The organism is Mycobacterium sp. 852014-52450_SCH5900713, from assembly GCF_001667075.1.
GTDB lineage: Bacteria > Actinomycetota > Actinomycetes > Mycobacteriales > Mycobacteriaceae > Mycobacterium.
This window is the reverse complement of the sequence record NZ_LZIL01000065.1, coordinates 1-56,796: the sequence shown is the minus strand read 5'-3', so window position 1 is coordinate 56,796 and position 56,796 is coordinate 1. Positions and strand designations below refer to the sequence as shown.

Annotated in this window: 57 protein-coding genes and 1 pseudogene (1 of these 58 only partly in view); 46 read left to right on the top strand and 12 right to left on the bottom strand. The window is 68.8% G+C overall.

The genetic code is table 11. The annotated features are described in order from the left end of the window. The 3 genes in view from A5773_RS19430 to A5773_RS19420 are tightly spaced (at most 52 nt apart) and all read left to right on the top strand, a layout consistent with a single transcriptional unit that may run on beyond the window. Positions 1–1,195, top strand: partial view of a DAK2 domain-containing protein gene (locus A5773_RS19430; protein ID WP_066952693.1) — the 3' portion only. 491 nt of this gene lie to the left of the window's left edge; 1,195 of the gene's 1,686 nt are visible here — the last part of the coding sequence; its start codon lies off the left edge, out of view; its stop codon occupies positions 1,193–1,195. A 2-nt stretch (positions 1,196–1,197) separates the two neighbouring features. Beyond that, positions 1,198–3,417 carry an ATP-dependent DNA helicase RecG gene (gene recG, locus A5773_RS19425; RefSeq protein ID WP_067792210.1) on the top strand — a complete coding sequence of 740 codons (2,220 nt, stop codon included), beginning with the start codon at positions 1,198–1,200 and terminating at the stop codon, positions 3,415–3,417. 52 nt (positions 3,418–3,469) lie between these two features. Beyond that, positions 3,470–4,183, top strand: a complete 714-nt coding sequence (locus A5773_RS19420) for an HNH endonuclease family protein (RefSeq protein ID WP_067266241.1) — start codon at positions 3,470–3,472, stop codon at positions 4,181–4,183. Between the two features lies 1 nt (position 4,184). Here the strand turns inward: A5773_RS19420 and A5773_RS19415 are convergent, their stop codons facing one another. Then, on the bottom strand, positions 4,185–5,030 hold the full coding sequence (locus A5773_RS19415) for an aldo/keto reductase (protein ID WP_156659475.1): 846 nt from the start codon (positions 5,028–5,030) through the stop codon (positions 4,185–4,187). 346 nt (positions 5,031–5,376) lie between these two features. Between A5773_RS19415 and A5773_RS19410 the strand changes: the two genes are divergently transcribed. From A5773_RS19410 to coaD, 5 genes are all read left to right on the top strand, one after another. Next, positions 5,377–6,492, top strand: coding sequence for an alpha/beta hydrolase (locus A5773_RS19410; RefSeq protein ID WP_066952539.1), 1,116 nt, complete (start codon positions 5,377–5,379; stop codon positions 6,490–6,492). Between the two features lie 97 nt (positions 6,493–6,589). Next, on the top strand, positions 6,590–7,354 hold the full coding sequence (locus tag A5773_RS19405; protein ID WP_066952695.1) for a DsbA family protein: 765 nt from the start codon (positions 6,590–6,592) through the stop codon (positions 7,352–7,354). Positions 7,355–7,362: 8 nt separating this feature from the next. After that, a complete protein-coding gene (locus A5773_RS19400; protein WP_197505511.1) occupies positions 7,363–7,986 on the top strand; it encodes a vitamin K epoxide reductase family protein in 624 nt (207 codons plus the stop codon). Between the two features lie 10 nt (positions 7,987–7,996). Next, on the top strand, positions 7,997–8,551 hold the full coding sequence (rsmD, locus tag A5773_RS19395; protein WP_066952543.1) for a 16S rRNA (guanine(966)-N(2))-methyltransferase RsmD: 555 nt from the start codon (positions 7,997–7,999) through the stop codon (positions 8,549–8,551). A 125-nt stretch (positions 8,552–8,676) separates the two neighbouring features. After that, complete coding sequence (gene coaD, locus A5773_RS19390) at positions 8,677–9,159, top strand: pantetheine-phosphate adenylyltransferase (protein WP_066952547.1); 483 nt, start codon at positions 8,677–8,679, stop codon at positions 9,157–9,159. 34 nt (positions 9,160–9,193) lie between these two features. Here the strand turns inward: coaD and A5773_RS19385 are convergent, their stop codons facing one another. Beyond that, positions 9,194–10,366: a permease gene (locus A5773_RS19385; protein WP_082948308.1), complete on the bottom strand. Its 1,173-nt coding sequence runs from the start codon at positions 10,364–10,366 to the stop codon at positions 9,194–9,196. Between the two features lie 321 nt (positions 10,367–10,687). Between A5773_RS19385 and sepIVA the strand changes: the two genes are divergently transcribed. From sepIVA to mutM, 4 genes are read left to right on the top strand one after another with little or no spacing between them, the layout of a single operon-like run. Next, a complete protein-coding gene (gene sepIVA, locus A5773_RS19380) occupies positions 10,688–11,425 on the top strand; it encodes a cell division protein SepIVA (protein WP_066952700.1) in 738 nt (245 codons plus the stop codon). Positions 11,426–11,484: 59 nt separating this feature from the next. Further along, positions 11,485–12,069, top strand: a complete 585-nt coding sequence (locus A5773_RS19375) for a DUF177 domain-containing protein (protein ID WP_197505512.1) — start codon at positions 11,485–11,487, stop codon at positions 12,067–12,069. Further along, on the top strand, positions 12,066–12,779 hold the full coding sequence (gene rnc, locus A5773_RS19370; protein ID WP_066952549.1) for a ribonuclease III: 714 nt from the start codon (positions 12,066–12,068) through the stop codon (positions 12,777–12,779). The genes A5773_RS19375 and rnc overlap by 4 nt, the downstream gene beginning before the upstream one ends. Further along, a complete protein-coding gene (mutM, locus tag A5773_RS19365; RefSeq protein ID WP_066952551.1) occupies positions 12,780–13,640 on the top strand; it encodes a DNA-formamidopyrimidine glycosylase in 861 nt (286 codons plus the stop codon). A gap of 54 nt (positions 13,641–13,694) precedes the next feature. Here the strand turns inward: mutM and A5773_RS19360 are convergent, their stop codons facing one another. Further along, positions 13,695–14,471, bottom strand: coding sequence for a PIG-L deacetylase family protein (locus A5773_RS19360; protein WP_066952553.1), 777 nt, complete (start codon positions 14,469–14,471; stop codon positions 13,695–13,697). Between the two features lie 53 nt (positions 14,472–14,524). Between A5773_RS19360 and A5773_RS19355 the strand changes: the two genes are divergently transcribed. From A5773_RS19355 to A5773_RS19325, 7 genes are all read left to right on the top strand, one after another. After that, positions 14,525–14,938 carry an OsmC family protein gene (locus A5773_RS19355; RefSeq protein WP_067792208.1) on the top strand — a complete coding sequence of 138 codons (414 nt, stop codon included), beginning with the start codon at positions 14,525–14,527 and terminating at the stop codon, positions 14,936–14,938. After that, the gene (locus A5773_RS19350) at positions 14,925–15,218 is read left to right on the top strand and encodes an acylphosphatase (RefSeq protein WP_067266149.1); all 294 of its coding nucleotides are present in this window, start codon (positions 14,925–14,927) and stop codon (positions 15,216–15,218) included. Before A5773_RS19355 ends, A5773_RS19350 begins: the two co-directional genes overlap by 14 nt. A 175-nt stretch (positions 15,219–15,393) precedes the next feature. Further along, a complete protein-coding gene (gene smc, locus A5773_RS19345; RefSeq protein WP_066952559.1) occupies positions 15,394–19,011 on the top strand; it encodes a chromosome segregation protein SMC in 3,618 nt (1,205 codons plus the stop codon). A 54-nt stretch (positions 19,012–19,065) separates the two neighbouring features. Continuing rightward, positions 19,066–20,376 (top strand): signal recognition particle-docking protein FtsY, encoded by a 1,311-nt coding sequence (gene ftsY / locus A5773_RS19340; protein WP_066952561.1) that lies wholly within the window; start codon positions 19,066–19,068, stop codon positions 20,374–20,376. 184 nt (positions 20,377–20,560) lie between these two features. Continuing rightward, positions 20,561–21,952, top strand: a complete 1,392-nt coding sequence (locus tag A5773_RS19335; RefSeq protein ID WP_066952563.1) for an ammonium transporter — start codon at positions 20,561–20,563, stop codon at positions 21,950–21,952. Further along, on the top strand, positions 21,949–22,287 hold the full coding sequence (gene glnB / locus A5773_RS19330; protein WP_066952569.1) for a nitrogen regulatory protein P-II: 339 nt from the start codon (positions 21,949–21,951) through the stop codon (positions 22,285–22,287). The genes A5773_RS19335 and glnB overlap by 4 nt, the downstream gene beginning before the upstream one ends. A gap of 46 nt (positions 22,288–22,333) precedes the next feature. Beyond that, complete coding sequence (locus A5773_RS19325) at positions 22,334–24,793, top strand: [protein-PII] uridylyltransferase (protein WP_082948307.1); 2,460 nt, start codon at positions 22,334–22,336, stop codon at positions 24,791–24,793. Between the two features lie 5 nt (positions 24,794–24,798). Here A5773_RS19325 and A5773_RS19320 read toward each other — a convergent pair whose 3' ends face one another. Beyond that, positions 24,799–26,529, bottom strand: coding sequence for a DEAD/DEAH box helicase (locus A5773_RS19320; protein WP_067266156.1), 1,731 nt, complete (start codon positions 26,527–26,529; stop codon positions 24,799–24,801). Between the two features lie 104 nt (positions 26,530–26,633). Then, positions 26,634–27,428: an alpha/beta hydrolase gene (locus A5773_RS19315; RefSeq protein ID WP_066952575.1), complete on the bottom strand. Its 795-nt coding sequence runs from the start codon at positions 27,426–27,428 to the stop codon at positions 26,634–26,636. A 142-nt stretch (positions 27,429–27,570) separates the two neighbouring features. Here A5773_RS19315 and ffh point away from each other — a divergent pair, with 142 nt between their 5' ends. The 4 genes from ffh (at position 27,571) to A5773_RS19295 (ending at position 32,813) form a co-directional block, all read left to right on the top strand. Continuing rightward, positions 27,571–29,127 carry a signal recognition particle protein gene (gene ffh, locus A5773_RS19310; protein WP_066952577.1) on the top strand — a complete coding sequence of 519 codons (1,557 nt, stop codon included), beginning with the start codon at positions 27,571–27,573 and terminating at the stop codon, positions 29,125–29,127. A gap of 98 nt (positions 29,128–29,225) precedes the next feature. Then, positions 29,226–30,305 (top strand): amidohydrolase family protein, encoded by a 1,080-nt coding sequence (locus tag A5773_RS19305; RefSeq protein WP_156744904.1) that lies wholly within the window; start codon positions 29,226–29,228, stop codon positions 30,303–30,305. Between the two features lie 107 nt (positions 30,306–30,412). After that, positions 30,413–32,203: an amidohydrolase family protein gene (locus A5773_RS19300; protein ID WP_067792198.1), complete on the top strand. Its 1,791-nt coding sequence runs from the start codon at positions 30,413–30,415 to the stop codon at positions 32,201–32,203. A 1-nt stretch (position 32,204) separates the two neighbouring features. After that, the gene (locus A5773_RS19295) at positions 32,205–32,813 is read left to right on the top strand and encodes a TetR/AcrR family transcriptional regulator (protein ID WP_067792195.1); all 609 of its coding nucleotides are present in this window, start codon (positions 32,205–32,207) and stop codon (positions 32,811–32,813) included. On the opposite strand, the gene A5773_RS19290 is transcribed toward A5773_RS19295, so the two are convergent. After that, complete coding sequence (locus A5773_RS19290; protein WP_066952583.1) at positions 32,814–33,689, bottom strand: D-alanyl-D-alanine carboxypeptidase family protein; 876 nt, start codon at positions 33,687–33,689, stop codon at positions 32,814–32,816. A gap of 58 nt (positions 33,690–33,747) precedes the next feature. Here A5773_RS19290 and A5773_RS19285 point away from each other — a divergent pair, with 58 nt between their 5' ends. From A5773_RS19285 to trmD, 5 genes are all read left to right on the top strand, one after another. Beyond that, a complete protein-coding gene (locus A5773_RS19285) occupies positions 33,748–34,167 on the top strand; it encodes a nuclear transport factor 2 family protein (RefSeq protein ID WP_066952585.1) in 420 nt (139 codons plus the stop codon). Between the two features lie 177 nt (positions 34,168–34,344). Further along, positions 34,345–34,869, top strand: coding sequence for a 30S ribosomal protein S16 (gene rpsP / locus A5773_RS19280; RefSeq protein WP_067792193.1), 525 nt, complete (start codon positions 34,345–34,347; stop codon positions 34,867–34,869). A 5-nt stretch (positions 34,870–34,874) separates the two neighbouring features. Further along, positions 34,875–35,117 (top strand): RNA-binding protein, encoded by a 243-nt coding sequence (locus A5773_RS19275; protein WP_003878715.1) that lies wholly within the window; start codon positions 34,875–34,877, stop codon positions 35,115–35,117. A 17-nt stretch (positions 35,118–35,134) separates the two neighbouring features. Next, positions 35,135–35,656 carry a ribosome maturation factor RimM gene (gene rimM / locus A5773_RS19270; protein ID WP_067792190.1) on the top strand — a complete coding sequence of 174 codons (522 nt, stop codon included), beginning with the start codon at positions 35,135–35,137 and terminating at the stop codon, positions 35,654–35,656. After that, entirely contained in the window at positions 35,653–36,357 is a 705-nt protein-coding gene (trmD, locus tag A5773_RS19265; RefSeq protein WP_067792187.1) for a tRNA (guanosine(37)-N1)-methyltransferase TrmD, read from the top strand. The genes rimM and trmD overlap by 4 nt, the downstream gene beginning before the upstream one ends. On the opposite strand, the gene A5773_RS19260 is transcribed toward trmD, so the two are convergent. Beyond that, positions 36,354–37,322: a hypothetical protein gene (locus A5773_RS19260; RefSeq protein ID WP_066952593.1), complete on the bottom strand. Its 969-nt coding sequence runs from the start codon at positions 37,320–37,322 to the stop codon at positions 36,354–36,356. The genes trmD and A5773_RS19260 overlap by 4 nt on opposite strands. Before the next feature lie 353 nt (positions 37,323–37,675). On the opposite strand from A5773_RS19260, the gene rplS reads away from it, so the two are divergent. The 4 genes from rplS (at position 37,676) to A5773_RS19240 (ending at position 40,072) form a co-directional block, all read left to right on the top strand. Further along, positions 37,676–38,017 (top strand): 50S ribosomal protein L19, encoded by a 342-nt coding sequence (rplS, locus tag A5773_RS19255; RefSeq protein WP_066952595.1) that lies wholly within the window; start codon positions 37,676–37,678, stop codon positions 38,015–38,017. A 69-nt stretch (positions 38,018–38,086) separates the two neighbouring features. Beyond that, entirely contained in the window at positions 38,087–38,965 is an 879-nt protein-coding gene (lepB, locus tag A5773_RS19250; protein ID WP_066952597.1) for a signal peptidase I, read from the top strand. Positions 38,966–38,967: 2 nt separating this feature from the next. Further along, the gene (locus A5773_RS19245) at positions 38,968–39,762 is read left to right on the top strand and encodes a ribonuclease HII (RefSeq protein WP_066952599.1); all 795 of its coding nucleotides are present in this window, start codon (positions 38,968–38,970) and stop codon (positions 39,760–39,762) included. Between the two features lie 4 nt (positions 39,763–39,766). Then, a complete protein-coding gene (locus tag A5773_RS19240; RefSeq protein WP_046184425.1) occupies positions 39,767–40,072 on the top strand; it encodes a DUF2469 domain-containing protein in 306 nt (101 codons plus the stop codon). Positions 40,073–40,076: 4 nt separating this feature from the next. Here A5773_RS19240 and A5773_RS19235 read toward each other — a convergent pair whose 3' ends face one another. Then, a complete protein-coding gene (locus A5773_RS19235) occupies positions 40,077–40,835 on the bottom strand; it encodes a GAF and ANTAR domain-containing protein (protein ID WP_066952704.1) in 759 nt (252 codons plus the stop codon). A 275-nt stretch (positions 40,836–41,110) separates the two neighbouring features. Between A5773_RS19235 and A5773_RS19230 the strand changes: the two genes are divergently transcribed. The 4 genes from A5773_RS19230 to A5773_RS19215 all read left to right on the top strand — a co-directional run bounded on the left by A5773_RS19230 (position 41,111) and on the right by A5773_RS19215 (position 44,987). Further along, a complete protein-coding gene (locus A5773_RS19230; RefSeq protein ID WP_066952601.1) occupies positions 41,111–42,091 on the top strand; it encodes an SDR family oxidoreductase in 981 nt (326 codons plus the stop codon). 74 nt (positions 42,092–42,165) lie between these two features. Then, the gene (fdhD, locus tag A5773_RS19225) at positions 42,166–42,984 is read left to right on the top strand and encodes a formate dehydrogenase accessory sulfurtransferase FdhD (protein WP_067792186.1); all 819 of its coding nucleotides are present in this window, start codon (positions 42,166–42,168) and stop codon (positions 42,982–42,984) included. Between the two features lie 114 nt (positions 42,985–43,098). After that, positions 43,099–43,476: a YraN family protein gene (locus A5773_RS19220; protein WP_066952605.1), complete on the top strand. Its 378-nt coding sequence runs from the start codon at positions 43,099–43,101 to the stop codon at positions 43,474–43,476. Next, the gene (locus tag A5773_RS19215; protein ID WP_067792184.1) at positions 43,476–44,987 is read left to right on the top strand and encodes a YifB family Mg chelatase-like AAA ATPase; all 1,512 of its coding nucleotides are present in this window, start codon (positions 43,476–43,478) and stop codon (positions 44,985–44,987) included. Before A5773_RS19220 ends, A5773_RS19215 begins: the two co-directional genes overlap by 1 nt. A 14-nt stretch (positions 44,988–45,001) precedes the next feature. On the opposite strand, the gene A5773_RS19210 is transcribed toward A5773_RS19215, so the two are convergent. Continuing rightward, the gene (locus A5773_RS19210; protein WP_066952610.1) at positions 45,002–45,277 is read right to left on the bottom strand and encodes a DUF4190 domain-containing protein; all 276 of its coding nucleotides are present in this window, start codon (positions 45,275–45,277) and stop codon (positions 45,002–45,004) included. Positions 45,278–45,390: 113 nt separating this feature from the next. Between A5773_RS19210 and dprA the strand changes: the two genes are divergently transcribed. The 4 genes from dprA to A5773_RS19190 are packed head-to-tail and all read left to right on the top strand — an operon-like array spanning position 45,391 to position 49,568. Further along, positions 45,391–46,557, top strand: coding sequence for a DNA-processing protein DprA (gene dprA / locus A5773_RS19205; protein ID WP_067792181.1), 1,167 nt, complete (start codon positions 45,391–45,393; stop codon positions 46,555–46,557). Positions 46,558–46,589: 32 nt separating this feature from the next. Next, complete coding sequence (locus A5773_RS19200) at positions 46,590–47,441, top strand: siderophore-interacting protein (protein WP_067792178.1); 852 nt, start codon at positions 46,590–46,592, stop codon at positions 47,439–47,441. Positions 47,442–47,474: 33 nt separating this feature from the next. Continuing rightward, positions 47,475–48,638, top strand: a complete 1,164-nt coding sequence (locus A5773_RS19195) for a lactate 2-monooxygenase (protein WP_067792176.1) — start codon at positions 47,475–47,477, stop codon at positions 48,636–48,638. Between the two features lie 33 nt (positions 48,639–48,671). Beyond that, positions 48,672–49,568: a tyrosine recombinase XerC gene (locus A5773_RS19190; RefSeq protein WP_067792173.1), complete on the top strand. Its 897-nt coding sequence runs from the start codon at positions 48,672–48,674 to the stop codon at positions 49,566–49,568. A 17-nt stretch (positions 49,569–49,585) separates the two neighbouring features. On the opposite strand, the pseudogene A5773_RS19185 reads toward A5773_RS19190, so the two are convergent. Continuing rightward, positions 49,586–50,080: pseudogene (locus A5773_RS19185) on the bottom strand (M23 family metallopeptidase); the annotation flags it as partial. A gap of 263 nt (positions 50,081–50,343) precedes the next feature. On the opposite strand from A5773_RS19185, the gene rpsB reads away from it, so the two are divergent. The 3 genes from rpsB to A5773_RS19170 are packed head-to-tail and all read left to right on the top strand — an operon-like array spanning position 50,344 to position 53,434. Further along, positions 50,344–51,177 carry a 30S ribosomal protein S2 gene (gene rpsB / locus A5773_RS19180; RefSeq protein ID WP_066952622.1) on the top strand — a complete coding sequence of 278 codons (834 nt, stop codon included), beginning with the start codon at positions 50,344–50,346 and terminating at the stop codon, positions 51,175–51,177. An 11-nt stretch (positions 51,178–51,188) separates the two neighbouring features. Further along, positions 51,189–52,004 (top strand): translation elongation factor Ts, encoded by an 816-nt coding sequence (tsf, locus tag A5773_RS19175; RefSeq protein ID WP_067792168.1) that lies wholly within the window; start codon positions 51,189–51,191, stop codon positions 52,002–52,004. A gap of 32 nt (positions 52,005–52,036) precedes the next feature. Continuing rightward, positions 52,037–53,434 (top strand): amidase, encoded by a 1,398-nt coding sequence (locus A5773_RS19170; RefSeq protein WP_067792164.1) that lies wholly within the window; start codon positions 52,037–52,039, stop codon positions 53,432–53,434. 36 nt (positions 53,435–53,470) lie between these two features. Here A5773_RS19170 and A5773_RS19165 read toward each other — a convergent pair whose 3' ends face one another. After that, a complete protein-coding gene (locus tag A5773_RS19165; RefSeq protein WP_066952628.1) occupies positions 53,471–53,890 on the bottom strand; it encodes a MarR family winged helix-turn-helix transcriptional regulator in 420 nt (139 codons plus the stop codon). 124 nt (positions 53,891–54,014) lie between these two features. Here A5773_RS19165 and A5773_RS19160 point away from each other — a divergent pair, with 124 nt between their 5' ends. Together A5773_RS19160 and A5773_RS19155 are read left to right on the top strand one after the other, a co-directional pair. Beyond that, complete coding sequence (locus tag A5773_RS19160) at positions 54,015–54,428, top strand: ChaB family protein (RefSeq protein WP_067792161.1); 414 nt, start codon at positions 54,015–54,017, stop codon at positions 54,426–54,428. Between the two features lie 96 nt (positions 54,429–54,524). Next, positions 54,525–54,854 carry a DUF2795 domain-containing protein gene (locus A5773_RS19155; RefSeq protein ID WP_066952632.1) on the top strand — a complete coding sequence of 110 codons (330 nt, stop codon included), beginning with the start codon at positions 54,525–54,527 and terminating at the stop codon, positions 54,852–54,854. Positions 54,855–54,883: 29 nt separating this feature from the next. Here the strand turns inward: A5773_RS19155 and A5773_RS19150 are convergent, their stop codons facing one another. Then, positions 54,884–55,723 carry a glucose 1-dehydrogenase gene (locus A5773_RS19150; RefSeq protein WP_066952634.1) on the bottom strand — a complete coding sequence of 280 codons (840 nt, stop codon included), beginning with the start codon at positions 55,721–55,723 and terminating at the stop codon, positions 54,884–54,886. Between the two features lie 503 nt (positions 55,724–56,226). Between A5773_RS19150 and A5773_RS19140 the strand changes: the two genes are divergently transcribed. Next, positions 56,227–56,796: MPT63 family protein (locus A5773_RS19140; protein ID WP_232001899.1), on the top strand; the 570-nt coding region annotated here is incomplete at its 3' end.

Here is a 56,796-nt window from a genome sequence, read left to right as displayed (position 1 = left end):
CCAGGCCGGGGAAGGGCTCGCCGCGGCGATCATCGCCGCCGGCGATGCGGCGGTCGTCGCGCTGGAGAAGACGCCCGAACAGCTCGACGTGCTCGCCGACGCCGGTGCCGTGGACGCCGGCGGGCGGGGCCTGCTGGTCCTACTGGACGCCCTGCGCACCACCGTCACCGGCCAGGCGCCCGCCCGAACGGTGTACGAGCTCTCGCCGCCGGCACCGCAACCGGACGGCGCCGCCGAGCGGCCGGCACCGCAGTTCGAGGTGATGTACCGGCTGGACGGATGCGATCCGTCCGCGGCCGACGCGCTGCGCGACCGGCTCGGGGAGCTGGGGGACTCCGTGGGCATCGCCGCCGCGCCGTCGTCGGCCGATTGCACGTACTCGGTGCACGTGCACACCGACGACGCCGGCGCCGCGGTCGAGGCGGGGCTGGCGGCTGGGCGGCTGAGTCGCATCGTGATTTCTGCGTTGAGCTCCGGCGGCACGGGGCTGCCGGCCGGTGGCTGGACACGGGAACGCGCCGTGCTGGCGGTGGTCGACGGCGATGGCGCCGCCGAGCTGTTCGGCGGCGAAGGTGCCTGTGTGCTGCAGCGCGATCCGGCCGCCAACGAACCCAACATCAGCGCCCACCAGCTGATGCGGGCGGTGGTCGACACCGCTGCTGCGCAGGTGATGGTGCTGCCCAACGGCTACGTGCCCGCCGAGGAGCTGGTGGCCGGGTGCACCGCGGCCATCGGGTGGGGCATCGACGTGGTGCCGATCCCGACGGGGTCGATGGTGCAGGGGCTGGCCGCGCTGGCCGTGCACGAAACCGACCGGCAGGCGGTGGACGACGGCTACACGATGGCCCGTGCCGCCGGTGCCGCCCGGCACGCATCGGTGCGCATCGCGACCGAGAGCGCGTTGACGTGGGCGGGCCGCTGCCAGCCGGGCGACGGCCTGGGGATCGCCGGGGACGAGGTGTTGATCGTGGCCGCCGACGCGGTCGCGGCTGCCATCGGCCTGCTCGACCTGCTGTTGGCCTCCGGCGGCGACCTGGTGACGGTGCTGGTCGGCGCCGACATCGACACGCAAGAGAACGCGGCGGCCGTGGGCGACGTCCTGGAAAAGCACATGCACGACCACCACCCGGGAACCGAACTCGTCACCTACCGCACCGGCCATCGCGGTGATGCGCTCTTGATCGGGGTCGAGTAGCCGTGGCGTCGCTGGGCGACCGGCTGGACTTCGTGGTGGGCGCCAAGGCCGCCGACCAGCTCGACGAGGAATTGGGCATCCGGACCGTCGACGATCTGCTGCGCCACTATCCGCGCAGCTACACCGAGGGCGCCACCCGCTGGGGCTCCGACGATCAACGCCCGCCGGCCGGCGAGCACATCACGATCGTCGACACGATCACCGAAACCAAGACGTGGCCGATGAAGAAGACCCCGAAGAAGCTGTGCCACCGCATCACCCTCGGCGCCGGCCGCAACAAGGTGACCGCGACGTTCTTCAACGCGAACTATTTGAAGAAGGACCTGACCGAAGGCGCCAAGGTGATGCTCTCCGGGGAGGTCGGATTCTTCAACAACGTCATGCAGCTGACGCACCCGGCGTTCCTCATCCTCGACTCCCCGGACGGCAAGAACCGCGGCACCAGCTCCCTGAAGAACATCGCCATCGCCTCGCAAGCCACCACCGGCGAGGTGCAGATGGCGGCCTTCGAGCGAGCCTTCTTTCCGATTTATCCGGCCACCACGAAGTTGCAGAGCTGGGACATATTCAGGTGCGTGCGCCAAGTGCTCGACGTCCTGGATCCGGTGGACGACCCGCTGCCCGCCGACCTGCGCGGCCGTTACGGCCTGGTCTCCGAAGACCTCGCGTTGCGCGACATCCACTTGGCCGAAGACGAGGCGGCACGGAGGCGGGCGCGGGAGCGCCTGACCTTCGACGAAGCCGTCGGGCTGCAGTGGGCGCTGGTCGCCCGGCGGCACAGCGAGTTGTCGGAATCCGGGCCCCCGGCGCCGCCGCGCCCCGACGGTCTGGCCGCGGAACTGCTGCGGCGGTTGCCGTTTGAGCTGACCGCGGGGCAGCGCGAGGTGCTCGACGTGTTCGGGCAAGAGCTGTCGGCAACCCGGCCGATGAACCGCCTGCTCCAAGGTGAGGTCGGTTCGGGCAAGACCATCATCGCGGTGCTGGCGATGCTGCAGCTGGTGGATACCGGTTATCAGTGTGCGCTGCTTGCGCCCACGGAAGTCCTTGCCGCCCAACACCTGCGGTCGATCAATGACGTGCTCGGCCCGTTGGCGATGGCGGGCCAGCTCGGCGGCGCGGACAACGCGACCCGGGTCGGCCTGCTCACGGGTTCGATGACGGCCGCGCAGAAGAAGCAAGTCCGTGACGAAGTGGCAAGCGGTCAGGTCGGGATCGTCGTCGGCACGCATGCGCTGTTGCAGGACGCGGTGGAATTCCACAACCTGGGCATGGTGGTGGTCGACGAGCAACACCGGTTCGGTGTCGAACAGCGAGACCAATTGCGCGCCAAGGCCCGTCCCGGCGTCACCCCCCACCTGCTGGTGATGACGGCGACGCCGATACCGCGCACGGTCGCGTTGACCGTCTACGGCGATCTGGAAACCTCGACGCTGCGCGAGCTTCCGCGCGGACGCCAGCCGATCACCAGCAACGTCATCTTCGTCAAGGACAAGCCCGCGTGGCTCGAGCGGGCCTGGCGGCGTGTCATCGAAGAGGTCGCCGCCGGGCGCCAGGCCTACGTGGTGGCGCCGCGGATCGACGAGACCGACGACGCGGAGAAGCAGGAGCAGAACGTCAGACCGTCGGCAACCGCCGAGGGTCTCTACGCCCGGCTGCGTTCCGGCGAGCTGGCCGATGTGCGTCTGGGGCTGATGCACGGGCGGTTGTCCGCCGACGAGAAGGACGCCGCGATGGCAGCCTTCCGGGCCGGTGAGATCGATGTGCTGGTATGCACCACCGTCATCGAGGTGGGTGTGGATGTTCCCAATGCCACGGTGATGCTGGTGATGGACGCCGACCGCTTCGGGATCAGCCAGCTGCATCAACTGCGCGGCCGCATCGGCCGCGGCCAGCATCCCAGCCTGTGCCTGCTCGCCAGCTGGGTTTCGCCGGAGTCACCGGCGGGCCGGCGGCTTTCCGCCGTTGCCGCCACCTTGGACGGGTTCGCGCTCGCCGACCTGGACCTCAAGGAGCGTCGGGAGGGAGACGTCTTGGGCCGCAACCAGTCCGGTCGAGCGATCAATCTGCGCTTGCTCTCGTTGGCCGACCATCGCGACGTCATCGAGGCCGCGCGCGACTTCTGCGTGCGGGCCTACGCCGATGATCCGGCCAGCCCCGAATTGGCTTTGCTGGCAGCGCCTTTCGTGAACACTGACCGGATCGAATACCTGGACAAGTCGTGACCGCCGGCGACGATGCAGTGGGGGCACCTCCCACTTGTGGGGGACGGCGCCGGTGAATCGCAAGGTGCTGCTGTGGTTGTCCGCGGTCGCGGCGCTCGCGCTGCTGGTCGCCTACCAGACGGTCGGATCCTCGACCGCCAGGCATGCCGCCGAGTACGCGGCTCGCGCCGACGTTCCCACCGTGCAACCCGGCACCGACGTGCTCGCGGGCATCGCGGTGCTGCCGCTGCGCGCACACCGGTACGACTATCGCAGGGCGGCCTTCGGCGACGCGTGGGACGACGACAACGACGCCCCGCTGGGGCACAACGGCTGCGACACCCGCGACGACATCCTCAACCGCGACCTCGTCGACAAGACCTATGTGTCGACCAAACGGTGTCCGGACGCGGTGGCCACCGGCACCCTGCACGACCCGTATACCAACACCACGATCGCGTTCCAGCGCGGCGCCAAGGTCGGCGAGGCGGTGCAGATCGACCACATCGTCCCGCTCGCCTACGCCTGGGACATGGGCGCCTATGCCTGGCCGGCGGGCGAGCGGCTGCGGTTCGCCAACGATCCGGCCAACCTCCTGGCCGTCCAAGGACAGGCCAATCAGGACAAGGGCGACGCGCCGCCGGCGCTGTGGATGCCGCCGAATGCCGCGTTCGCCTGTCAGTACGCCATGCAGTTCATCGCCGTGCTGCGCGGCTATTCGTTACCGGTGGACCAGCCGTCGACTCCGATATTGCGTCAGGCGGCGGCCACCTGCCCGGCGGGCTAGGTCAGGTGCCGTCGTAGGTGTTCGGGTCCGGGCGCAGCCGGGTGCCGTCGTTGAGCCCGTTGATGGCGTCCATGTGCTCGGCGGCCAACTCGAAGTCGAACACGTCGAGGTTCCCGGCGATGTGCTCGGGATTGGCGGAGCGGAAGACGACCGCGTTGCCCAGCTGCAGGTTCCACCGCAGCAGCACCTGCGCAGGCGTCTTGCCGTACTCGCCGGCAACGGAAGTCACCGTCGGGTTGTCGTTCAACTTGCCGAGCGCCAGCGGCGTGTAGGCCTGGGTAACCACGTTGTGTTCGGCGTTGGTTTTGCGCAGCGCTTCCTGGTTGAGCAGCGGGTGCAACTCGACCTGGTTGACCACCGGGGTCACAAAGCTCAGGTCGATGACGTCCGTCACGTGTATGTCGGTGAAGTTCGAGACGCCGATCGAACGCGCGAGCCCGTCCCCGCGGCACTGGATCAGCCCGCCGAAGGAATTCACATATTCGCCTCGTGCCGGGACCGGCCAGTGGATCAGGTACAGGTCGAGATAATCCAGGCCCAGCCGCTCCAGGCTCTCCTTGCAGGCCTCCATGGAGCGCAGGAACCCGTGGTCGGCGGTGGCGAGTTTGGTGGTGACGAACAGTTCGGCGCGCGGAATCCCGGAGGACGCAATCGCGCGGCCGACGGCCGCTTCGTTGCCGTAGGCCGAGGCGGTGTCGATCAGCCGGCAGCCCATCTCCAGCGCCGCGGAGACCGCGCGCTCGGTCTCGTCCTCCGACAAATCCGCGACGCCAAGGCCAAGGACGGGCATCGTGTTTTCGTCATTAAGAGCTATCGAGGGCACGGCAACGCCCGACTCGCCAGCCAATGTATTCACCTGCCTATGAAATTAAACGTTCGTGGACCAAACCGGATGTCGTCATCGAGCGAGGAGATCGACGCCATTCCATCGGCGCGATATTACCGGGCTGCAAAATACCACCTCGTCAAACGCCGGGGCGGGGCGCGCAGTGTTATCGGACCCTGGTCTGCATTTCGCATAATCGTGACCACGTAGTGTTGGTCACACGGCGCACCGGAACCGGCAAGTGCCCTGTCGGCCGCGCAGCGCGCCCGGCACCAAGGGCACTCACCGGTGGCCGCCGGGGCCGGAGGGCTCCGAGACGACGGCGGGCAGCGTCGAGCGTTACGACGTTTTATTCGAGGGAGTACCCATGACCAAGAGCGTGCCCGCGCCGGACCTGCACCTCGGCGTGAAGCACACGCCCATGCGCCTGACCAGTCGCATGCAGGGCGCGGTTTCCACGATCGGGGTCAAGGTCATTCCGTGGATCCCGACCCCTGCCAAGCGCGCGCTGTTCGGTGGCCGCTCGGTGACCATCGACGGCAACACACTGGACCCCACGCTTCAGCTGATGCTCTCCGGTCTGCGCGCCGTCGGCATCGACGGCCTGGTCGTCGACGACGATCCGGGCGCGTCCCGCGCTCAGATGCGCCAGCTGTCGCTGGAGCTTCCCGGGCCGCAGATCCACGTCGACGTCCAGGAGCTGTCGCTGCCCGGGCCGGCCGGCGAGATCCCGGCGCGTCACTACCGTCCCGCCAACGGCGCGTCCGCGCCCGTACTGGTCTTCTACCACGGCGGCGGATGGTCGATCGGCGACTTGGACTCCTACGACGCGCTGTGCCGGTTGACGTGCCGTGACGCCGGCATCCACGTGCTGTCGATCGACTACCGCCTGGCTCCCGAGCACCCGGCGCCGGCCGCGGTCGAGGACGCGTACGCCGCCTTCAGGTGGGCGTACGACCACGCCGGGGAACTCGGCGCCGCGCCCGGGCGGGTCGCGGTCGGCGGCGACAGTGCGGGCGGCAACCTGGCCGCCGTCGTGTGCCAACGGGCGCGCGACGAGGGTGACCCCGCCCCCGTGCTGCAGTGGCTGATTTACCCCCGGACCGACTTCACCGCGCAGACCCGTTCGATGGGCCTGTTCGCCCGCGGGTTCCTGCTGACCAAGCGCGACATCGATTGGTTCGAGTCGCAATACCTCAGGCGTTCGGGCATCGACCGGGCGGACCCGCAGGTCTCGCCGCTGCTGGCCGAGTCGCTGGCCGGGCTGGCGCCCGCGCTGATCGCCGTCGCCGGGTTCGACCCATTGCGCGACGAAGGCGAGAGCTACGCGGCGGCCCTGCAGGCCGCCGGGACCGCGGTCGATCTGCGGTGCATGGGGTCGCTGACGCACGGCTTCGCCAATCTGTTCCAGCTCGGCGGCGGCAGCGCCGCCGCGACCACCGAGTTGATTTCCGCGCTGCGCGCCCACATGAGCCGGGTCTGACCTGTTGCGCGGTCGCCGCCGGTAATCTAGAGGCGCCCACGAACGAGTGACGTCCACCACCGAACGACAACCCGAGCACCGAAGGATCACGGAAACTGTGGCCGACAAATCCAAACGCCCCCCGCGCTTTGACATGAAGGCCGCCGACGGTAAATCGGGCCGACTCCTCCAGATCGGCGGGACCGCGGTCGTCGTCATCTTCCTCGTCGCGCTGGTCTCCTACATCGTGGTCACGCACCACAAGAAGACCGCGGCCATCGGCGCGGGCGACACCGTGCGGGTGACATCGAGCAAGCTGGTCACCCAGCCCGGTACGAGCAACCCCAAGGCCGTGGTCACTTTCTACGAGGACTTCCTCTGCCCGGCCTGCGGCAACTTCGAGCGCACCTTCGGCCCGACGGTCTCCAGGCTGATCGACGTCGGCGCTATTGCGGCCGACTACTCCATGGTGTCGATCCTCGACAACTCCAGGAACCAGAACTACTCGTCGCGCGCGGGCGCCGCGGCCCTGTGCGTGGCCGACGAGTCCCTTGACGCGTTCCGCCGATTCCACACCGCGCTGTTCACTACCGACCTGCAGCCCAGCGAACGCGGCACCAGCTTTCCCGACAACGCCCGGTTGATCGAACTCGCGCGCGAGGCCGGCGTCGTGGGCAAGGTGCCCGACTGCATCAACAGCGGCAAGTACATCGCCAAGGTCACGGGTGAGGCGGCGGCCGCGAAGATCAACGCCACGCCGACCATCAAGATCAACGGCGACGATTACGACCCGTCCACGCCCGATGCGCTGGTCGCCAAGATCAAGAGCATCGTGGGCGACGTGCCGGGCATCGACGGCGCCGCGACCCCCCCGGCCACGTGACCACCCCGGTGTCAGCCCAAACCGCCGGCCTGACACCGGAATCGGGTCCCGAAGCGCGCGTGCCCTTGCCGAGCGCGTGGTGGGTGCTGATCGCCGGTGTGATCGGCTTGGTGGCCTCCGCGACGCTGACCGTGGAGAAGATCGACCTCCTGCTCAACCCGGCGTACGTGCCGTCGTGCAACTTCAACCCGATCCTGTCGTGCGGTTCGGTGATGGTCACGCCGCAGGCGTCGGTGCTGGGATTCCCCAACCCGCTGCTCGGCCTGGGGGCGTTCACCGTTGTGGTCGTCACCGGGCTGCTCGCGGTGACCAAAGTGGCGTTGCCGCAATGGTATTGGATCGGCCTGATGATCGGGCTGCTGATCGGGGCCGTGTTCGTGCACTGGCTGATCTACGAGAGCCTGTACAGCATCGGCGCGTTGTGCCCGTACTGCATGGTGGTCTGGGCGGCCACCATGACGCTGCTCGTGGTCGTCGCCTCGATCGTGTTCTCCCCGGCGCTGCAACGCCGGGGACGCGGTGTGGCGTGGGTGCTGTACCAGTGGCGGTGGTCCATCGCCGCGCTGTGGTTCACCGCGGTGTTTCTGCTGATCATGGCGCGGTTCTGGGACTATTGGTCGACGCTGCTGTAAGTGGTGGCAGGTGACCCGGATCATCGGCGGCGTGGCAGGCGGCCGGCGCATCGCCGTCCCGCCGCGAGGGACCAGGCCGACCACCGATCGGGTGCGTGAGTCGCTCTTCAACATCTTGACTGTGCGGCGCGACCTGAACGGCGTCGCGGTGCTCGACCTCTATGCCGGCTCCGGCGCACTGGGATTGGAGGCGCTGTCGCGAGGGGCCGCCTCGGCGCTGTTCGTGGAATCGGATCAGCGCAGCGCTTCCGTCATCGCACGCAACATCGACGCGCTCGGTCTTCCCGGCGCGGCGGTGCGCCGCGGCGCGGTCGCGACCGTCTTGGCGACCGGAACCCAGAGCCCGGTCGACCTCGTGCTGGCCGACCCGCCCTACGACGTCGAGGCCGCCGACGTGGAAGCCGCGCTGGCCGCTTTGGACACCCACGGCTGGACGCAGGCCGGAACCGTGGCGGTGGTGGAGCGGGCGGCGTTCGGCGCGGAGCTGACCTGGCCGCGCGGCTGGTCCGTCTGGCCGCCGCGCGTGTACGGCGACACCCGTTTGGAGATGGCCGAACGACTGTGAGGCGGGCGTGTACCGTCTGTCGTCATGTGCGCCGCTCTCCCCCGCAAGCGGGAGGGGGTACCTCCCACGTGCGGGGGCGTACCTCCGTCTCATCTCTGTGTTCCGCATCGTCGCCGGCGCGCGTCATGAGTGGCGCGGTATGCCCGGGGTCGTTTGATCCAGTGACGTTGGGCCACATCGACGTCTTCGAGCGGGCGGCGGCTCAGTTCGACGAGGTGGTGGTGGCGATCCTGACCAATCCCGCCAAGAAGGGCATGTTCGAACTCGACGAGCGGATCGCGATGATCAACGAGTCGACGACACATCTGCCCAACCTGCGCGTCGAGGCCGGCCAGGGCCTGGTGGTGGACTTCGTCAGGTCGCAGGGGATGACCGCGATCGTGAAGGGCCTGCGCACCGGCACCGACTTCGAATACGAGCTGCAGATGGCGCAGATGAACAAGCACATCGCCGGCGTCGACACGTTTTTCGTCGCGACGACGCCGCGGTATTCGTTCGTGTCGTCGTCCTTGGCCAAAGAGGTTGCGCTGTTGGGCGGCGACGTCTCGGAACTTCTGCCCGAACCGGTCAATCGCCGCCTGCGCGAGAAGCTCGCCGGCCGGTCCTAAATCCTCACTCGCTCAAGAGTTTTCACGCCGTTAGCTAGTGGCACTCGTGATCGTGGTCGTGCCCACCGTCGGGGGAGCCGCCCATCATCCGTGCCATCGGAACTCCGCCCGTGGTGACGAACCGGACCACCAGAATGGCCGCGACGGCAAGGAAGGCGATGTTGAGCCAGGTCGTGTAGTTCCACGAAATCGTCGCTTCCATGACCGTGGCGTTGCGCTGCTTGGGAATGAGACTCGCTGCGCCGAAAATCAATTCGACCAGATAGCCCGCGGTGACCATGGCGGCGTAGAACGTGCCCAGCAGCGTCAGCATCATCTTCGTGCCGTAGTACTTGCGGTAGATGTTGAGGATCGGCAGGATCAGCAGGTCGGCGTAAATGAACGCGATGACACCGCCGAAACTGATGCCCCCGTTCCACAGCACCGCGGCCAGCGGGACATTGCCGATCGAGCAGACGAAGGACACGATCGCCACGATTGGTCCGACGATCGGACCCCATATCGTCGACCAGCCCGGATGGTCGGTCAAAAAGAAGACCTGCCAAAACTTTTCGGGTACCCACGCCGCGATGGCCCCCGCGATCAACAAGCCCAGGACGAGGTCGCGCAGGATCGCCAGCCACTCCATCACGAACACGTGGGCAACGGACGTGAAGCCCTCCCTGGAAAAGAGGCGCTGAGCGAACGAGCCCTGCTTCTTGATGGACATGTCCATGGCCGCATGGCCTTCCATCGAGCCGGCGATTCCGCGGTCGGCCTGCTCACGGGCGGCATCGACAAGCCGAGAGCGCACGAACAACCGGAACAACACGGCGAGCACCACGATCATCAGCGGGCCGCCGACGAATTCCGCGGCGGTGAACTGCCAGCCCATCAGCAGGGCCAAGATGATGCCCAGTTCCACCACCAGGTTGGTGGAGCCGATCTCGAATGCCATGGCGGCGGTGAAGCTGGCCCCCTTGCGGAAGAGCGATCGGGCCAACGCCACCGCGGCGTACGAGCACGACGACGCCGCACCGAGGCCGGCGGCCAGCGCCAGGGTGCGCGGCCGGTCGTCGCCCAGCAGCGCCACGATGGTCGAGCGCCGCACCACCGCCTGCACCACCGCCGACAGGGCAAACCCCAAGATCAGCGCCCACAGGATTTCCCACGTCATCGATCCCGCCACCGCCAGGGCGTGTCCGACCGCTGCTAGCACGAGTTCCAATCCTTCCCCTCGATGGGCTGGGCCCCCAAACTTATACCCCCCAGGGGTATAGGTCAAGCGCCGTGGAGCGCGCTGGCCGGCGCCTGGGGCCTCCGCGATCCCTAGAATGGCCGCAACAGGTGCAGCCAACCTTGGCGGCGCGGACGGGCGTTTCGATGCATTTCACCGGTGATGGCGAGGCCGAAGCCGGTTTTTGGCGGCGTTTCGCGTCGTTGTCGCGGTCAAATGTCCGACACACCGACCTCGCCACCGCTGTCACAAAGGCAACACCAGGCACACTAGTAACAACAGGGTTTTTGCAGACGCCAGGAGGACATGGCCGTGTACAGAGTCTTTGAAGCGCTCGACGAACTGAGCGCCATCGTTGAAGAAGCACGCGGCGTTCCGATGACGGCCGGCTGCGTGGTGCCGCGCGGTGACGTGCTGGAACTGATCGACGACATCAAGGATGCGATCCCCGGCGAGCTGGATGACGCCCAGGACGTGCTCGACGCGCGCGATTCGATGCTGCAGGACGCCAAGTCGCACGCCGACTCCATGGTCTCCTCGGCGACCACCGAGTCGGAGTCGATGCTCAACCACGCCCGCGCGGAGGCCGACCGGCTGTTGTCCGACGCAAAAGCGCAGGCCGACCGCATGGTGAGCGAGGCCCGCCAGCACAGCGAGCGGATGGTCGGCGAGGCCCGCGAGGAGTCGATGCGCATCGCCACGGCGGCCAAACGCGAGTACGAGGCCAGCGTCGGCCGCGCGCAGGCCGAGGCCGACCGGCTGCTTGAGAACGGCAACATCTCCTACGAGAAGGCCGTGCAAGAGGGCATCAAGGAGCAGCAGCGCCTGGTATCGCAGAACAGCGTGGTGGAGGCGGCAAACGCCGAGGCCACCCGGCTGATCGACTCGGCGCACGCCGAGGCCGACCGGCTGCGCGGTGAATGCGACATCTACGTCGACAACAAGCTCGCCGAGTTCGAGGAATTCCTCAACGGCACCCTGCGCTCGGTCGGGCGCGGTCGTCACCAACTCCGGACGGCGGCCGGTACGCACGACTACGCGGTGCGCTAGCGCGTCGACCGGGCGGCCGCGCCCTGGAATTATGCGGCCCGCGCCGTAGGATTTCTGATATGACGCGGCAGCACAGCACCACCTCGCGGCGCCATCTGAGCTCGCCGATGACGATTGACATCGCCCGGCTCGGGCGGCGCCCCGGCGCGATGGTGACCCTGCGGAAGACCGTGCCCACCCCGTCGCGCATCGGACTCGACATGATCGCGATCGAGGCGGGCGCTCCGTTGGAACTCGACCTGCAAGTTCAGTCGGTCTCCGAGGGCGTATTGGTGACGGGGACGGTGGATGCGCCCACCGTGGGCGAATGCTCCCGTTGCCTGACCCCGGTCAAGGGCCACGTGCAGGTCCGGTTGACCGAACTGTTCGCCTACCCCGACAGCACGACCGAGGCGACCACCGAGGAAGACGAGGTCGGTCACATTGTCGACGACATCATCGACCTCGAGCAGTCGATCGTCGATGCCGTGGGACTGGAGCTGCCGTTCTCGCCCGTGTGCACGCCCGACTGCCCGGGTTTGTGCCCCGAATGCGGCGTTGCCCTCGCGGCCGAGCCAGACCATCACCACGACCGCATCGACCCGCGGTGGGCCAAGCTGGCGGGAATGTATCCCGAGGCCGACGCTGCGCGGGGTGAGCAGTGACGTCACGGCAAGACCTGCTCGATGCCCTCGGGGTCGAGCTGCCCGACGAGCTGCTCTCGCTGGCGTTGACGCACCGCAGCTACGCCTACGAGCACGGCGGGCTGCCGACCAACGAACGGCTGGAATTCCTCGGCGACGCCGTACTCGGCCTGACCATCACCGACGAGCTCTACCACCGGCATCCCGACCGTTCGGAAGGGGACCTGGCCAAGCTGCGGGCCAGCGTCGTCAACACCCAGGCGCTGGCCGACGTCGCGCGCAAGCTGTCCGCGGACGGCCTGGGCGTGCACCTCTACCTCGGGCGCGGGGAAGCCAACACCGGCGGCGCAGACAAGTCGAGCATCCTGGCCGACGGCATGGAATCGCTGCTGGGCGCCATCTACCTGCAGCACGGAATCGACACGGCCCGCGAGGTGATCCTGCGGTTGTTCGGCCCGCTGCTGGACGCCGCGCCGACCCTGGGCGCCGGGCTGGACTGGAAAACCAGCCTGCAGGAGCTGACCGCGGCGCGGGGCATGGGCGCGCCGTCCTACGTCGTCACCTCCACGGGCCCGGACCACGACAAGGAATTCACCGCCGTCGTCGTCGTGATGGACACCGAATACGGCTCCGGCGTGGGGCGCTCCAAGAAGGAAGCCGAGCAGAAGGCCGCGGCGGCCACCTGGAAAGCGCTGGAAGTGCTGGACACCGCCGGACAAACGTCCGTCTAGATGCCCGAGCTGCCCGAAGTCGAGGTGGTGCGCCGCGGCTTGCAGGCCCGCGTCGTGGGCAAAACCATCACGGCCGTGCGGGTGCACCATCCGCGCGCCGTGCGCCGTCACGGGGCCGGGCCCGCCGACCTCACCGCCCGGCTGCTCAATGCCCGGATCACCGGCACCGATCGGCGCGGCAAGTACCTGTGGCTGCTGCTCGACGGTCCGGGCCAGCCCGACACCGCGCTCGTGGTGCACCTCGGCATGAGCGGGCAGATGCTGCTGGGGGAAGTGCCGCGCGCCGACCACGTCCGCATCTCCGCGCTGCTCGACGACGGAACGGTGCTGAGCTTCGCCGACCAACGCACCTTCGGCGGATGGATGCTCGCCGATCTGGTGAGCGTGGACGGCAGCATCGTGCCGGTCCCCGTCGCGCACCTCGCCCGCGACCCGCTGGACCCGCTCTTCGACCGCGATGCTGTCGTTAATGTCTTGCGGCGCAAGCATTCCGAGATCAAGCGGCAGCTCCTCGACCAAACGGTGGTGTCGGGCATCGGCAACATCTATGCCGACGAGGCGCTTTGGCGGGCCAAGGTCAACGGCGCCCGGATCGCCGCCGGGTTGAGCCGCCGTCAGCTGGCCGCCGTCCTGGACGCCGCGGCCGACGTGATGCGCGACGCGCTCGCGCAAGGCGGGACGTCGTTCGACTCGCTGTATATCAACGTCAACGGCGAATCGGGCTATTTCGACCGGTCGCTGGACGCCTATGGCCGCGAGGGGCAGAACTGCCGGCGCTGTGGCGCCGTGATGCGCCGGGAGAAGTTCATGAACCGGTCGTCGTTCTTCTGCCCGAGATGTCAGCCGCGACCGCGAGTTTGACTATGCGTCCAGGGTTTGCCAGCGTGCACCAACGCCGAGCGGGTCGAAGGCGGATCAATCGAAGATGTCCCGGCGCGCGGATCCCGCGGGCAAGGCCGGGTCGACAAACCACTCGCGGGGAAACAACAGGCCGAACGCCTGGGGTGGCAGTCGAAGTAGGACCCCGTACATGCGGGCGCCCACGCTGGACTCACCGATCTGCGAGCGGTGGGCGGCGAACGCGTCTCGCTTCTGGCGCGCGAATCCGAAGACGTCAATGCGGTGGGTGATGCTCGCCCGCGGCGCGTACGCGGTGCGCGCAACGTGCGGCTCGTAGGGCGCCGGCAGCCGCAGCAGACTGGCGAGATGGCCGATGCGCAAGAGCAATTCGCGCGGCATCGTCGCCTCCAGCACTCGCGGGGTCGCCGCGAGTTCGGCGGCCCGCTTGCCGACGTGATGCACCTGGACATGATCCCGGTGGCCGTAGCCGCCGTTGGGCTGATAGCTGAGCAGGAGGTCCGCGTCTTCCTCGCTGAGTATTGCCGCGAGCCGCTGCGCCGCCTCCTCGACGTTTGCTCGCCCGAAGCGGACCCGTCCCGGCGGGTCCGGGTAGAACAGCGGGCCATAACCGCTATCGGCATAGCCGAGGCACTCAACCCGCCGCGCCCCCAAAATGTCTGCGCTCAAACGCAATTCGTCCAGCCGGAAATCGCTTTCCGCGTTGTGCACGCGCCCATCGGTCGCGGTGACGACGACCACGCGATGCCCGCCCGCCGCCGCCCGCGCGAGCGTGCCTCCGGTGAGGATCACCTCGTCGTCCGGATGTGCGTGGAATGCGACCACGGTGGCCATGAAACGCAGTATGCCCAGGGCGCGGTGAAAGCACGCCCGGTAAAAAGTAGGGCATGACCGAACTCTGGGTGGAGCGCACGGGATCGCGCCGTTACATCGGATACAGCTCGCGCGGTGCGCAGGTCCTCATCGGCTCGGAGGACGTCGAGGGCGTGTTCACCCCCGGCGAGCTGCTGAAGATCGCGCTCGGCGCGTGCAGCGGGATGTCCAGCGACCAGCCGCTCGCCCGCCGGCTCGGCGACGACTACAAAGCGGTGGTCAAGGTGTCCGGGGACGCCGACCGCGAACGCGAGGTCTATCCGCTGCTGGAAGAGACGCTCGAGCTCGACCTGTCCGGGCTCTCCTCGGAGGAGAGGGAGCGGCTGCTGGTGGTGGTCGATCGGGCGATCGACCTGGTCTGCACCGTGGGGCGCACGCTGAAAGCCGGCACGCAGGTCAATTTCAAGGTCGCCGATGTCGGATCCTGACGTCCGGCTCACCGCCTGGGTGCACGGCACGGTCCAGGGCGTCGGCTTTCGCTGGTGGACGCGCTGTCGGGCGCTCGAGTTGGGCCTGACCGGCTACGCGGCCAACCAGGCCGACGGCCGCGTCCTGGTGGTCGCTCAGGGTCCGCGGGAGGCCGGCGAGAAGCTGCTGGCCCTGCTGGAAGGTGGCGAGTCGTGGCCGCCCAGGCCGGGCCGCGTCGAGAAGGTCGTCGCCGACTGGTCGCAGCCGCAGGAACGTTACGAAGGCTTCGTCGAGCGCTGACGAACGTGATAGCGCCGGCGCTATCACGTTTCGGCTCCGGGATTCGCTTCCGTTCCCGTGACTGATGTGGTCACTGTGGCCAGTGCGTCGACTGTGTTCGGCGGCTGTATTTCGACCCCGGCGACACCCCTCGGTGAGGGTGGCACGGGCGATTTGAGCGGTAGTCTGGCTCGCCGTGTACCTCAAGAGTCTGACGCTGAAGGGCTTCAAGTCCTTCGCATCGCCGACGACTCTGCGTTTCGAGCCGGGCATCACCGCGGTCGTCGGGCCCAACGGTTCCGGCAAATCCAACGTCGTCGACGCCCTGGCCTGGGTGATGGGGGAGCAGGGAGCAAAGACCCTGCGCGGCGGCAAGATGGAAGACGTCATCTTCGCCGGCACCTCGTCGCGGGCCCCACTGGGCCGCGCCGAAGTCACGGTCACCATCGACAACTCCGACAATGCGCTGCCGATCGAATACTCGGAGGTGTCGATCACCCGCCGGATGTTCCGTGACGGCGCCAGCGAATACGAAATCAACGGCGCCAGTTGCCGTTTGATGGACGTGCAGGAGCTGCTGAGCGATTCCGGGATCGGCCGCGAGATGCACGTCATCGTGGGGCAGGGCAAGCTCGACGAGATCCTGCAGTCGCGACCCGAAGACCGTCGCGCCTTCATCGAAGAGGCCGCCGGCGTGCTCAAGCACCGCAAGCGCAAGGAGAAGGCCCTCCGCAAACTCGACGCGATGTCGGCGAACCTGGCCCGGCTCACCGATCTGACCACCGAGCTGCGCCGCCAGCTCAAACCGCTGGGCCGCCAGGCCGAGGTGGCCCGTCGCGCCCAGACCATCCAGGCCGACCTGCGTGACGCCCGGTTGCGCCTGGCGGCCGACGACCTGGTCAGCCGGCAGGTGCAGCGCGACGCCATCTTCGAGGCCGAGGCGGCCATCCGCCGCGAGCACGACGAGGCCGCCGCCCGCCTGGCCGTGGCGTCCGAGGAGCTCACCGCGCACGAGGCGGCGGTGACCGAACTGTCGGTTCGCGCCGAATCCGTGCAGCACACCTGGTTCGGGCTGTCCGCGCTGGCCGAACGGGTGGCCGCGACGGTCCGCATCGCCAGCGAACGCACGCACCATCTCGACACCGAACCCGCGCCGCCCAGCGACACCGACCCCAGAAAGCCGGAAGAGCTGGAAGCCGAGGCCGAGCGGGTGGCCGTCGCCGAGCAGCAATTGCTGGCCGAATTGGCCGAGACGCGCAAGCGGCTCGATGCCGCCCGCGCCGAACTGGGCGAACGTGAACGCGAGGCCGCCGAGGCCGACCGGGCTCACCTCGCTGCTGTGCGGGCCGAGGCGGACCGGCGGGAAGGCCTGGCGCGGCTGGCCGGTCAGGTGGAGACCATGCGGGCGCGGGTCGAATCGATCGACGACAGCGTCGCCCGGCTGTCCGAACGCATCGAACAGGCCGCCAGCCGCGCGCAGCAGTCCAAGGCGGAATTCGAAACCGTGCAGAGCCGCGTCGGCGAACTCGACCAGGGCGAGGTGGGTCTGGACGAGCACCACGAGCGCACCGTCGCCGCGTTGCGGTTGGCCGACGCACGCGTCGCCGAACTGCAATCCGCCGAACGCGACGCCGAACGCCGGGTGGCCTCGCTGCGGGCCCGCATCGACGCGCTGTCGGTCGGGCTGGAGCGCAAGGACGGCGCGGCCTGGCTTACCGAAAATCATTCTCAGGCCGGGCTTTTCGGGCCAATCGCTAAGCTGGTCAAAGTCCGCTCCGGCTACGAGGCGGCGCTGGCGGCTGTGCTGGGATCGGCGGCCGACGCGCTGGCCGCCGAAAGCTTCGGGGCGGCCCGGTCCGCCGTCGCCGCCCTCAAACAGGCCGATGGCGGCCGCGCGGCGCTGGTGCTCGGTGACTGGCCCGCCGACCACCAGGCGGCGCGCGACGCCCTGCCGGGCACCGCCTTATGGGCGCTGGACCTGATCGAGGCGCCCGCGCGGCTTCGCGGTGCCATCACGGCGATGCTCTCGCGGGTCGCGGTGGTCGACGACCTGGATCAGGCGCTCGAACTGGTGGCGACGCGGCCGCAGTTGCGCGCGGTCACGCTCGACGGCGACCTGGTCGGCGCGGGCTGGGTGAGCGGGGGCTCCGACCGCAAGCTGTCCACGCTCGAGGTGACTTCGGAAATCGACAAGGCCGGCAGCGAGCTGGCCGCCGCGGAGTCGCAGGTCGCCCAGTTGACCGCGGCGCTCTCGGGCGCGCTGACCGAGCAGGCCGCGCGCCAGGACTCCGCCGAACAGGCATTGGCCGCGCTGAACGAGTCCGACACCGCGATCTCGGCGATGTACGAGCAGCTGGGCCGGCTCGGGCAGGAGGCCCGCACGACCGAAGACGAGTGGAGCAGGCTGCTGCGGCAGCGCGAGGAGCTCGAATCCGGTCGCGCGCAGACGCTCGAGGAAGTCACCGAGCTGGAAAACCGGCTGCGCAACGCTCAACAGACGCAGCACTCGGACGCCGAAGAACCCACCCATGCGGAGGTCCGCCAGCGGATCGCCGCCGCCGCGGAGGCCGCCCGCAGCGCCGAGGTGGAGGCCCGGCTGGCGGTGCGGACCGCCGAGGAGCGGGCCAATGCGGTGCGCGGGCGCGCGGATTCGCTGCGCCGTGCCGCGGCCGCCGAACGCGAGGCACGGCTGCGGGCCCAACAGGCGCGCGAGGCGCGGCTGCGCGCGGCCGCCGTGGCCGCCGCGGTGGCCGACTCCGGCCGGCTGCTGGCGCAGCGGCTGGACAGGGTGGTCGCGGCGGCGTCGAAGATCCGCGACGCGCTGGCGGCCGAACGCCAGGAGCGCGCGACGGCGATGGCGGCGGTGCGCGAAGAGGTGAACGTGTTGAGCGCCCGGGTGGCCACCCTCACCGACTCGCTGCACCGGGATGAGGTGGCCAACGCGCAGGCGGCCATGCGCATCGAGCAGCTGGAACAGATGGTGCTCGAGCAGTTCGGAATGGCGCCGCCCGACCTGATCGCCGAGTACGGGCCGGACGTGGCCCTGCCGCCCACCGAGCTCGAGATGGCCGAATTCGAGCAGGCGCGCGAACGCGGTGAGCAAGTGGTCGCGCCCGCTCCGATGCCGTACGACCGGGCCACCCAGGAGCGGCGCGCGAAACGCGCCGAGCGGGAACTCGCGGAGCTGGGCCGGGTCAACCCGCTGGCGCTGGAGGAGTTCGCCGCGCTGGAGGAGCGCTACAACTTCCTGTCCACCCAGCTCGAGGACGTCAAGGCCGCCCGCAAGGACCTGCTGGACGTCGTCGCCGACGTCGATGCCCGCATCCTGCAGGTGTTCAGCGATGCCTTCGTCGACGTGGAACGCGAATTCCGGGAAGTCTTCACGGTGCTGTTCCCCGGCGGCGAGGGCCGGCTGCGGCTCACCGATCCGGACGACATGCTCACCACCGGCATCGAGGTGGAGGCCCGTCCGCCCGGCAAGAAGATCACCCGGCTCTCGTTGCTGTCCGGTGGCGAGAAGGCGCTGACCGCGGTGGCGATGCTGGTGGCCATCTTCCGCGCCCGTCCGTCGCCGTTCTACATCATGGACGAGGTGGAGGCCGCGCTCGACGACACCAACCTGCGCCGGCTGATCAGCCTGTTCGAGCTGCTGAGGGCCCGGTCGCAGCTGATCATCATCACGCACCAGAAGCCGACGATGGAGGTCGCCGACGCGCTGTACGGCGTGACCATGCAGGGCGACGGCATCACCGCGGTGATCTCACAGCGGATGCGCGGGCAGCAGGTGGAGCAGCTGGTCTCGCAGTCTTCGTAGCGGCGTAGACCCCGCGCCGACCGCGCGGCGTCGCGCCCCTGAAACAATGTCACCGTGTCCCAAGGTCTTTGGATCGCCATCGCGGTCGTCGCTGTCCTGGTTGTCGTCGCGGCGCTGGTCCTGGGGCTGGTGCGGTACCGCCGCCGGCAGATCACCTTCACGGCCAAGCCGGAGCCCGGCGCGATCGACCGCTCGGGCGGCTACACCGCGTCGTCGGGCATCACCTTCAGCCAGACCGCAACCGCCGATCGGCTCGACACCACGGGCCTGCCCGCGGTGGGCGACGACGCCACCATTCCTCGCGACGCGCCGCGGCGCACCATCTCGGAGGTCGAGCTCCCCGAACCGGAGACGCTGGAGACCCCCGCCGCACCGCCGGTAGCACCGGCGCCCACGCCGCCGGCCGCCGAGCCGCCACCAGCGGCCCCCGAGATCGAGGCCATCGCGCCGCCCGAAGGCCGCCTCGAGCGCCTTCGCGGCCGGCTGGCCAGGTCGCAGAACGCGTTGGGACGCAGCGTGCTGGGCCTGATCGGCGGCGGCGACCTGGACGAAGACGCTTGGCAGGACGTCGAGGACACCCTGCTGGTCGCCGACCTCGGCCCGGTGGTCACCGAGTCGGTGATGGCGCAGCTGCGCGCCCGCCTGGCCGGCAGCGATGTGCGCACCGAAGCCGACGCGAAGGCCGTACTGCGCGACGTGCTGATCCGGGAGCTGCACCCCGACATGGACCGCTCGATCCGCGCGCTGCCGCACGATGACCACCCGTCGGTGCTGCTGGTCGTCGGTGTGAACGGCACCGGAAAGACCACCACCGTAGGCAAATTGGCCCGGGTGCTGGTGGCCGACGGACGTCGTGTCGTGCTCGGCGCCGCCGACACCTTCCGGGCCGCGGCGGCCGATCAACTGCAAACCTGGGCGTCCCGCGTGGGCGCGGAGGTAGTACGCGGGCCCGAAGGCGCCGACCCGGCATCGGTGGCGTTCGACGCCGTCGACAAGGGCATCGCCTCGGGCGCCGACGTGGTGCTCATCGACACCGCCGGCCGGCTGCACACCAAGGTCGGGCTGATGGACGAGCTCGACAAGGTTAAACGCGTGGTAACACGACGCGCCGCGGTCGACGAGGTGCTGCTGGTGCTCGACGCCACCATCGGGCAGAACGGCCTGGCCCAGGCGCGGGTCTTCGCCGAGGTCGTCGAGATCACCGGCGCCGTGCTGACCAAGCTGGACGGTACGGCCAAGGGCGGCATCGTATTCCGCGTCCAACAGGAACTCGGGGTACCGGTGAAGCTGGTCGGGCTCGGGGAGGGTCCCGACGATCTGGCGCCGTTCGAGCCGGGTGCCTTCGTCGACGCCCTGCTCGGCTGAAACCCCTTACAGGGCGAGCCGGACGTTAATACCGCCGAAACACGGCGGCCCCACTGCGGAAACAACAATTGCGCATGGTTCTCGCAGGCCACAGGCGTCGCCTGCCGGCCATTCATGTCCGACCGGAGGTGAGCGAGTGGCATTCCCGCAATTGGGCCAACCAGATACCGGCGATACCGCCTGGATGTTGGCGAGTTCCGCGCTAGTGCTGTTGATGACGCCAGGTCTTGCGTTCTTCTACGGCGGCATGGTGCGCACCAGAAGCGTGCTCAACATGATCATGATGAGCATCAGCGCCATGGGCGTCGTGACGGTGCTCTGGGTGCTCTACGGCTACTCGATGTCGTTCGGTGACGACCGGGGCGGCGTCGTGGGTAATCCGACCGATTACTGGGGCCTGGCGAAGCTCATCGGCGGCAACGCCGTCAAGGCGGACCCGAGCAAGGGCGTCACGCAGGTGGACATCCCGTTGGCCGGCACCATGCCCGCGACGGTGTTCGTGGCCTTCCAGCTGATGTTCGCGATCATCACCGTCGCGCTGATCTCGGGCGCGGTGGCCGATCGGCTCAAGTTCACCGCGTGGCTGGTGTTCGCCGGGCTGTGGGCGACGCTGGTCTACTTCCCGGTCGCACACTGGGTCTTCGCCGCCGACGGCTTCGCGTCTGAGCACGGTGGCTGGATCAACAACAAGCTGCACGCCATCGACTTCGCCGGAGGGACGGCGGTCCATATCAACTCCGGTGTGGCCGGCCTGGCGCTGGCGATCGTCCTGGGCAAGCGCCGCGGGTGGCCCACCACGCTGTTCCGGCCGCACAACCTGCCGTTCGTGATGCTCGGCGCAGGCTTGCTGTGGTTCGGCTGGTTCGGATTCAACGCCGGTTCGGCGACCAGTTCGAACGGGTCCGCCGGAGCGACGTTCATGACCACCACGGTCGCCACGGCCACGGGCATGCTCGCGTGGCTGCTGACCGAGCGCATCCGCGACGGGAAACCCACGACGCTGGGAGCGGCGTCCGGCATCGTCGCCGGACTGGTCGCCATCACACCGTCCTGCTCGTCGGTCAACATCCTGGGCGCGATCGTCGTCGGCGCGGTGGCCGGAGTGGTGTGCGCGCTGGCGGTCGGGCTGAAATTCCGGTTCGGCTTCGACGACTCGCTCGACGTGGTCGGGGTGCACATGGTCGGCGGTCTGGCGGGCACCTTGCTGGTCGGCCTGCTCGCCGCGCCGGAGTCCACCGCGATCAACGGGGTGGCCGGGGTGTCGAAGGGGTTGTTCTACGGCGGCGGCTGGGCCCAGCTGGAGCGGCAGGCGGTCGGCGCCTTCGCCGTCCTCTTCTACTCCGGCATCGTCACGCTGATCTTGGCTTTGATCCTGAAGTACACGATCGGGTTGCGTGTCGACGCCGAGGAAGAATCAACCGGCATCGACGAGTCTGAGCACGCGGAGAGCGCGTACGATTTCGGAACGATCGGTGGGCAGGGATCCGTTCTTCCGGCGGCGCGGGTTCCCCTGGAGGACCGCAACGGCCTGGAGGAGGACCGAGTGGGCGACAAAGTGGAGGCAGAGCAGGCATGAAGCTAGTCACCGCAATTGTGAAGCCGTTCACCCTCGATGACGTGAAGACCAGCCTCGAGGACGCGGGCGTCCTGGGCATGACGGTCAGCGAAATCCAGGGGTACGGGCGGCAGAAGGGCCACACCGAGGTTTACCGGGGTGCTGAATACTCGGTGGATTTCGTGCCGAAGGTGCGGATCGAGGTGGTGGTCGACGATTCCATCGTGGACAAGGTCGTGGACAGCATCGTCCGGGCGGCGCGCACCGGCAAGATCGGTGACGGCAAGGTCTGGGTAACCCCCGTGGAAACCATTGTGCGCGTGCGCACGGGTGAACGCGGAACCGATGCCCTCTGACTCCTAGCCGCACATTGCTGAACCAGGCCGGACGGGCCGGGAGGGTATGACAAGCCCATCCGACAGGTCATCTGAAGCGGGGACAGGAAGCGCCGGCGGGGCAGCCGATTTGGCTGCCTCGCGGCGCCAACTGCTGTCGGAGGGCGCTCACCTCGGCGCCGCGGAGCTCCGGAAAGCCTGGCTGGAGCTTCATGAATCCTGGCTGGTCGCCAAGGCCGGCGAGATCGGCATCGCCGACGGTAGCGGTTTCGCGGTCGTCGGGGTCGGTGGTGTGGGCCGCCGCGAGCTGTTGCCGTATTCCGATCTCGATCTAATGCTGTTGCACGACAACAAGTCTGATACCCAATTGCAGCGGGTCGCCGACGGATTGTGGTATCCGCTGTGGGACGCCAACGTCAGGCTCGACCACAGCGTGCGATCGGTGTCCGGGGCCCTCGGCGTCGCCAACAGCGACCTGGTGGCCGCGCTGGGCATGCTGGACGCCCGCCACATCGCCGGGGACGAGCGCCTGTCGGCGGAGCTGATCGACGGGGCTCGACGCCAGTGGCGCAGCGCAATCCGGTCCCGCATGGACGAGCTCGTCGCCATGACATATGAACGCTGGCAACGGTGTTGGCGAATCGCTCAGCGGGCCGAACCGGATCTGAAGTCGGGGCGCGGCGGCCTGCGCGACGTCCAACTGCTCGACGCGCTGGGCGTCGCGCAGCTCATCGACCGCCACGGCATGGGTCATCCCGACGCGCCCGGCGGATCGCTGAACGCCGCGTACCTCACGCTGCTCGATGTCCGCACAGAACTGCACCGGGTATCCAAGCGCGGACTCGACCAACTGCTGGCTCAGTTCGCCGACGAGGTCAGTGCGGCCTTGGGCGTCGGGGATCGATTTGCGTTGTCCCGCATGCTCTCCAGCGTCAGCCGCACCATCGCGTACCACGCCGAAACCGGGCTCCGGACCGCGCAGAACGCCCTGCCCCGACGCGGCCTCACCGCCCTGGTGCGGCGCCCGAAGCGGCGACCGCTGGACGAGGGGGTGGTCGAGTACGACGGCGAGGTGGTGCTCGCCCGCGACGCCCAACCCCAAACCGATGCCGGCCTGGTGTTGCGAGTCGCCGCCGCGTCGGCGGACACCGGCCTGCCGATCGGCGCCGGCACGCTCAAGCGACTCGCCGACAGCGTCCCGGATTTACCCTCGCCATGGCCGCGGGAGGCGCTGGACGACCTGCTGGTCGTGCTGCTGGCCGGGCCCACGGCGGTGAACACGATCGAGTCCCTGGACCGCACCGGGCTGTGGGGCCGACTGTTCCCGGAATGGGATGCGGTGCGCGACCTTCCGCCGCGCGACGTCTCGCACAAGTGGACCGTCGACCGGCACATCGTCGAAACCACTGTCAACGCGGCCCCGCTCACCACCCGCGTGGCGCGATCTGACCTGCTCGCCCTCGGCGCGCTGCTGCACGACATCGGCAAGGGGCGCGGCACGGACCACTGTGTGCTCGGCGCGGAATTGACGATCCCGATCGGCAACCGGCTGGGGCTGTCGGCCCAGGACACCGACACGCTCGCGGGAATGGTCCGCCACCACCTCCTGCTGCCGATCACGGCCACCCGAAGCGATCTCAACGATCCCAAGACCATCGAGTCGGTGGCCGCGGCCCTGCGCGGCGACCCGCAACTGCTCGAACTCCTGCACGCACTGGCCGAGGCGGATTCGAAGTCCACCGGTCCCGGGGTGTGGAGCGACTGGAAGGCGTCGTTGATCGACGACTTGGTCCGTCGCTGCCGGCTGGTGATGGCGGGCGAGCCGCTGCCGGAGGCCGAACCGATTGCGCCCCACTATCTTTCGCTGGCGGCTGGCCGCGGCGTGCACGTGGAGCTGCACCCCGGTGACCGGGAGCGCTTGACCGCGGTGATGCTCGCGCCGAACCAGCGCGGGCTGGTTTCGAAAGCAGCGGCAGTGCTGGCGGTGAACTCCCTGCGTATCCATTCGGCGTTGGCCAACATTCACGACGGCGTGGCGATCGTCGAGTTCGTCGCGTCGCCGGTGTTCGGCTCGCCGCCCGAATCAGGCTTACTGCGCCAGCAATTCAACGGTGCCCTGGCCGGCGACCTCGACATCCTCGGCACGCTGGAAAGACGCGACAGCGACGCGGTCAGCGCCGCGACGGCCCGGGCCGGCGAGATTCAGGCCGGGGTGCCCGTCACCCGGTCTACCGCCCCGCCGCGCATCCTGTGGCTCGACGCGACGACCGCCGGCCAGTTGATCTTCGAGGTCCGGGCCATGGATCGGCTGGGTCTGCTCGCGCTGTTGACCCGTGCGCTGGAACGCGCGGGGTCCGACATCGTCTGGGCCAAGGTCAACACGTTCGGCTCGACCGCCGCCGACGTCTTCTGCGTGACGGTGCCGGCGCACGGCGAGCACGACGCGCGAGCCGCGATCGAGCAGAACCTGCTCGCCGTGTTGGGCGGCCCCACGGTCGAAGTGCTCCAGGAGCCGGTCGGCGACTAGCGGGGTCAGGCGTGCTCGGCGTTGAGTCGCCGCAGCGCCTCGATGCGGTCCTGGATCTGTTCGCGGGTCGCGGCGGCGATCGGTGGCCCCCCGCAACGACGGCGAAGTTCGCTGTGAATCCAGCCGTGCGGCTTGCCGATGCGGTGGTGGGTGGCCGACACCAGGCTGTTGAGCTCGCGGCGCAGCTCGCGCAGTTGGCCATGCATCGACGGCGGCCCCGACACCGCGGCCGGCGCAGCCTGTGCGGCCCGTCGCTGCAGCTGCTCGTCCTGCCGGCGGTGCAGCAGCGCCCGCATCTGATCGGCATCGAGCAACCCCGGAATGCCGAGGTAATCGGCCTCCTCGTCGCTTCCGGCCGGCGCGGCGGTGCCGAACGACGACCCATCGAAGATGACCTGATCCAGCTCCGCGTCGGCGCCCAGTGAGGTGAAGCCGTTGTCGGCCTCGGTCTTTTCGGTCTGCGTCCTGATGGCGGGATCGCCGTCGAGGGGGTCGTCGTCGGGGCGGTGCGGATCCCCCAGCACGTGATTGCGCTGGGCCTCCAGCTCGCTGGCGAGCTGCAGCAGATTGGGCACCGACGGCAGGAAGATGCTGGCGGTCTCGCCCGGCCGCCGCGATCGTACGAAGCGGCCGATGGCCTGCGCGAAGAACAGGGGAGTGGAGGCGCTGGTGGCGTAGATGCCGACCGAGAGCCGGGGCACGTCGACGCCTTCGGAGACCATCCGCACGGCCACCAGCCACCGGCTGGTGCCGGCGGCGAATTCGCTGATGCGCGCGGAGGATCCGGGATCGTCGGACAGCACCACCGTCGGCGCCTCGGAGGTCAGCCTGGTCAGCAGGGTTGCGTAGGCGCGCGCCGCGGTGCGGTCCGAGGCGATGATCATGCCGCCGGCGTCGGGCACGTGCGCGCGCTTCTGGCTCAGCCGCTGGTCGGCGGCCGCGATCACCGCGGGCATCCATTCGCCGGCCGGGTCGAGCGCCGTGCGCCAGGCCCGCGCCGTGTGCTCGGCGGTCAGCGGCTCGCCCAGCCGCGCGGCGTGCTCCTCGCCGGCACTGTCCCGCCAGCGCGCCTCCCCGGAGTAGGCCAGGAAGACCACCGGTCGGACCACCCCGTCGGCAAGAGCCTCGGCGTAGCCGTAAGTGTGGTCGGCCTGCGAACGCCGCACCCCGTCGGCGCCCGATTCGTAGGCGACGAACGGGATGGGGCTGTCGTCGCTGCGAAAGGGCGTGCCCGTCAAGGCGAGCCGGCGCGTCGCATCGCCGAAGGCCTCGCGGATGGCCTCACCCCAGGTCTTGGCGTCACCGCCGTGGTGAATCTCGTCGAAGACCACCAACGTCTTGCGCTGCTCGGTGCGTACCCGGTGCAGCGTCGGATGCGCCGCGACCTGAGCGTAGGTGACCATCACGCCGTGGTACTCGCCCGACATCAGGGCATGGGAGTTGGAGAACTTCGGGTCCAGGGCGATGCCGTGCCGTGCGGCGGCCTGGGCCCACTGCACCTTGAGGTGCTCGGTGGGCACCACGACCGTGATCTGCTCGACGACGCGCTGGCTCAGCAGTTCCGCGGCCACCCGCAGGGCGAACGTCGTCTTGCCGGAGCCCGGGGTCGCCACGGCCAGGAAATCGCGCGGTTGGCCGGCCAGGTATTTCACCAACGCCCGGCGCTGCCAACCCCGCAGCGCACGGCCGCTGTCGTCGACGGGAGACTCCGTGCGAGCGAGCGGTTGCACGGACATTTCCCCCCGTTTGTTGTAATTGTCGACCCGGCCAGAGTGGTGAAGCGGTGGCTGTGAAATCTAGCACGCCAACGCTTTTCGGCGCAGTAACGACTCGGGCGCGGCTACCGTGGCCGGCCCGCGAGGTCGCGGGTCTGCAGCCACCCGTGGATGCGTTGCGCGACGTCAGCCCACCCCGGCTCGAGCATCATGTTGTGGCCCATCGGGAAGAATTCCGGTTCGGTCGCATACGCGCGCGCCGTGGCACGCACATCGCCGGCGCTGACGAAGCCGTCGTACTGCGCGCCGAGGACCAGGATCGGCGTGGTCACCCGCCGCGTTCTGACACGGCGGACCACGGGATCGGTCATGGCGGCGCGGATGCTCTCGGCCCCCGCGCGTTGCCTGCAGGATTCGACGACCGCCTCGGGCGTGTCGGCGCAGAACAGGTACTCACGGACCAGAGCCGGGGTGGCGAGGAATTTCAGCAGCGTGGGGTCGGTCCAGGCTTCCATCGTCATCGATGGCCGGCGGCGCCAGACGCGCACCGCCAACCTGAGCACGCCCTGCGGCGGCACGGAGCCCACCAGGACCGCCGCCGGGGCGCCGCGTGTTTCGAGGTGGCGCTGGATGACGAAGCCACCCAGCGAATGGCCTATCAGCACGGGGTCGCCGCCCAGTTCGTCGGCCACCGAACGGAGGTCGTCGATGTAGTCGGCGATGGAAACCTTGTGCAGCGGCTTGGCCGTCGGGCTGGCGCCGTGCCCCCGCAGGCTCATCGCGACCGCGCGGTAGCCCGCGTCGGCGAAGAAGTCCAGGAAGTGCTCCCAGCACCACGCGCCGTGCCAGCCGCCGTGCACGAACAGCAGCGGCACCGGATGATCTCGGCTGCAGGATCCTTTGTCGATCACCTCGAGCATGGGAACCATTCAAACCCGCTCGCCGTTTCGGCGAGACTGAAACTACGCACACCTTTATCGGCGCGTCGTGTGCGTAGTTGCGGTGTCGCGGTCGATGGGCGGCGCCAAGCCGGCCGGGCTGGACTACCACTAGGCTGGCGGGGTGTTTGAATCGCTGTCCGACCGGTTGACCGGTGCACTTCAGGGACTACGCGGCAAGGGTCGACTGACCGACGCCGACATCGAGGCCACCACCCGCGAGATCCGGCTGGCGCTGCTGGAAGCCGACGTGTCGTTGCCCGTGGTGCGCGCGTTCGTCACCCGGATCAAGGACCGCGCCCGGGGTGCCGAGGTCTCCGGCGCCCTCAACCCGGCGCAGCAGGTCGTCAAGATCGTCAACGAAGAGCTCATCGGCATCCTGGGTGGGGAAACCCGCCAGCTGGCGTTCGCCAAGACGCCGCCGACCGTGGTGATGCTCGCCGGTCTGCAGGGTTCCGGTAAGACCTCGCTGGCCGGAAAGCTGGCCGCGTGGCTGCGCGGGCAGGGGCACACTCCGCTGTTGGTGGCGTGCGACCTGCAGCGGCCGGCCGCGGTGAACCAGCTGCAAGTCGTCGGTGAGCGCGCCGGGGTACCGGTGTTCGCGCCGCATCCCGGCGAGTCCCCCGGATCGGGGCCCGGTGACCCGGTCGCGGTCGCGGCGGCGGGGCTCGCCGAGGCCCGGGCGAAGCACCACGACGTCGTCATCGTCGACACCGCCGGCCGGCTGGGCATCGACGACGAGCTGATGTCCCAGGCCGCGGCCATCCGCGACGCCGTCAATCCCGACGAAGTGCTGTTCGTGCTGGACGCGATGATCGGGCAGGACGCCGTGACCACCGCGGAGGCGTTCCGCGAGGGCGTCGGCTTCACCGGGGTGGTATTGACCAAGCTCGACGGTGACGCCCGCGGTGGCGCCGCGTTGTCGGTGCGCGAGGTGACCGGCGTCCCAATCCTTTTCGCCTCCACCGGCGAGAAGCTGGAGGACTTCGACGTCTTCCACCCCGACCGGATGGCCGGCCGCATCCTGGGCATGGGCGACGTGCTGAGCCTGATCGAACAGGCCGAGCAGGTCTTCGACGCCGAGCAGGCCGAGGCCGCCGCCGCCAAGATCGGCACCGGCGAGCTGACGCTGGAGGACTTCCTCGAGCAGATGCTCGCCATCCGCAAGATGGGTCCGATCGGCAACCTGCTGGGCATGCTTCCCGGCGCCGGGCAGATGAAGGACGCGCTGGCACAGGTCGACGACAAGCAACTCGACCGCCTGCAGGCCATCATCCGCGGCATGACGCCCCAAGAGCGGGCCGACCCGAAGATCATCAACGCTTCCCGGCGGCTGCGCATCGCCAACGGGTCCGGCGTCTCGGTGTCCGAGGTGAACCAGCTGGTGGACCGGTTCTTCGAGGCCCGCAAGATGATGTCGTCGATGCTCGGCGGCATGGGCATCCCCGGCATGGGGCGCAAGTCGGCGACCCGAAAGGCCAAGGGCGGCAAGGGCAAGAAGGGCAAGAAGGGCGGGCGGGGCCCGACGCCGCCCAAGGCCAGGAACCCGCTCGGCGCCGGGATGCCGGGCATGCCGGCCGGATTCCCCGACCTCTCGCACATGCCCGAAGGCCTCAACGAGCTGCCGCCCGGCCTGGCGGATTTCGACCTGTCCAAACTCAAGTTCCCAGGCAAGTCGTGACGATCGCGAGCGCGGCGAAGCCGGGCGAAGTCCCCCGCAAGCGGGAGGTGCCCCCAGGTCGTCACCGTCGGACCCGACGAAACTGACCCGCTGTGCGCATGCACGTGCGAGGTGTCGGGCTGCCGGACGAGACCCCAACCGAGCTGTGGATCGTCGGCGGGTGCATCAGCACCGAACCGGTCGCGGGGGCCGACACCGTCTTTGACGGCGGCTGGATCATCCCCGGCCTGGTGGACGCGCACTGCCACGTCGGGCTCGGCGAGCACGGCGAGATTCCGCTCGACGAGGCGATCGCCCAGGCCGAGATCGAACGCGACGTCGGTGCGCTGCTGTTGCGGGACTGCGGCTCACCCACCGACACCCGCAGCCTCGACGACCACGAGGATCTGCCCCGCATCATCCGGGCCGGAAAACATCTGGCCCGGCCCAAGCGGTATGCGGCGGGTTTCTCGCGCGAGCTGGAAGACGAGTGGCAACTGCCCGAGGCGGTGGCGGAAGAGGCGCGGCGCGGCGATGGCTGGATCAAGCTGGTCGGCGACTGGATCGATCGCAGCGTCGGCGACCTCGCACCGCTGTGGTCCGACGACGTGCTCAAGGCGGCCATCGACACCGCACATGCCCATGGCGCCCGGGTCACCGCGCACGTCTTCAGTGAGGACGCGCTGCCGGGCCTGGTCAAGGCCGGCATCGACTGCATCGAGCACGGCACCGGCCTCACCGATGACACCATCGCGCTGATGGTCGAGCACGGGACCGTCCTGGTCCCCACGCTGGTCAACATCGTCGAGAATTTCCCGGGTATCGCCGACGCCGCGGCCGGGAAGTATCCGACCTACGCCGCCCACATGCGCGACCTGCATGCACGCGGGCTGTCGCGGATCGCCGCGGCCCGTGATGCGGGCGTGCCGATCTACGCCGGCAGTGACGCCGGCACCATGGTCGCGCCCGGGCGCATCGCCGACGAGATCGAAGCGCTCAAGGGCATCGGCATGAGCCCGACCGATGCGTTGGGCGCGGGGTGCTGGGACGCCCGGCGCTGGCTGGGGCGCCCCGGGCTCGATCACGGCGCGTCCGCCGACCTGCTGTGCTTCGCGGACGATCCGCGGTCGAGCCCGGCCGCCCTGCACCGTCCGGACCTGGTGATTTTGCGCGGCAAGGTGTTCCGCTCGCCGACGTAGACCGGAATCGGCCCTGTTCACGGGGTTGCCGCGCCGACTTCCGGAAAAGATTGCGAGTGCTTGCTATCTATGTTACGGTCCATGTCACCACGACAACTGGAGGCAAAGTGGCTTACGACGTGATCATTCGCGAAGGGCTGTGGTTCGACGGCACCGGCAGCGCGCCGCAGACCCGCACGCTGGGTATTCGCGACGGCGTGGTGGCCACCGTGTCGGACGGGCCGCTGGACGAGACGGGCTGCCCCGAGGTGATCGACGCGGCCGGCAAGTGGATCGTGCCCGGCTTCGTCGACGTGCACACCCACTATGACGCCGAGGTGCTGCTGGATCCGGGCCTGCGGGAGTCCGTGCGGCACGGTGTCACCACCGTGTTGCTCGGGAACTGCTCGTTGTCGACGGTCTACGCCAGCTCCGAGGACGCCGCCGACCTGTTCAGCCGCGTCGAAGCCGTGCCGCGCGAGTTCGTCTACGGCGCCCTGCAGAACAAGACGTGGTCCACCGCAGCGGAATACATCAAGGCCATCGACGCCCTGCCGCTCGGGCCGAATGTCGGCTCGCTGCTTGGCCATTCGGACCTGCGGACGGCGGTTCTCGGGCTCGATCGGGCCACCGACGCCACCGTCACGCCCACCCCCGCCGAGCTGGAGCAGATGGCGGCCCTGCTGGAGGAGGCGCTCGACGCCGGGGTGCTCGGCATGTCGGGGATGGACGCGGCCATCGACAAGCTCGACGGTGAGCGATTCCGGTCGCGGGCGCTGCCGTCCACCTTCGCGACCTGGCGCGAGCGCCGCCGGCTCATCAAGGTGCTGCGCAAGCGCGGACGCATGCTGCAGAGCGCGCCCAACGTGGCGAAGCCGTCGTCCGGAATGCTCTTCTTCCTGGCCAGTAGCCGGATCCTCAACCGCGGCAAGGGCGTTCGCATGAGCATGCTGGTATCCGCCGATGCCAAGTCGATGCCGCTGTCGGTATACGTCTTCGGCCCGGGGACCCGCTTGCTGAACAAGCTGCTGGGCTCTCATGTGCGATTCCAGCATCTGCCGGTGCCGTTCGAGTTGTACTCCGACGGAATCGATCTGCCGGTCTTCGAGGAATTCGGCGCCGGAACGGCCGCCCTGCACCTGCGGGACCAGTTGGAGCGCAACGAGTTACTTGCCGACAAGGAATACCGCCGGAAGTTCCGCAAGGAGTTCGACCGGATCAAACTCGGACCGTCGTTGTGGCACCGCGACTTCCACGACGCGGTCATCGTCGAGTGCCCCGACGAGTCGTTGATAGGCAAGAGCTTTGGGGCCATCGCCGACGAGCGCAAGCTGCACCCGCTCGACGCATTCCTGGACGTGCTCGTCGAGAACGGCGAACGCAACGTCCGGTGGACGACCGTCGTGGCCAACCACCGCCCCGAGCTGCTCAACGCGCTCGCCAATGAGGGCAGCGTGCACATGGGCTTCTCGGATGCCGGTGCGCACCTGCGCAACATGGCCTTCTACAACTTCCCGATCAAGCTGCTCAAGCGGGCTCGGGACGCCTCCCGGGCGGGCGCACCGTTCATGCCCATCGAGCAGGCGGTGCATCGCCTGACCGGCGAACTGGGGGAGTGGTTCGGCGTCGACGCCGGCACGCTGCGGCAGGGCGACCGCGCGGACTTCGTGGTGATCGACCCGGCCGGCCTCAACGAAACGGTCGAGGGCTACTACGAGGAGGAGGTGCCGTTCTACGGGGGCTTGCGGCGCATGGTCAATCGCAACGACGACGCCGTCGTCGCGACCGGTGTGGGCGGGGCCGTCGTCTTCCGCGCGGGGCAGTTCAGGGACGGCTACGGCCGGACCGTGAAGTCGGGCCGCTACCTGCGCGCGGGCCAGCGACACCGGGGCCGGAGCGCCCTGAAAATCGGGGGCTGACGTGGCCAGAACCCAGCAGCAGCGTCGGGAAGAGACCGTGGGACGGCTTCTCGACGCCTGCATCGCCACCATCATCGAGGTCGGATACGCCCGGGCGTCGGCGGCCGTGATCACCAAGCGCGCCGGGGTGTCGGTGGGCGCCCTGTTCCGGCACTTCGAGACGATGGGCGATTTCATGGCCGCCACGGCGTCGGAGGTGCTGCGTCGTCAGCTCGAGACGTTCACCAAGCGGGTCGCCGAAATACCGGCCGATCGGCCGGCGCTCGAAGCCGCCCTGGCGATACTCCGCGACATCACCGCCGCCCCCAGCAATGCCGTGCTCTACGAGCTGTTGGTCGCCGCGCGCACCGACGAAAAGCTCAGGGCCACTTTGCAAACCGAGCTGCGACAGTACTCGGCGAAGATTCACGACGCCGCCCGTACGCTGCCCGGGGCCGAAAGCTTCCCCGAGGAAACGTTCCCGGTGCTGGTCGCGTTGCTGACCAACGTGTTCGACGGGGCCGCGGTGGTGGAGGGGGTGCTGCCGCAGCCGCAGATCGCCGAGCAACGGATCCCGATGCTGATGACGCTGCTGTCCGCGGCGGCGGCGGACGCGGGCCTGGCGGAATAGCTACAGCGAGCCGATGCTGGACTGCGGGCCTTGGGCGAATCCCCAGTCGAACAACGTCGCCGCCTGGTCCCAGTACGTCGGGCCGCCCTCTTTGATCAACCCGTACATCATGGCGATGACCAACCGACGGCCACCGCGGGCGGCGGCCCCGACAAAGGTCTTGCGGGCCGCGTTGGTGAACCCGGTCTTGCCGCCGATCGCGCCGGGGTAGCGCTGCAACAGCTCGTCCTGATTGGTGATGAGGTGTTCGCCGTTATCGCCGGGGAACATCGCCGACGGCTCGGCCGTGATCTGCGCGAACACCGGGTTGGCCATCGCGGCGCGGAAGATGACGGCCAGGTCGTGCGCGGTCGATGACCCGGATCCGCCTGGCCCATCGAGCCCGGACGGCGTCGCGGCATGGGTGCTCGTCGCGCCGAGCGAGGCGGCCTTGGCGTTCATCTTGGCGACCGTGACTTCGGGCCCGCCCAGCATGTGCGCCAGCGTGTTGGCGGCGTCGTTACCCGAGACCAGCAGCAGGCCGTCGAGGAGCTGACGTGCGGTGTAGGTGCGGCCCGGTTTGATGCCGACGCAATTGCACTCCACCTGGGTGTCGGCGGTGTCGGCGACGACGGTGGAGTCCAGGCTCACCGAGTCGAGGACCACCTGGGCCAGCAGCGTCTTGATCGTGCTCGCCGGCGGGTGGGCCACGTTCTGGTCGCGGTCGGCCAGCACCTGGCCGGTGTCGAGATCGGCGACGATCCAGGTCTGGGCCGGGCCGTCCGGGATCGGCACCGAGCCCACCGGCTGCATGCTGTCGGCCCGGGCCGTGGGGACGGTTGCCCCGTACGCACCCACCGTGAGCAGGGCCGCCGCTGCGGCCATGACCTTGCGCATGGCCGGAAAGTCTAACTTCCGGGCCTGTTCGGCGTCGATTTTCAGTACTGTCCGATGCATGTTGAGCCTGGCCGAGATTTCCGACCGCTTAGAGATCCAGCAGCTTCTGGTGGACTATTCCACCGCCATTGACCAGCGCCGATTCGACGACCTCGACCAGGTGTTCACGGAAGACGCGTACATCGACTACACCGCCCTCGGCGGCATCGAGGGCCACTACCCGGAGGTCAAGAAGTGGCTGTCGGAGGTGCTGCCGAACTTCCCGGTGTACGCGCACATGCTCGGCAACTTCTCGGTGCGCATCGACGGGGATAAGGCCTCGTCGCGGGTGATCTGCTTCAACCCGATGGTGCTCGGCGGGGACAAGGAGCAGGTGTTGTTCTGCGGGCTCTGGTACGACGACGAGTTCGTCCGCACGCCGGACGGCTGGCGGATGACCCGTCGGGTCGAGACCAAGGTCTTCCAGAAGGTCATGTAGGCGGCGGCCGCCGCCGCGATTTCTGGGGCGGCGCCCTGGTCTGGCACAATGGGCGGCTGTCCGCCGAGCGATTACGCATCGCTTCGTGGTCATACACGCGAGGCAAAACCGGATCCGGGCATCCCCGCCCCGATCGCTGAATTGCAGCGTGACACACACAGGAGAACCCGCTTAACCATGGCTGTGAAGATCAAGCTGACCCGGCTTGGCAAGATCCGCAATCCCCAGTACCGCATCGCCGTCGCCGACGCTCGGACGCGGCGCGACGGTCGCTCCATCGAGGTCATCGGCCGCTACCACCCGAAGGAAGACCCGAGCCTCATCGAGATCAACTCCGAGCGCGCGCAGTACTGGCTGTCCGTGGGTGCTCAGCCCACCGAGCCCGTCCTCAAGCTGCTCAAGATCACCGGCGACTGGCAGAAGTTCAAGGGCCTGCCGGGCGCCGAGGGCCGCTTGAAGGTCGCCCCGCCGAAGCCGAGCAAGCTCGAGCTGTTCAACGCCGCGCTGGCCGAGGCCGAGGGCGGTCCCACCACCGAGGCGGCGAAGCCGAAGAAGAAGTCGCCCGCCAAGAAGGCCGCCAAGGCCGCCGAGCCAGAGGCGGCGGCTGCCCCCGAGACGCCGGCGGAGCCGGCCGCTGAGGCCGCGCCGGCGGAGACGGCCGCCGAGGGCGGCGAGCAGGCCGCGCCGAGCGCCGAAAGCTGACCGACGTGAGCACCGTCGTCGTTGACGCAGTGGAGCACCTGGTCCGTGGGATCGTCGACAACCCCGACGACGTCCGGGTGGACATGGTGACCAGCCGCCGTGGCAGAACGGTCGAGGTCCACGTCCATCCCGACGACCTGGGCAAGGTGATCGGTCGCGGCGGACGCACCGCGACTGCGCTGCGCACGCTGGTCGCCGGTATCGGTGGCCGCGGTATCCGCGTCGACGTGGTGGACACCGACCAGTAGCCGCTGATGGAGCTCCGTTGGAGTTGACCGTCGGGCGCGTCGCGAAAGCGCATGGTATCGGCGGCGAGGTCGTCGTCGAGATCCGCACCGACGACCCCGCTGCCCGGTTCGCGCCGGGTAACACCCTGCGCGGCAAGCCATCCCGCGGTGGTGAAGAACGTGACTTCGTAGTCGAGAGCGCGCGCGAACACGGCGGGCGGCTGCTGTTGCGATTGGCCGGGGTGGCCGACCGGGACTCCGCCGACGCGCTGCGCGGCACCCTGTTCGTGGTCGATTCCGCTGATTTGCCCCCCATCGATGAGCCGGACACCTACTACGACCACCAACTCGAAGGGCTGCACGTCCGGACTGTTGCGGGCGACGACGTCGGTGTCGTCGCCGAGGTGTTGCACACCGCCGGGGGTGAGTTGTTGGCGGTGCGCCGAGGCGACGGTGGGGAAGTGCTGGTGCCGTTCGTCGGTGCGATCGTCACGTCGGTGTCGCTCGATGACCGCAGTGTCGAGATCGATCCGCCCGAGGGCCTGCTGGATCTCGCATGAGAATCGACGTCGTCACGATCTTCCCGAACTTCCTCGACCCGTTGCGACAATCGTTGCCGGGCAAGGCAATTCAGTCGGGACTGGTCGACCTGCGGGTGCACGATCTGCGTCGGTGGACGCACGACGTGCATCGCTCGGTCGACGACGCGCCGTACGGCGGCGGCCCGGGGATGGTGATGAAGGCCCCGGTGTGGGGCGAAGCGCTGGACGAGATTTGCTCGGAGCAAACCGTTTTGGTTGTCCCCACCCCCGCTGGTGCGTTGTTCACGCAGGCTGACGCCCAGCGGTGGAGCGCCGAGAAGCACCTGGTGTTCGCGTGCGGCCGCTACGAGGGCATCGACCAGCGGGTCATCGAGGATGCCGCCCGGCGGATGCGGGTCGAGGAGGTCTCGATCGGCGACTATGTCCTGCCGGGTGGGGAGTCGGCGGCGGTGGTGATGATCGAAGCCGTGGTGCGCCTGCTCGAGGGCGTCCTCGGCAATCCGGCGTCGCATCGCGAGGATTCGCACTCCCCGGCGCTGGACCGGCTGCTGGAGGGGCCCAGCTACACCCGGCCGCCGAGCTGGCGCGGGCTCGACGTTCCCGAGGTGTTGTTATCCGGCGACCACGCGCGCGTCGCCGCCTGGCGCCGGGAGGTCTCGTTGCAGCGCACCCGCGAACGACGCCCGGAGCTGTTGGACGAGCCCGGGCAAGAGGATTAGAGCCCGCGCCCCAACGGGTCGATTCGGCCCTCGGGAAATATCGTCCTGACCGCCCGGGTGATGGTGTCGCGGGCGGTGGCGTCGTCGGAGGGCTGCAGCGACTGCACCACCATGATGTAGCGACGGTCCGAGCCGATCACCCCGGTCGACAAGTGCATCCAGTCGCTGCCGATGCAGCACATCCAGCCCTGCTTGACCGCCACCGGTTCGGCGTACAGACCCTCCGGGATGCCGAAGCGTTGCGGGTAGCCGTCCAGCCCGTTGGGCGTGGACTGGGCCAGGTCGTCGACGATGATCTTCGCCTTGTCCGCGGGCAGCCCGCCCGACCCGTCGAGCAGCATCTCGTAGTAGCGGATCAGGTCGGTCGTCGTGCTCATGGTGTTCCACCAGCGTCCGTCGCTGGGCGGGGTGGTCGACGTGAGCCCGTAGCGGGCCGCGACCGCGGTGATGATGGCGTTCTCGCCGCCCTGGCCCCAGAACTTCTCGGCCGCGCCGTCGTCGGATGACTGCAACATGATGTCCAACGCCTGGCGGTCGTTGGCGGTCAGCGCGGCCTTGCCCTCCGATTCGTGCAGCAGCAGGTCGTCGGCGATGAACAGCTTGGCCACCGACGCGGTGCCGATGACCTGGCTGTTGCCGGTGGAGACCAGCTGGTGGGTCTTGCGATCGAGGATCGCCACCGAGAGGGCGGCTCCGCCGGCGGCGGCTTCGTCGGTTGCCTGCTGCACCCGCGCCTGCAGGCCGACGGGCCCCGGGGCGGTCAGCTGCAGTTCGGGCTGCGGTGGCTTGACCGCCTCGAGCAGGACCTCGGCCGACTGCGGGGGCGGCTGGCGCAGGCCTCGGTCGGGCGTGACGTAGACCGGGAGGCTATATACGTTGGCCTGTACCTTCGCCTCGCATCCGGCGGCCACGATCAACGCCACCGCCGCTGTGGCGGTGAACAAAATCAGCGGCCGAACGCGCATTCCTCTCCTCCGACGTGGCTCCGACGCACCCAAGCGCACTGGTGTGGGCCGCATCGCGCCACCTGTCCCGGCCATTACGCAAGGTCGGGTAGCGCGTTCTGGCCCCAGTCATATGTACCATTCACCAGCGTTTTCGGCTCGTTGCGAACCGCCTCCGACGCTGTGATTTTCGTGGCAAGCCTCCTGTCTGGCACAATTGACCAGTTGTCTCCAGCGGTTCCAGGCCGGCCGGGCCGCTTCTTGCCTGCTGCGAGATACGCCCAAGTTGCCCCAAACCATCGGCTTGGCGACTGCCTCACGTGCAGGTGAGAGCTGTTGCCGCAGGCCGCGACCGCAAGGAAGTGTCTTCTCAGATGAACCGCCTGGACTTCGTCGACCAAGCGTCGCTGCGCGACGACATCCCCGTTTTCGGCCCGGGCGACACCATCAACGTGCACGTCAAGGTCATCGAGGGCGCCAAGGAGCGTATCCAGGTGTTCAAGGGCGCGGTGATCCGTCGACAGGGCGGCGGCGTCCGCGAGACCTTCACCGTGCGCAAGGAGAGCTACGGCGTCGGCGTCGAGCGGACGTTTCCGGTGCATTCGCCGAACATCGACCACATCGAGGTGGTGACCCGTGGAGATGTCCGCCGCGCCAAGCTCTACTACCTGCGTGAGCTCCGCGGCAAGAAGGCCAAGATCAAGGAAAAGCGCTGAGCTGGGACGGCCGGGCGGCAGTCACGGTCGGTTTAGCGCGCCACAATCTGCGCTGGCTACTCTGATCTCGTGACCGAACCCACGGACTCATCTGAGCCCCAGTCCGCCCAGTCAGAGCCGAAGGTCTCCACTCAAATCCCGGACACGCCCGAAGGCGAGTCGCCGAAGGTCCCCGAACCGGGAGAGGCGCCCGACGAGGACACGCCGGAGCGCACCAAGCGATCCACGCTGCGGGAATTCGCGCTGCTGGCGGTAATCGCGGTGGCCCTCTATTACGTCATGTTGACGTTCGTGGCACGGCCCTACCTGATCCCGTCGGAATCGATGGAGCCGACGCTGCACGGCTGCGCCGGTTGTGTCGGTGACCGGATCATGGTCGACAAGGTCAGCTATCGCTTCGAGTCACCCCGCCCCGGTGACGTCATCGTCTTCAAGGGGCCGCCCTCCTGGAACCTGGGGTACAAGTCGATCCGGTCCAACAACACCGTGCTGCGGTGGGCACAGGATGCGCTGTCCTTCATCGGCTTCGTGCCTCCCGACGAAAACGACTTGGTGAAGCGGGTCATCGCCGTCGGCGGGCAGACGGTGCAGTGCCGGGCCGACACCGGCTTGACGGTCAACGGCAAGCCGCTCAAAGAGCCCTACCTGGATCCGGCCACCATGATGGCCGACCCGTCGGTGTATCCGTGCCTGGGCAGCGAGTTCGGGCCGGTCACCGTTCCGCAGGGGCGGCTGTGGGTGATGGGCGACAACCGGACCCACTCGGCGGATTCCCGCGCCCACTGCAACAGTGTCCCGACCGAGGCGCTCAAGGGCGTGTTGTGCACGGGCGATCCCGCGTCGGGGACCGTGCCGGTGTCCAACGTGATCGGCAAGGCGAGGTTCATCGTGTGGCCGCCCGGGCGATGGGGTGGCGTGTCTTCGGTGAACCCGCAGCAGCATCAGTAGCCATGACCACGACGTGGCCGCCGCGGACGGTGATCCGCAAATCGTCGGGATTGCGCACCCTGGAATCCGCGCTGTATCGCAGCGGGTTGGGGCCGGTCGCCGGCGTGGACGAAGTCGGCCGCGGCGCCTGCGCGGGCCCATTGGTGGTGGCGGCCTGCGTGCTGGGGCCTGGCCGCCTGGAAAGCCTTGCTGCGCTTGATGATTCGAAAAAGCTCACCGAGAGTGCCAGGGAGAAGTTGTTCCCGCTGATCCGTCGTTACGCGCTGGCCTACCACGTCGTGTTCATCCCCCCGGCCGAAGTGGACCGGCGCGGCGTGCACGTCGCCAACATCGAAGGCATGCGCCGCGCCGTGGCCGGCCTGTCGCTGCGGCCCGGTTACGTGCTCAGCGACGGATTCCGGGTGCCCGGCCTGCCGGTGCCGTCGCTCCCGGTCATCGGCGGCGACGCGGTGGCGGCGTGCATCGCCGCGGCCAGCGTGCTGGCGAAGGTCAGCCGGGACCGGCTGATGGTCGCCATGGACGCCGACCACCCGGGCTACGGCTTCGCCGAACACAAGGGTTACAGCACACCGGCGCACAGCACGGCGCTGACGCGGCTGGGTCCCTGCCCCGAACACCGCCACTCGTTCATCAATGTCCGGCGCGTGGCCATAGGGTCAGCAGGGTTGGGCGGCCGCGTCGTGGCCGAATGCCGACCGGACCCTCGCCCGCGCGCGGCGGATATCGGTGAGGAAAGATGGGGCCAGGATTCCCCGGGCGGAACGCCGGGGAAGTGTTTCTCCGAGAAGGACGTCTGAACAGATGAGTGCCGAGGATCTCGAAAAGTACGAAACCGAGATGGAGCTCTCGCTGTATCGCGAATACAAGGACATCGTCGGCCAGTTCAGCTTCGTCGTCGAAACCGAGCGGCGCTTCTACCTGGCCAACAGCGTGGAGATGGTGCCCCGCAACGCCGACGGCGAGGTGTACTTCGAGCTGCGACTGTCCGACGCCTGGGTGTGGGACATGTACCGCCCGGCCCGGTTCGTCAAGCAGGTGCGGGTGGTGACGTTCAAGGACGTCAACATCGAAGAGGTGGAAAAGCCCGAGCTGCGGTTGCCGGAGTAGCGAGCTAGTCGTTCTCCTGCTCTTCGGCGGGCGGCAATTGGCCGCGTCTATCGATGACCTCCCGCGCCACATCGGCCAGCTTGATGTTCAGCGTCTGGGAATGGCGCCGCAGCAGGTCGAACGCCTGCGTCTCGGTCATGTCGTGGAGCAGCATCAACATGCCGACCGCCTTGCCGATCTCGCGGTTGCTCAGCAATCCGCGGCGCAGGCTGGTGGCGTCCTCGCCCTTGGCGACCGCATTGATGGCCACGCTGGCGAACGCGGCCAGCACCGCCGCGCGCCCGGCCGACTCGGCGTCGAACACGTTGGGTGTGTCGCTGAACAGGTTGAGCGCAGCGCCTTTGCGTTTGTCCACCAACAGCCGAAAGCCCATCGCCCCGCGCACCGGGGTTTCCGCCACCAGCACCTTCGCCAGCTGCGGCCACAGCGACGGCGTCGTCAGGTCCGGGTCGATCTGGGGGGTCTCCTCCTCGATCGCGTCGATGCACGGACCGTCCCCCGAACGCCGTTCCAGCTCGTCGATCTGCCGCGCCAGTTGGTCACTGGCGCCCACGGTGACGTAGCGGTCGCCGTCGCGCACCAACAGGCTGGCGTGGTCGCATCCGCGCACGACCATGGTGGCGGCGATGCAGATGGCCGCGTACATCTGGCCGGCGTCCGAGCCCTGGTAGATGATCTCGGCCAGCGCGGCGAACACCGTCCCGGGGTCGGCCATTTCCCCGCCCGGCGTCGGCCTGCCTGCGGCCGTCGATTCGTCCGCCATGTTGTGCCTCATTCCCTGCGCATTCCGCAGTCTGACCCCGCGTTTCGATCGCCGTAGATTATCGGTCCTGGGCGCGACCCTCACACGCTGTTCGGTGCTATTGCGACGAATCCTATGCGCCTCGGCCGCCAGTCCCCGGACCGGCGAAAGCACCCGCTGACAATACGGGTACCCCAGCACCTTGCACGCACGAATCGGGGCGCTCGCGGCGGCGCCCGTTGGTGACATTTCCCACCGGGGGTTTCGGCGGGCGCCCGGCGGGAAAAAGCCTTCAAGTGGGAATTACCGTCGCGGTGACAGGGCCAACCGGCGAGATCGGCATGTCTGCGGTGACGGCGCTGGAGCGTGAACCCGCCGTGGACGCCATCGTCGGGATGGCGCGCCGGCCGTTCGATCCGTCTTCGCGCGGCTGGCAGAAGACGACCTATCAGCAGGGCGACATCCTGGACCGCGAGGCTGTCGACGCGCTGGTGGCGCAGGCCGACGTGGTCATCCACCTGGCCTTCATCATCATGGGGTCGCGGGAAGAGAGTGCCCGCATCAACCTGCAGGGCACCCGCAACGTGTTCGAGGCGACGGTCGCCAGCGAGCGGACGCGGCGCCTGGTGTACACCTCGTCGGTGGCGGCCTACGGCTATCACGGCGACAACCCGGACCCGCTGACCGAGGACGTCCCGGCTCGGGGCTCCGACGAGCATTACTACTCCGCGCAGAAGGCGGCGTGCGAGGCGCTGCTCGGCGAGATCACCAAGGACTCGCCCCTCGAGGTGTTCGTATTGCGGCCGTGCATCGTCGCCGGGCCCAATGCCACCGTCCTGGCCGACGCCATGCCGTGGAACCAGTTGCCGGGCCCGATGCGCGCCGTGGTCAAGGCGGTGCCGATTTTGAAGCCGGTCGTCCCGGACCCGGGCATCCCGTTACAGCTGGTGCACCACGACGACGTCGCGAGCGCGATCGCGCTGGCGGCCACCACTCCGGCGCCGCCCGGGGCGTACAACATCGCCGGGGAGGGCGTGGTGACGGTGGGGGATGTGGCCAGGGCGCTGGGCGGTCGCCCGGTGCGGGTGCCGGCCGTCGCGGCGTCGGCGGCGTCGGCGGCGCTGTCGCGGGTGCCGCTGGTCCCGTCCATGCTGGAATGGCTGCACACCGCGCGCACGTCGATGGTCATGGACACCACCAAAGCGCGCACCCAGCTGGGCTGGCGGCCGGTGCACTCGTCGGCGGAAACCCTGAGGGCGCTGGCTTCGGCGGTGTGACGCCGACCAGGGTAGTTTGGCTGCGTGAGGTTCCAGCGTTCCGCCGCGATCCCGGCTGACGGTGAATTCGCCTAGTGCGGCACGTAACTGCGCGCCGGCGGGTAAAGCATCTCACCGCCGGGAAAGCGATCAGCCGGCCGGAGACGCTGGTCGTCGAGGAGCCGCTGGAGATCCGGGTGAACGGCGCGGCGGTCACCGTGACGATGCGCACCCCGGGCGCGGATTTCGAACTGGCCCAAGGCTTTCTGCTCACCGAGGGGATCATCACCGGCCGCGACGACGTGCTGACCATCCGGTATTGCGACGGCGCCGTCGAGGGCACGAACACCTATAACGTCCTCGACGTGACACTGGCCGCCGGCGTCACGGTGCCGACCCTCGACGTGACCCGCAACTTCTACACCACCTCGTCGTGCGGGGTGTGCGGCAAGGCCTCGCTGGACGCCGTGCGGCTGATCGGCCGCTTCTCGCCCGGCGCGGACCCCGCCACCGTCGAGGCGGCCGCGCTCGAGGCGATGCCGGCCCAATTGCGTTCGGCGCAAAAGGTTTTCGACAGCACGGGCGGGCTGCACGCCGCGGCGCTGTTCGGCGTCGACGGCACCATGCTGGCGGTGCGGGAGGACGTCGGCAGGCACAACGCGGTCGACAAGGTCATCGGTTGGGCTCTGGAACATCGGCGGGTGCCGCTGGTCGGCTCGGTGCTGCTGGTCAGTGGGCGGGCCTCCTTCGAGTTGACGCAAAAAGCGGTGCTGGCCGGGATTCCGGTGCTGGCCGCAGTGTCCGCGCCGTCGTCGCTGGCGGTCGCGTTGGCCGAGGAGTCGGGCATCACGTTGGTGGCGTTCCTGCGCGAGGACTCGATGAACATCTACACCAGGGCGGACCGCATCGGCTAGTAGTTTGCGGCCAGTTGTGGATGTAGCCGGCACTGGGGATAACCGGCCGTCGCGGATGGGTCGCAGGCGTCGCTGCGGCACGCCGTGTCGGGGTCCTCGAGCACATTGGCTCCCATGACGACCGAAACGACTTTGACTCGGGCCCAACTCGGGGCGATGGGTGAGGCGCTCGCCGTGGATCACCTGAAGAGGATGGGATTGTCGATCCTGCAACGCAACTGGCGTTGCCGATACGGCGAACTCGACGCCATCGCCTGCGATGAGGCCACCCACACGGTGGTGTTCGTCGAGGTGAAAACCCGTACCGGGGACGGCTACGGTGGGCTGGCTTACGCGGTCACCGAGCGTAAGGTTCGCCGGCTGCGCCGACTGGCCGGCCTGTGGCTGGCCGGCCAGGACGAGCGCTGGGCGGCGCTACGGATCGACGTGATCCGGGTGCGGATCGGGCGCCGGCGCACACCCGAAATCACCCATCTGCAAGGGATCGGCTGATGGCGCTGGGTCGCGCGTTCTCGGTCGCCGTGCGCGGGGTGGACGGCCAAATCGTGGAGATCGAAGCCGACATCACCTCTGGACTGCCGGGCGTGCATCTGGTGGGTCTGCCCGACGCCGCCCTGCAGGAGTCCCGCGACCGGGTCAGGGCGGCAGTGGCCAATTGCGGCAACAGCTGGCCGATGGCGCGGCTCACGCTGGCGCTGTCCCCGGCGACGCTGCCCAAGATGGGCTCCGTCTACGACATCGCCCTGGCCGCGGCCGTCCTGTCGGCGCAACGCAAGAACCCGTGGGACCGCCTGGAGAAGACGGTACTGCTGGGGGAGCTGTCGCTGGACGGACGGGTCCGTCCGGTGCGCGGCGTACTGCCGGCGGTGCTGGCCGCCAAACGCGACGGCTGGCCGGCCGTCGTCGTCCCGGTGGACAACCTGGCCGAGGCCAGCCTGGTCGACGGCATCGACGTCTGGGGCGTGCGCACGCTGCGGCAGCTGCAGAAGTGGCTCAGCGGGTCCGCCGCCCTGGACAACAGGATCACCGCGACGGCCACCGAACCCGAGGCCGCGACAGATCTCTCCGATGTGGTGGGGCAGACGCAGGCTCGCTTCGCGGTGGAGGTCGCCGCCGCCGGGTCGCATCACCTCATGCTCACCGGCCCGCCGGGCGTCGGCAAAACCATGCTCGCGCAACGGCTTCCGGGCCTGTTACCGCCGCTGTCGGAGAGCGAGTCGCTGGAAGTCACCGCAATCCACTCCGTGGCCGGGCTGCTATCGGGGGACACGCCGCTGATCACCACGCCGCCGTTCGTGGCGCCACATCACAGCTCCAGCGTGGCGGCGCTCGTCGGCGGCGGTTCGGGCATGGCGCGCCCGGGCGCGGTCAGCCGCGCGCACCGCGGGGTGCTCTTCCTCGACGAATGCGCCGAAATCAGCGTCAGCGCGCTGGAGGCATTGCGAACGCCATTGGAAGACGGGGAGATTCGGCTCGCCCGACGCGACGGGGTGGCCTGTTACCCGGCCCGGTTCCAGCTGGTGTTGGCGGCCAACCTATGCCCGTGCGCGCCCGCCGATCCGCAGGACTGCATTTGCGCGGCGGCGGTCAAGCGTCGTTACCTGGGCAAGCTGTCCGGGCCGCTGCTCGACCGGGTGGACCTGCGGGTGGAGATGCATGCGGTGCGCGCGGGCGCCTTCTCGGGCACCGAAGCCGAATCGACGGCACAGGTTCGCCAGCGGGTGGCGCAGGCCCGCGCGGCCGCGGCCGAGCGGTGGTCACCGCACGGATTCCGCACCAACGCCGAGGTCAGCGGGGTGCTGTTGCGCCGCAAGTTCCGGCCGGGCAACGCCGCGATGACGCCGCTACAGAAAGCGCTGGACCGGGGGCTGCTCAGCATCCGCGGCCTGGACCGAACCCTGCGGGTCGCGTGGAGCCTGACCGACTTGGCCGGCGGGGTGTCGCCCGGGCCCGCGGAGGTCGCGGCCGCGCTCAGCTTCCGGCAGCCGGGAGCGCAGCGATGAGCGTCGTATCCGGGTCACCAGTACGCCTTCGCCAGCCAGTCGTTGTGCCCGCCCCGGACCGCGATCGCGACGGTCACCAGGATGGCGAACGCCCTGGCGAACTGGGCCATCGCGCGGCCGCCCTCACCGCGCTGTTCCATGTCGCGCAGCGCCACGGACGCGAGGGCGCCGCTCAGGATCGGAATGGGCAAGCCGCACCAACTGACCAGGCTCAAAGCGAACGCGGCGACCGCCCACGGGTTTACGGGGCGGGCGGGCGCGGCGAGCTGGGTCGGCTGGCAGACGATCATTGTTCGCTCCGTTCCGTGCCGGCTGCGCGATGGCGAATGGGGGTCGACGACACCACATTCCCGTACGGGCCTATACGGATCCTTGGCGAATTCTTGGACCCCGGAACACGGCGATGCTGACCGCGGTCGACGATCCCGTGCTGCGCGCCTGGGCATACCTGTCCCGGGTGGCCGAGCCGCCCTGCGCCGAGCTCGCCACCCTGGTGCGACGTGTTGGTCCGGTGGAGGCGGCCGACCGGGTCCGCCGCGGGCTGGTGGACGACGGCCTGGCGCGGCACACCGCAGCGCGGCGCGAAATCGACTGCGCCGCCGCCGACCTCGAGCTGCTCGCCCGCCGGGGCGGACGGTTGATCACCCCCGACGACGACGAGTGGCCGCTGCTGGCGTTCGCCGCGTTCGGGAATGCCCCGGCGAAAGCTCGCGGCGGGGCGCCGATGGTGTTGTGGGCGCAGGGCCCGACCCGGCTCGACGAGGTCGCGCACCGCGCCGCCGCCCTGGTGGGCACTCGCGCGGCGACGGCCTATGGCGAGCAGGTGGCCGAGGACCTCGCGGCGGGGCTCGCGCAACGCGAGGTCGCGGTCGTCTCCGGTGGCGCCTACGGCATCGACGGCGCGGCGCACCGGGCGGTGCTGAACGCGGACGGCATCACCGTGGCCGTTCTCGCCGGCGGGCTCGACATCCCCTATCCGAGTGGCCACACGGCGTTGCTGCACCGCGTGGGGCAACACGGGCTGCTTTTCACCGAATACCCGCCCGGTGTTCGGCCGGCCCGCCACCGATTCCTGACCCGCAATCGCCTGGTGGCCGCCGTCGCGGGGGCCGCGGTGGTGGTGGAAGCCGGCTTGCGCAGCGGCGCCGCGAATACGGCCGCCTGGGCGAGGGCGCTGGGGCGGGTGGTGGCCGCCGTGCCCGGGCCCGTGACGTCGTCCGCGTCGGCGGGGTGCCATGCGCTGCTGCGCAACGGCGCCGAACTGGTGACCCGGGCCGACCACATCGTCGAGCTGATCGGCCGCATCGGCGAGCTGGCGGCCGAGGAACCGCGCCCGGCGACGGCGCTCGACGGGCTCAGCGACGATGAGCGCCGGGTGTACGAGGCGCTGCCGGGCCGCGGCGACGCAACCGTCGAGCAACTCGCGGTCGTGTCGGGGCTGGCGCCCGAGCGGGTGTTGGGGCCGCTGGCGATCCTCGAGCTGGCTGGGTTGGTGCAGCGCCAGGAGGGCAAGTGGCGACTTGTGCGGGCCGCAAGGGGTCAAGCTGCATCGACGACGCGGCTCGTATAGTCGACGGGGGTCGGGCGGGGACAGGAGGACAAGTGGCGGGTCGACCTCTGCAACGCTTCGAGGTTGTCGATACCAAGGAGCTCACACCGCACATGGTCGCGGTCGTGCTGGGCAGCAAGGACTTCGACGCCTTCGTGCCCAGCAAATTCACCGACTCCTACGTCAAGTTGGCGTTCGTCGCCGACGACATCGACGTCGCGGACCTGCCCCAGCCGCTGACCCTGGACAGCTTCGCCGGCCTGCCCCCCGAGAAGAGGCCGTCGGTCCGGACCATGACCGTCCGGCACGTGGACGCGGCGGCCGGCGAAATCACGCTGAACATCGTCGTGCACGGCGAGCACGGGGTCGCGGGCCAGTGGGCCGCGGCGGCCCAGCCCGGCCAGCGCATCTACCTGATGGGCCCCGGCGGTGCCTACACACCCGATCCCGCCGCCGATTGGCATCTGCTGGCCGGCGATGAATCGGCGCTTCCGGCCATCGCCGCGGCGCTGGAAGCGTTGCCCGCCAGCGCCGTTGGTAAGGCGTTCATCGAGGTGGCGGGCCAGGAAGACGAGATTCCGCTGACCGCACCGGAAGGCGTCGAGGTGCATTGGGTCTATCGCGGCGGGCGGGCCGATCTGGTCCCCGAGGACCGCGCGGGCGACCACGCCCCGCTCATCGAGGCGGTCACCACCACGCCGTGGCTTCCCGGTCAGGTGCACGTCTTCATTCACGGCGAGGCGCAAAGCGTCATGCACAATCTGCGGCCCTACATCCGCAAGGAGCGCGGCGTGGACGCCAGGTGGGCGTCGTCCATCTCGGGTTACTGGCGTCGCGGCCGCACCGAAGAGACGTTCCGGCAATGGAAGAAGGAACTGGCCGAGGCGGAGGCCGGGGCCTCCTAGCGGCTTGAACGCCGGCTGGCATCCTCTACTCCCATGGCGCATTTCGGGGACTACCAGAACGAGATCTACTTCAAGGGCCTGGGCGGGATCGCGCCCGCGCTGCCGATAGCCTTCGCGGAGCTGGAGGCCCGGGCCGAGCGGGCCATGTCGCCGTCGGTGTGGTCCTACGTCGCCGGTGGTGCCGGCGACGAGCGCACCCAGCGGGCCAATCGCGAGGCGTTCGACCGCTGGGGCTTGATGCCCCGTATGTTCGTCGGCGCCGCCGAGCGTGACCTGTCGGTAGAGATGTTCGGCCTGACGTTGCCGTCGCCGCTGTTCATGGCCCCGATCGGTGTCATCGGCATCTGTGCTCAGGACGGCCACGGCGACGTGGCCACCGCGCAAGCCGCAGCGGTCACCGGCGTTCCGATGGTCGTTTCCACCCTGACCGCCGACCCGTTGGAAGACGTCGCCGCCCAGTTCGGCGACACCCCGGGCTTTTTCCAGCTGTACACGCCGAAGAATCGCGAGCTCGCCGCCAGCCTGGTGCAGCGGGCCGAGGCCGCCGGCTACCGGGGCATCATCGTCACCCTGGACACCTGGATTCCCGGGTGGCGTCCGCGCGATCTCCGCACGGCAAACTTTCCGCAGTTGCGCGGGCTATGCCTGAGCAACTACACCAGCGACCCGGTCTTTCGCGACGGCCTGCAGCGGCCGCCCGAGGAGGACCCGCAAGCCGCTGTGCTGCAGTGGATCACGACGTTCGGCAATCCGTTGACGTGGGACGACCTTCCCTGGCTGCGGTCGCTGACCAAGCTGCCGCTCATCATCAAGGGCATCTGCCATCCCGACGACGCCCGGCGCGCCAAGGACGGCGGCGTCGACGGCATCTACTGCTCCAACCACGGTGGCCGCCAGGCCAACGGCGGCCTGCCCGCGCTCGATTGCCTGCCGGGCGTGGTCGAGGCCGCCGACGGTCTTCCGGTGCTGTTCGACTCCGGGGTCCGCAGCGGCGCCGACATCGTCAAGGCGCTCGCGCTGGGCGCGACCGCGGTGGGCATCGGCCGCCCGTACGCGTATGGCCTGGCGCTCGGTGGGGTCGACGGCATCGTGCACGTCCTGCGTTCGCTGCTGGCCGAAGCCGACCTGATCATGGCCGTCGACGGATATCCGCTGCTCAAAGATCTCACCCCGGACACACTTCGGCGCGTCGACTGATTCAGGTCCCCGGCCCCTGCGAACGTTGCAGGCGTGGAGGCCATCCTCGAGGAGTTCGACGAATACCTGTCGCTGCAATGCGGCAGGTCGGCGCACACCCGCCGCGCCTACCTCGGCGACGTGCGCTCGCTGCTGGCCTTTCTCGACGACCGCAATGCCGGGCTGGACGGATTGAGCCTGTCCCTGCTGCGCTCGTGGTTGTCGGCCTCGGGCGCCGCCGGCGCCGCTCGCACGACGCTGGCCCGTCGCACCTCGGCGATCAAGGCGTTCACCGCGTGGGCCGCGCGGCGCGGCCTGCTGGCCGCGGACCCGGCGGTCCGGCTACAGGTGCCCAAGGCGCACCGCACCCTGCCGGCGGTGCTGCGCCAAGACCAGGCGCTCGACGCCATGGCAGCCGCGAAATCTGGTGCCCAACAAGGTGATCCGATGGCTTTGCGAGACCGGCTGATCGTCGAGATGCTGTATGCCACCGGAATCCGGGTGAGCGAACTGTGCGGCCTGGACCTCGACGATGTGGACGCCGGGCATCGGCTGATCCGGGTCCTGGGTAAGGGCAACAAGCAGCGCACCGTGCCGTTCGGGACGCCGGCCGCCGAGGCGCTGCGCGCCTGGCTGGACGAGGGGCGCCCCGCCCTGGTGACCGCCGCGTCGGGGCCGGCGCTGCTGCTGGGTGCGCGAGGGCGGCGGCTCGACGTCCGCCAGGCTCGCACCGTCGTGCACGAGACGGTGTCGGCGGTGGACGGCGCGCCCGACATGGGCCCGCACGGCCTGCGGCACAGCGCGGCCACGCACCTGCTCGAGGGCGGCGCCGACCTGCGCGTCGTGCAGGAACTGCTCGGCCATTCGAGCCTGGCGACCACCCAGCTCTACACCCATGTCGCCGTCTCGCGGTTGCGGGCGGTGCACGATCAGGCCCATCCGCGGGCGTGACGCCCCCCTCAACCCCGCAGCGGCTTGAGCCGGATCGGCGTCGACTTCACCAAACCCAACGGATCGACGTAGTGGGCGCCCGACGCCGGACCCCACATCGCGCCCCAGTGCAGACAGGCCGCGGCCCGGCAGCCGGCATGCCCGGCCTGCAACGAGCCGATGACGGTCTGGGCCGTCACCGGTTGGCCCACCCGCACCGCCGCCCGGACCGGCTCGTAGCTGGTGCGCAGCCCGCCCGGGTGGGCCAGCGAAACCACCGGCCGCCCCGCCAGCTGCCCGGCGAACACCACGGTGGCGGTGCCCGCCGCATACACCGGCTGACCTGCAGCCCCGGGCAGATCCACGCCCCGATGCCCGGGTTTCCAGTCCGGTGACGGGGCGTCGAATCCGCGGGCTTGCCCGTCCAGGGCCGGCGGCGGTCGCAACGGCCAATCCAGGCGAGCGTCGTCCGCAACCGCGGGCACCGCGCTGAGCACCGCCAGGCACAGCATCAGCCGCAAAACCCGTCGCATCGGCTCAGTTCATCGCCCCGCCTGCGGCGGCACCACTCAGGGCGGGCCGGTGCTGTGCAAAACCACCAGCGGAGTCGGTGTAAACTCCTGGTCGCAGCTCGTTCGCGGGCTGACTTCGCGCGTCCGCCCCGCGTCTCCTTAGTTCCACCAGGAGTTCGCATTGCGTGCCGGGCGGTCCCTTAACAGGGTCCGGCATCGCAGCAGGCGCCAGGGCCCGGCTTCACCCGATGCCGGGCGACAACCGACACAAGTAAGGCACGAGCATGGCCGTCGTAACCATGAAACAGCTGCTGGACAGCGGCACTCACTTCGGGCACCAGACCCGTCGTTGGAATCCCAAGATGAAGCGGTTCATCTTCACCGACCGCAACGGCATCTACATCATCGACCTGCAGCAGACGCTGACCTACATCGACAAGGCGTACGAGTTCGTCAAGGAGACCGTCGCCCACGGTGGCAGCATCATGTTCGTCGGCACCAAGAAGCAGGCGCAGGAGTCCGTCGCCGCCGAGGCGACCCGCGTCGGCATGCCGTTCGTGAACCAGCGCTGGCTGGGCGGGATGCTCACCAACTTCTCCACCGTGCACAAGCGCCTGCAGCGCCTCAAGGAGCTCGAGGCGATGGAGCAGACCGGCGGCTTCGAGGGCCGCACCAAGAAAGAAATCTTGATGCTGACCCGGGAGAAGAACAAGCTGGAGCGCAGCCTCGGCGGTATCCGCGACATGGCCAAGGTGCCCTCGGCGATCTGGGTCGTCGACACCAACAAGGAGCATCTCGCGGTCGCGGAGGCCCGCAAGCTGAACATCCCGATCATCGCGATCCTGGACACCAACTGCGACCCCGACGAGGTCGACTACCCGATCCCGGGTAACGACGACGCGATCCGCTCGGCCGCGCTGTTGACCAAGGTGATCGCTTCCGCGGTCGCCGAGGGCCTGCAGGCCCGCGCCGGGGTCGGCCGCACCGACGGCAAGCCCGAAGTCGAGGCCGCCGAGCCGCTGCCCGAATGGGAGCAGGAACTGCTGGCCTCCGCTGCTGCCAGCGCCCCCACCGACGTCGCTGCGGGCGCACCCGAATCGACCACTGAACCCTCCTAGGGAAGGCTGATATGGCCAACTTCACCGCCGCCGACGTCAAGAAGCTTCGGGAGCTCACCGGCGCCGGCATGCTCGACTGCAAGAACGCGCTGGCCGAGAGCGACGGCGACTTCGACAAGGCCGTCGAGGCGTTGCGCATCAAGGGCGCCAAGGACGTCGGCAAGCGCGCCGAGCGCGCCACGGCCGAAGGCCTGGTCGCGGCCAAGGGCGGCGCGCTGATCGAGCTGAACTCCGAGACCGACTTCGTCGCCAAGAACGCCGAGTTCCAGAAGCTCGCCGATGACATCGTCGCGGCGGCGGCCGAATCCAAGGCCACCGATGTCGAGGCGCTCAAGGCTGCCGCTACGGGCGGTAAGACGGTCGAGCAGGCCATCGCCGACCTGTCGGCCAAGATCGGCGAGAAGCTCGAGCTGCGCCGTGTCGCGTACTTCGACGGCACCGTCGAGGCCTACCTGCACAAGCGGGCGGCGGACCTGCCGCCGGCCGTCGGGGTGCTGGTGGAATACAGCGGCTCCGACGTCGAGGCCGCGCACTCGGTCGCGCTGCAGATCGCCGCGCTCAAGGCGCGCTTCTTGTCACGCGACGACGTCCCCGAGGACGTGGTGGCCAGCGAGCGCCGTATCGCCGAGGAAACGGCCAAGGCCGAGGGCAAGCCGGAGCAGGCGCTGCCCAAGATCGTCGAAGGCCGGCTGAACGGCTTCTTCAAGGACTCCGTGCTGCTGGAGCAGCCCTCGGTGTCCGACAGCAAGAAGACGGTCAAGGCCCTGCTCGACGAGGCCGGCGTGACGGTGACGCGGTTCGTGCGCTTCGAGGTGGGGCAGGCCTAAGCCCCGCGCGGGCGCGGGCTAGCGTCGGTTAAATGCGACACGTGCATGCGTTCGGCGACGACGCCCTCGGTGATCTGGACGCGGTCGGGCTCGCCCACGCGATACAGGCCGGCTGGGTCAGCAGGGCCGAGGTGGTCGAGGCCGCCATCGCCCGCACCGAGGCCGTGGATCCGATCCTCAACGGCCTGGCCTATGCGGCCTTCCAGCAGGCGCGAACCGCCGCGGCGGCGAACGGCTTCTTTGACGGCGTCCCGACGTTTCTCAAGGACAACGTCGACATCGCCGGCCAGCCGACGATGCACGGCACCGACGCGTGGACTCCGTGGAATGCCACCTCCGACGGCGCATTCACCCGGTTGTTCCTGGCCACCGGGCTGGCCCCGGTGGGCAAGACGCAGCTGTCGGAATTCGGTTTCAGTGCTTCGGCCGAACACCCCCGGCTGGGTCCGGTCCGCAACCCGTGGAACACCGACTACAGCGCGGGCGCATCCTCGTCGGGCTCGGGTGCGTTCGTTGCCGCCGGTGTGGTGCCGATCGCCCACGCCAACGACGGCGGCGGCTCCATCCGCATCCCTGCCGCCTGCAACGGGCTTGTCGGGCTGAAGCCGTCACGTGGGCGGCTGCCGCTGGACGCCCACCTGCGCCGGATGCCGGTGGGCATCGTCGCCAACGGTGTGGTGACCCGTTCGGTGCGTGACACGGCGGCGTTCTACCGGGAGGCCGAACGGATTTGGCGCAATCCGAAACTGGCACCGGTCGGTGACGTCGTCGGACCCGGCAGGCAGCGGCTGCGGATCGCCGTGCTGACCCGGTCGGTGCAACGCGACTGCAGCCCCCAGGTGCGCGAGCTGACGCTGAAGTCCGCCGGCCTTCTCGAGGAGCTGGGGCATCGCGTCGAATACCTCGACGAGCCCCCGGTGCCGGCCAGCTTCGTCGACGATTTCGTCCTTTACTGGGGATTCCTCGCGCTGGCCCAGGTGCGCACCGGGCGGCACATGTTCGGCAAGACGTTCGACCGCAGCCGGCTGGACAGCCTGACGCTCGGGCTGGAGCGACACACCGCCCACAACATTCATCGACTGCCGCTGGCGATCATGCGCCTGCGCCGAATCCGCAGGCGCACCGCACAATTCTTCGACACCTACGACGTAGTGCTCACCCCGACGCTCGCCGACGAGACGCCCCGCATCGGCTATCTGGCACCCACCGACTACCACCAGGTCATCGAGCGGCTGATCGACTGGGTCTCGTTCACCCCGTTGCAGAACGTAACCGGCGAGCCGGCGGTCTCGCTTCCGTTGGCGCAGTCCGACGAAGGCATGCCGGTGGGCATGATGTTCTCGACCAACATCGGGCAGGAGGCGCTACTGCTCGAGCTGGCCTACGAACTCGAAGAGGCCCGACCATGGGCCCGGATCCAAACCGCTTGATCTGCGGCCTCGGCGGCGGCCCGCTTCGCCGCGGGGTCAGTCGGACCCGAGCTTGTCGAGCATCCGCTTGAAGTCGCGCTGCTGAGTTTCGGTCAGCTTGGCCAAGATGCGCGCATCGGCGGTCCGCACCGCGCCTTCGGCGCGTTTCAAAAGGGCGCGGCCCTGACCGGTCAGCGTGGCCGGTAGCGCGCGACCGCTGGACACAGATGTCGGACGGGCGACGGCGCCGATGTCTTCCAGCTTGCGCAGCACCGTGTTCATCGCCTGCGGTGTGACTCCGGCCTGCCGGGACAGTTCGGCGCTCGACATCCCCGGAACCAGGGAAAGCATGCGGAGGCAGACGAATTCGGGCAGCGTCAGGCCGAGCGGGCCCAATACCGCGGAAACCTCCGGTCGCAGCAGGCTGGCCACCCGGTACAGCAGGTAACCAAGCGGGGCGTCTTCGGCCTGAACCATGTCAATGATATTGACATATTTTCGGGCTCTGGACGCGGCTTCGCTGGGCGAAGTGCTGATTGCCGGCCCGTCGATGGGGTAACCGAGTGTCACTCGCACCGCGCGTGCGTATCAGGAGGTTTTCATGCCGAAGACGACGAAAGGCGGCAAGCCGAAGAAGGACGAACTGCCGAGCACTTTGCGGCGTTCCAACGCCAAAGCGCAACGCACGTTCGCGAAAACGCATGACGCAGCGGCCGACGAATACGGCAGCGAAGAGCGCGCGCACCGGGTGGCGTATTCCGCCCTTAAGCACAGCTTCGAAAAGATCGGCGATCATTGGGAGCCCAAAGAACAGAAGGGCCCGTCCGACGAGCGCGCCAAGAGCGGCGGGCCGCGTGCCTCCGGCCCGACGGCCGAGGGGGTGGACGCCAACGCGAGCAAGAAGCACCTGCTCGACGTGGCCCGCCGACTCGACGTGCGGGGCCGGTCGAAGATGAGCAAGGCGGAGTTGGTCGACGCGATCATGAAGCACAACCGCAGAGTCCGCGGCCGTTGAGAAAGGCGTTTCACGGCCGCGCCGATGTGACCGAGACGTCACCCCGGGGCCGGGTTTAGCGGTTTAGCCCTTTGGGCACCGGGCATCCCGACAGCCATGGTTGCGTCCGTTAGTCCCAATCAGCTGCGTCAATGCTTCACCGATGTGGACTTTCCGGCGAACAAGCAGGATCTGCTTGACGCCGCCGATCGCAATGGCTGCGACGACGACACGATCCGCGCCCTGCGCAGCATTCCGCCCGAGACCTACAACAATGCCGCCCAGGTCCTCGCGTCGGTCACCATCATCGACGATCGCGACCTCGGCGACGCCGACAAGGCCGCGGCTCGTCGCACCCACACCAAACCAGGGCTGGCCGAAAACGCAAAAGACATCCCCGCTTCGAGCCCGATCGTCGAGGAACTGGGCGAGAACCGGGGCTCCTGAACCGTCCGCAAGTGCAAAGCGATGCGGCGCTAGAGAATTGGCCGGCCTCCGGTGACGGCCACCCGCGCGCCGGAGATATAACTGGCGTCGTCGGAGGCCAACAGCACGTAGATCGGCGCGAGTTCGGCGGGCTGGCCGGCGCGGCCGAGCGGCGTGTTGTCGCCGAACGACTCAACGCTGTCCGGGGGCATGGTGGAGGGGATCAACGGTGTCCAGATCGGGCCGGGCGCGACGCTGTTCACCCGAATCCCCTTCTCGCCCAGCAACTGAGCGAGGCTGGCCGAAAAGTTGGCGATCGCCGCCTTGGTGGCGGCGTAGGGCGCCAGCGTCGGATTGGGCGTGTCGGAGTTGACCGACGAACTGCCGATGATCGACGCCCCCGCGTTCATGTGCGGCACCGCCGCCTTGGTGAGATAAAAATATGCGCCGACATTGAGCCGGAACGTGTAATCCCATTCCTCATCGCTGATTTCGTCAAGGCTCTTGTGCATCATCTGGTAGGCCGCATTGTTGACCAGGATGTCGATGCCGCCGAATTCTTCGACGGCCCGGTCGACGACGGCGCGGCAATGCGCAGCATCGGAAAGGTCGCCGGACACCAGGACGCATTTGCGCCCGGCGTCTTCCACGTAGCGCGCGACGTCGCGGGCGTCGTCGTCCTCGTCGAGGTAGGAGATCAGCACGTCGGCGCCTTCGCGCGCGAAAGCGATAGCGACCGCGCGGCCGATGCCGCTATCACCCCCGGTGATGATCGCCCTTTTGCCGGTGAGCTTTCCCGAGCCCTGGTAAGTGTTTTCGCCGCAGTCGGGCACGGGGTTCATCCGGCTCTGCACACCCGGGGCGGTCTGTTGCTGAGGCGCAAAGCCCATCTGATTCCTCCATTGGTGGTCGAATCCGGTCTAAGGTTCGCGTGTCATCGGGCGGCCCGCGGGAACGTCGGGGTCGTCGTCGGCCGGAGGCTCGGGATCGCGCCATTCCTCGGCGCGACTTGGCCGGTTACCGCGCAGCGTGCCATCCAATTCGTGCTTGAGTTCGTCGTCCTCGCGGGGACTGTGTTTAGCGCTTCCGCGTCCATCGACGGCCCCTTTCGTCTGGTCGGATTTCTCCCGCTCTGACTACCCGCCACAGCCGGGGCTAATCGTGCGCCTAGAGCGTCGTCGCCCAAGTCATTCGACGTGAATAGCGATACGGATGTTAAAAACTGATGCGAAAGATACTGTCCAGCAAAACAACACCGTTTCGCCAGCTGACCGGCCGAAAATCACGAATAAACCGGGCGCATATGTTTAAAGCGGGCAGCAAGGGGCTATTTGCGGCCTATGTGCGTATTGCCCTTCTGGGGGGCGATTGTTCGACACGAAAGGAATGAGCAATGAAGGTCACCAAGACCGCGCTGAAGACAGCTGCCGCTGCCGGGGGGATTGCGGCGGCAGGGATTTTCGCGGCGGTGCCGGCTTCTGCCGCGCCGCCCAACATCCAGGGCTTCGGCACCAGTGAGCAACTCGTGGACGGGCCGCTGGTCACCAACTACACGGTGAGCAACCTGCAGCCGAGCAATGTCTCGATTCCCGGCTACACGCCCAAGGGGACGCTCTACCAGGCGGACGTTACCGCTCGGTCGGACGGCGGGCTCGTTACCCCGATGGTGAACGACTTCATCGCCCGCGGGCCCAACGGCCAGAACTACCGGGTGATCGACAAGGTGGGGGCCCCTAACGGCCTCAACCCGGCGCCGATCGCGCAGGGTAGCGAGTCGACCGGGACGCTGTACTTCGACGTGACCGGCGCGCCGCCCAACGGCGTGGTCTACAACGACGGCATGCAAGACGTCCTGATGTGGACGTCGAACGTGCAGGGTAGCTCGGCGCCCGGCGCTCCCAGCCGCTCAGTCCTCCGCCCTGACCGCTGCGCCGATCCTCCATCGCCGCCCGCGCCCGCTCGG

Coding starts and splice junctions, on each gene's coding strand:
- A5773_RS19410 (WP_066952539.1), top strand. CDS start 5,377: ATGACCAAGAGCGTGCCCGCGCCGGACCTGCACCTCGGCGTGAAGCAC.
- coaD (WP_066952547.1), top strand. CDS start 8,677: ATGAGTGGCGCGGTATGCCCGGGGTCGTTTGATCCAGTGACGTTGGGC.
- A5773_RS19375 (WP_197505512.1), top strand. CDS start 11,485: ATGACGCGGCAGCACAGCACCACCTCGCGGCGCCATCTGAGCTCGCCG.
- mutM (WP_066952551.1), top strand. CDS start 12,780: ATGCCCGAGCTGCCCGAAGTCGAGGTGGTGCGCCGCGGCTTGCAGGCC.
- A5773_RS19360 (WP_066952553.1), bottom strand. CDS start 14,471: ATGGCCACCGTGGTCGCATTCCACGCACATCCGGACGACGAGGTGATC.
- A5773_RS19355 (WP_067792208.1), top strand. CDS start 14,525: ATGACCGAACTCTGGGTGGAGCGCACGGGATCGCGCCGTTACATCGGA.
- A5773_RS19350 (WP_067266149.1), top strand. CDS start 14,925: ATGTCGGATCCTGACGTCCGGCTCACCGCCTGGGTGCACGGCACGGTC.
- A5773_RS19335 (WP_066952563.1), top strand. CDS start 20,561: ATGTTGGCGAGTTCCGCGCTAGTGCTGTTGATGACGCCAGGTCTTGCG.
- glnB (WP_066952569.1), top strand. CDS start 21,949: ATGAAGCTAGTCACCGCAATTGTGAAGCCGTTCACCCTCGATGACGTG.
- A5773_RS19325 (WP_082948307.1), top strand. CDS start 22,334: ATGACAAGCCCATCCGACAGGTCATCTGAAGCGGGGACAGGAAGCGCC.
- A5773_RS19320 (WP_067266156.1), bottom strand. CDS start 26,529: ATGTCCGTGCAACCGCTCGCTCGCACGGAGTCTCCCGTCGACGACAGC.
- A5773_RS19315 (WP_066952575.1), bottom strand. CDS start 27,428: ATGCTCGAGGTGATCGACAAAGGATCCTGCAGCCGAGATCATCCGGTG.
- A5773_RS19305 (WP_156744904.1), top strand. CDS start 29,226: ATGCACGTGCGAGGTGTCGGGCTGCCGGACGAGACCCCAACCGAGCTG.
- A5773_RS19290 (WP_066952583.1), bottom strand. CDS start 33,689: ATGCGCAAGGTCATGGCCGCAGCGGCGGCCCTGCTCACGGTGGGTGCG.
- A5773_RS19285 (WP_066952585.1), top strand. CDS start 33,748: ATGTTGAGCCTGGCCGAGATTTCCGACCGCTTAGAGATCCAGCAGCTT.
- rpsP (WP_067792193.1), top strand. CDS start 34,345: ATGGCTGTGAAGATCAAGCTGACCCGGCTTGGCAAGATCCGCAATCCC.
- trmD (WP_067792187.1), top strand. CDS start 35,653: ATGAGAATCGACGTCGTCACGATCTTCCCGAACTTCCTCGACCCGTTG.
- A5773_RS19260 (WP_066952593.1), bottom strand. CDS start 37,322: ATGCGCGTTCGGCCGCTGATTTTGTTCACCGCCACAGCGGCGGTGGCG.
- rplS (WP_066952595.1), top strand. CDS start 37,676: ATGAACCGCCTGGACTTCGTCGACCAAGCGTCGCTGCGCGACGACATC.
- A5773_RS19245 (WP_066952599.1), top strand. CDS start 38,968: ATGACCACGACGTGGCCGCCGCGGACGGTGATCCGCAAATCGTCGGGA.
- A5773_RS19240 (WP_046184425.1), top strand. CDS start 39,767: ATGAGTGCCGAGGATCTCGAAAAGTACGAAACCGAGATGGAGCTCTCG.
- A5773_RS19235 (WP_066952704.1), bottom strand. CDS start 40,835: ATGGCGGACGAATCGACGGCCGCAGGCAGGCCGACGCCGGGCGGGGAA.
- A5773_RS19220 (WP_066952605.1), top strand. CDS start 43,099: ATGACGACCGAAACGACTTTGACTCGGGCCCAACTCGGGGCGATGGGT.
- A5773_RS19215 (WP_067792184.1), top strand. CDS start 43,476: ATGGCGCTGGGTCGCGCGTTCTCGGTCGCCGTGCGCGGGGTGGACGGC.
- A5773_RS19210 (WP_066952610.1), bottom strand. CDS start 45,277: ATGATCGTCTGCCAGCCGACCCAGCTCGCCGCGCCCGCCCGCCCCGTA.
- dprA (WP_067792181.1), top strand. CDS start 45,391: ATGCTGACCGCGGTCGACGATCCCGTGCTGCGCGCCTGGGCATACCTG.
- A5773_RS19195 (WP_067792176.1), top strand. CDS start 47,475: ATGGCGCATTTCGGGGACTACCAGAACGAGATCTACTTCAAGGGCCTG.
- rpsB (WP_066952622.1), top strand. CDS start 50,344: ATGGCCGTCGTAACCATGAAACAGCTGCTGGACAGCGGCACTCACTTC.
- tsf (WP_067792168.1), top strand. CDS start 51,189: ATGGCCAACTTCACCGCCGCCGACGTCAAGAAGCTTCGGGAGCTCACC.
- A5773_RS19170 (WP_067792164.1), top strand. CDS start 52,037: ATGCGACACGTGCATGCGTTCGGCGACGACGCCCTCGGTGATCTGGAC.
- A5773_RS19165 (WP_066952628.1), bottom strand. CDS start 53,890: ATGGTTCAGGCCGAAGACGCCCCGCTTGGTTACCTGCTGTACCGGGTG.
- A5773_RS19160 (WP_067792161.1), top strand. CDS start 54,015: ATGCCGAAGACGACGAAAGGCGGCAAGCCGAAGAAGGACGAACTGCCG.
- A5773_RS19155 (WP_066952632.1), top strand. CDS start 54,525: ATGGTTGCGTCCGTTAGTCCCAATCAGCTGCGTCAATGCTTCACCGAT.
- A5773_RS19150 (WP_066952634.1), bottom strand. CDS start 55,723: ATGGGCTTTGCGCCTCAGCAACAGACCGCCCCGGGTGTGCAGAGCCGG.